This window comes from Allobosea sp. GW823-FHT01F03 (genome assembly GCF_058798075.1).
Window position 1 is genome coordinate 762,033 of sequence record NZ_CM179505.1, and the last position, 56,174, is coordinate 818,206.

The 56,174-nt window shown below is 64.5% G+C and carries 51 protein-coding genes, 1 tRNA gene and 3 pseudogenes (2 of these 55 cut by a window edge); 36 read left to right on the forward strand and 19 right to left on the reverse strand.

Annotated elements, in window-relative coordinates; all coding sequences use genetic code 11:
• From blh to AC3RCC_RS03590, 5 genes are all read left to right on the forward strand, one after another.
• Positions 1-523, forward strand: the 3' portion of a protein-coding gene (gene blh, locus AC3RCC_RS03570) for a bifunctional sulfur transferase/dioxygenase Blh (protein ID WP_492257606.1). Its footprint begins 776 nt before the window's first position; the window shows 523 of its 1,299 coding nt (coding positions 777-1,299); its start codon lies beyond the left edge, outside the window; the stop codon is at positions 521-523.
• A 12-nt stretch (positions 524-535) separates the two neighbouring features.
• On the forward strand, positions 536-862 hold the full coding sequence (gene bigR, locus AC3RCC_RS03575; protein WP_492258742.1) for a sulfite-sensing transcriptional repressor BigR: 327 nt from the start codon (positions 536-538) through the stop codon (positions 860-862).
• Positions 859-1,269 carry a YeeE/YedE family protein gene (locus tag AC3RCC_RS03580; RefSeq protein ID WP_492257607.1) on the forward strand — a complete coding sequence of 137 codons (411 nt, stop codon included), beginning with the start codon at positions 859-861 and terminating at the stop codon, positions 1,267-1,269. The genes bigR and AC3RCC_RS03580 overlap by 4 nt, the downstream gene beginning before the upstream one ends.
• Positions 1,266-1,697 (forward strand): DUF6691 family protein, encoded by a 432-nt coding sequence (locus AC3RCC_RS03585; RefSeq protein WP_492257608.1) that lies wholly within the window; start codon positions 1,266-1,268, stop codon positions 1,695-1,697. The genes AC3RCC_RS03580 and AC3RCC_RS03585 overlap by 4 nt, the downstream gene beginning before the upstream one ends.
• A gap of 220 nt (positions 1,698-1,917) precedes the next feature.
• Positions 1,918-1,994, forward strand: a tRNA-Arg gene (locus AC3RCC_RS03590).
• Positions 1,995-2,415: 421 nt separating this feature from the next.
• On the opposite strand, the gene AC3RCC_RS03595 is transcribed toward AC3RCC_RS03590, so the two are convergent.
• Positions 2,416-3,648, reverse strand: coding sequence for a CaiB/BaiF CoA transferase family protein (locus AC3RCC_RS03595; protein ID WP_492257609.1), 1,233 nt, complete (start codon positions 3,646-3,648; stop codon positions 2,416-2,418).
• Between the two features lie 342 nt (positions 3,649-3,990).
• On the opposite strand from AC3RCC_RS03595, the gene AC3RCC_RS03600 reads away from it, so the two are divergent.
• The 17 genes from AC3RCC_RS03600 to AC3RCC_RS03680 all read left to right on the forward strand — a co-directional run bounded on the left by AC3RCC_RS03600 (position 3,991) and on the right by AC3RCC_RS03680 (position 22,002).
• Positions 3,991-4,848 carry an SDR family oxidoreductase gene (locus AC3RCC_RS03600; protein WP_492257610.1) on the forward strand — a complete coding sequence of 286 codons (858 nt, stop codon included), beginning with the start codon at positions 3,991-3,993 and terminating at the stop codon, positions 4,846-4,848.
• Positions 4,809-5,717 (forward strand): ABC transporter ATP-binding protein, encoded by a 909-nt coding sequence (locus tag AC3RCC_RS03605; protein ID WP_291638624.1) that lies wholly within the window; start codon positions 4,809-4,811, stop codon positions 5,715-5,717. The genes AC3RCC_RS03600 and AC3RCC_RS03605 overlap by 40 nt, the downstream gene beginning before the upstream one ends.
• A 7-nt stretch (positions 5,718-5,724) precedes the next feature.
• Positions 5,725-7,632: an AMP-dependent synthetase/ligase gene (locus AC3RCC_RS03610; RefSeq protein WP_492257611.1), complete on the forward strand. Its 1,908-nt coding sequence runs from the start codon at positions 5,725-5,727 to the stop codon at positions 7,630-7,632.
• Positions 7,632-8,519, forward strand: coding sequence for a branched-chain amino acid ABC transporter permease (locus AC3RCC_RS03615; protein ID WP_291638626.1), 888 nt, complete (start codon positions 7,632-7,634; stop codon positions 8,517-8,519). The genes AC3RCC_RS03610 and AC3RCC_RS03615 overlap by 1 nt, the downstream gene beginning before the upstream one ends.
• Before the next feature lie 3 nt (positions 8,520-8,522).
• Positions 8,523-9,596: a branched-chain amino acid ABC transporter permease gene (locus tag AC3RCC_RS03620; protein WP_492257612.1), complete on the forward strand. Its 1,074-nt coding sequence runs from the start codon at positions 8,523-8,525 to the stop codon at positions 9,594-9,596.
• 7 nt (positions 9,597-9,603) lie between these two features.
• Positions 9,604-10,422 (forward strand): ABC transporter ATP-binding protein, encoded by an 819-nt coding sequence (locus AC3RCC_RS03625; protein ID WP_492257613.1) that lies wholly within the window; start codon positions 9,604-9,606, stop codon positions 10,420-10,422.
• A 32-nt stretch (positions 10,423-10,454) separates the two neighbouring features.
• Positions 10,455-11,708: an ABC transporter substrate-binding protein gene (locus AC3RCC_RS03630; RefSeq protein WP_492257614.1), complete on the forward strand. Its 1,254-nt coding sequence runs from the start codon at positions 10,455-10,457 to the stop codon at positions 11,706-11,708.
• A 174-nt stretch (positions 11,709-11,882) separates the two neighbouring features.
• Entirely contained in the window at positions 11,883-12,554 is a 672-nt protein-coding gene (locus AC3RCC_RS03635; protein ID WP_291638630.1) for a TetR/AcrR family transcriptional regulator, read from the forward strand.
• A 153-nt stretch (positions 12,555-12,707) separates the two neighbouring features.
• Complete coding sequence (locus AC3RCC_RS03640) at positions 12,708-13,517, forward strand: enoyl-CoA hydratase/isomerase family protein (RefSeq protein ID WP_492257615.1); 810 nt, start codon at positions 12,708-12,710, stop codon at positions 13,515-13,517.
• Between the two features lie 97 nt (positions 13,518-13,614).
• Positions 13,615-14,817, forward strand: coding sequence for a phenylacetate--CoA ligase family protein (locus AC3RCC_RS03645; RefSeq protein ID WP_492257616.1), 1,203 nt, complete (start codon positions 13,615-13,617; stop codon positions 14,815-14,817).
• 122 nt (positions 14,818-14,939) lie between these two features.
• Complete coding sequence (locus tag AC3RCC_RS03650; RefSeq protein ID WP_492257617.1) at positions 14,940-15,671, forward strand: glucose 1-dehydrogenase; 732 nt, start codon at positions 14,940-14,942, stop codon at positions 15,669-15,671.
• A 96-nt stretch (positions 15,672-15,767) separates the two neighbouring features.
• Positions 15,768-16,946 carry an acyl-CoA dehydrogenase family protein gene (locus AC3RCC_RS03655; RefSeq protein WP_492257618.1) on the forward strand — a complete coding sequence of 393 codons (1,179 nt, stop codon included), beginning with the start codon at positions 15,768-15,770 and terminating at the stop codon, positions 16,944-16,946.
• A complete protein-coding gene (locus AC3RCC_RS03660; RefSeq protein ID WP_291638635.1) occupies positions 16,943-17,719 on the forward strand; it encodes an enoyl-CoA hydratase/isomerase family protein in 777 nt (258 codons plus the stop codon). Before AC3RCC_RS03655 ends, AC3RCC_RS03660 begins: the two co-directional genes overlap by 4 nt.
• A gap of 92 nt (positions 17,720-17,811) precedes the next feature.
• On the forward strand, positions 17,812-18,858 hold the full coding sequence (locus AC3RCC_RS03665; RefSeq protein ID WP_492257619.1) for an MBL fold metallo-hydrolase: 1,047 nt from the start codon (positions 17,812-17,814) through the stop codon (positions 18,856-18,858).
• 81 nt (positions 18,859-18,939) lie between these two features.
• Entirely contained in the window at positions 18,940-19,689 is a 750-nt protein-coding gene (locus tag AC3RCC_RS03670; protein WP_492257620.1) for an electron transfer flavoprotein subunit beta/FixA family protein, read from the forward strand.
• A 170-nt stretch (positions 19,690-19,859) separates the two neighbouring features.
• Positions 19,860-20,789, forward strand: coding sequence for an electron transfer flavoprotein subunit alpha/FixB family protein (locus AC3RCC_RS03675; protein ID WP_492257621.1), 930 nt, complete (start codon positions 19,860-19,862; stop codon positions 20,787-20,789).
• Position 20,790: 1 nt separating this feature from the next.
• On the forward strand, positions 20,791-22,002 hold the full coding sequence (locus AC3RCC_RS03680; RefSeq protein WP_492257622.1) for a CaiB/BaiF CoA transferase family protein: 1,212 nt from the start codon (positions 20,791-20,793) through the stop codon (positions 22,000-22,002).
• 39 nt (positions 22,003-22,041) lie between these two features.
• On the opposite strand, the gene AC3RCC_RS03685 is transcribed toward AC3RCC_RS03680, so the two are convergent.
• From AC3RCC_RS03685 to AC3RCC_RS03695, 3 genes are read right to left on the reverse strand one after another with little or no spacing between them, the layout of a single operon-like run.
• On the reverse strand, positions 22,042-22,908 hold the full coding sequence (locus tag AC3RCC_RS03685) for an HpcH/HpaI aldolase/citrate lyase family protein (protein ID WP_492257623.1): 867 nt from the start codon (positions 22,906-22,908) through the stop codon (positions 22,042-22,044).
• Between the two features lie 18 nt (positions 22,909-22,926).
• Complete coding sequence (locus AC3RCC_RS03690; RefSeq protein ID WP_492258743.1) at positions 22,927-24,027, reverse strand: MaoC family dehydratase; 1,101 nt, start codon at positions 24,025-24,027, stop codon at positions 22,927-22,929.
• A 5-nt stretch (positions 24,028-24,032) separates the two neighbouring features.
• Entirely contained in the window at positions 24,033-25,055 is a 1,023-nt protein-coding gene (locus tag AC3RCC_RS03695; RefSeq protein WP_492257624.1) for an HpcH/HpaI aldolase/citrate lyase family protein, read from the reverse strand.
• A 283-nt stretch (positions 25,056-25,338) separates the two neighbouring features.
• Between AC3RCC_RS03695 and AC3RCC_RS03700 the strand changes: the two genes are divergently transcribed.
• The 7 genes from AC3RCC_RS03700 to AC3RCC_RS03730 all read left to right on the forward strand — a co-directional run bounded on the left by AC3RCC_RS03700 (position 25,339) and on the right by AC3RCC_RS03730 (position 31,130).
• A complete protein-coding gene (locus AC3RCC_RS03700) occupies positions 25,339-26,250 on the forward strand; it encodes an SDR family oxidoreductase (protein WP_452118442.1) in 912 nt (303 codons plus the stop codon).
• 3 nt (positions 26,251-26,253) lie between these two features.
• Positions 26,254-26,655, forward strand: a complete 402-nt coding sequence (locus AC3RCC_RS03705) for a hypothetical protein (RefSeq protein ID WP_492257625.1) — start codon at positions 26,254-26,256, stop codon at positions 26,653-26,655.
• The gene (locus AC3RCC_RS03710; protein WP_492257626.1) at positions 26,652-27,071 is read left to right on the forward strand and encodes a MaoC family dehydratase; all 420 of its coding nucleotides are present in this window, start codon (positions 26,652-26,654) and stop codon (positions 27,069-27,071) included. Before AC3RCC_RS03705 ends, AC3RCC_RS03710 begins: the two co-directional genes overlap by 4 nt.
• Positions 27,056-28,219: an acetyl-CoA acetyltransferase gene (locus tag AC3RCC_RS03715; RefSeq protein WP_291642095.1), complete on the forward strand. Its 1,164-nt coding sequence runs from the start codon at positions 27,056-27,058 to the stop codon at positions 28,217-28,219. The genes AC3RCC_RS03710 and AC3RCC_RS03715 overlap by 16 nt, the downstream gene beginning before the upstream one ends.
• A 10-nt stretch (positions 28,220-28,229) precedes the next feature.
• Positions 28,230-28,646: a Zn-ribbon domain-containing OB-fold protein gene (locus AC3RCC_RS03720; protein ID WP_492257627.1), complete on the forward strand. Its 417-nt coding sequence runs from the start codon at positions 28,230-28,232 to the stop codon at positions 28,644-28,646.
• A 1-nt stretch (position 28,647) separates the two neighbouring features.
• On the forward strand, positions 28,648-29,883 hold the full coding sequence (locus AC3RCC_RS03725; RefSeq protein ID WP_492257628.1) for an acyl-CoA dehydrogenase family protein: 1,236 nt from the start codon (positions 28,648-28,650) through the stop codon (positions 29,881-29,883).
• A 74-nt stretch (positions 29,884-29,957) separates the two neighbouring features.
• Positions 29,958-31,130 carry an acyl-CoA dehydrogenase family protein gene (locus AC3RCC_RS03730; protein WP_291642101.1) on the forward strand — a complete coding sequence of 391 codons (1,173 nt, stop codon included), beginning with the start codon at positions 29,958-29,960 and terminating at the stop codon, positions 31,128-31,130.
• A 391-nt stretch (positions 31,131-31,521) separates the two neighbouring features.
• On the opposite strand, the gene AC3RCC_RS03735 is transcribed toward AC3RCC_RS03730, so the two are convergent.
• The 6 genes and pseudogenes from AC3RCC_RS03735 to AC3RCC_RS03760 all read right to left on the reverse strand — a co-directional run bounded on the left by AC3RCC_RS03735 (position 31,522) and on the right by AC3RCC_RS03760 (position 36,802).
• The gene (locus AC3RCC_RS03735; protein WP_492257629.1) at positions 31,522-32,034 is read right to left on the reverse strand and encodes a hypothetical protein; all 513 of its coding nucleotides are present in this window, start codon (positions 32,032-32,034) and stop codon (positions 31,522-31,524) included.
• Positions 32,021-32,233 (reverse strand): hypothetical protein, encoded by a 213-nt coding sequence (locus AC3RCC_RS03740; protein WP_492257630.1) that lies wholly within the window; start codon positions 32,231-32,233, stop codon positions 32,021-32,023. Before AC3RCC_RS03740 ends, AC3RCC_RS03735 begins: the two co-directional genes overlap by 14 nt.
• Before the next feature lie 166 nt (positions 32,234-32,399).
• Positions 32,400-33,064: pseudogene (locus AC3RCC_RS03745) on the reverse strand (transposase).
• Positions 33,065-33,139: 75 nt separating this feature from the next.
• Complete coding sequence (locus AC3RCC_RS03750; RefSeq protein WP_492257631.1) at positions 33,140-34,057, reverse strand: 3-hydroxyacyl-CoA dehydrogenase NAD-binding domain-containing protein; 918 nt, start codon at positions 34,055-34,057, stop codon at positions 33,140-33,142.
• 19 nt (positions 34,058-34,076) lie between these two features.
• On the reverse strand, positions 34,077-35,051 hold the full coding sequence (locus tag AC3RCC_RS03755) for a Bug family tripartite tricarboxylate transporter substrate binding protein (protein ID WP_492257632.1): 975 nt from the start codon (positions 35,049-35,051) through the stop codon (positions 34,077-34,079).
• 77 nt (positions 35,052-35,128) lie between these two features.
• Entirely contained in the window at positions 35,129-36,802 is a 1,674-nt protein-coding gene (locus AC3RCC_RS03760; protein ID WP_492257633.1) for an IlvD/Edd family dehydratase, read from the reverse strand.
• A 114-nt stretch (positions 36,803-36,916) separates the two neighbouring features.
• Between AC3RCC_RS03760 and AC3RCC_RS03765 the strand changes: the two genes are divergently transcribed.
• On the forward strand, positions 36,917-37,609 hold the full coding sequence (locus AC3RCC_RS03765; protein ID WP_291642109.1) for a GntR family transcriptional regulator: 693 nt from the start codon (positions 36,917-36,919) through the stop codon (positions 37,607-37,609).
• 145 nt (positions 37,610-37,754) lie between these two features.
• Here the strand turns inward: AC3RCC_RS03765 and AC3RCC_RS03770 are convergent.
• From AC3RCC_RS03770 to AC3RCC_RS03795, 6 genes and pseudogenes are all read right to left on the reverse strand, one after another.
• A pseudogene (locus AC3RCC_RS03770) lies at positions 37,755-38,508 on the reverse strand (IS5 family transposase).
• A 103-nt stretch (positions 38,509-38,611) separates the two neighbouring features.
• Positions 38,612-39,769: a CaiB/BaiF CoA transferase family protein gene (locus AC3RCC_RS03775; RefSeq protein ID WP_492257634.1), complete on the reverse strand. Its 1,158-nt coding sequence runs from the start codon at positions 39,767-39,769 to the stop codon at positions 38,612-38,614.
• A 17-nt stretch (positions 39,770-39,786) separates the two neighbouring features.
• Positions 39,787-41,064, reverse strand: coding sequence for a TRAP transporter large permease (locus tag AC3RCC_RS03780; RefSeq protein WP_291650630.1), 1,278 nt, complete (start codon positions 41,062-41,064; stop codon positions 39,787-39,789).
• Positions 41,048-41,623, reverse strand: a complete 576-nt coding sequence (locus tag AC3RCC_RS03785) for a TRAP transporter small permease (RefSeq protein WP_291650628.1) — start codon at positions 41,621-41,623, stop codon at positions 41,048-41,050. The genes AC3RCC_RS03780 and AC3RCC_RS03785 overlap by 17 nt, the downstream gene beginning before the upstream one ends.
• Positions 41,623-42,645, reverse strand: coding sequence for a TRAP transporter substrate-binding protein (locus tag AC3RCC_RS03790; protein ID WP_492257635.1), 1,023 nt, complete (start codon positions 42,643-42,645; stop codon positions 41,623-41,625). Before AC3RCC_RS03790 ends, AC3RCC_RS03785 begins: the two co-directional genes overlap by 1 nt.
• A gap of 138 nt (positions 42,646-42,783) precedes the next feature.
• The gene (locus tag AC3RCC_RS03795) at positions 42,784-43,743 is read right to left on the reverse strand and encodes an SMP-30/gluconolactonase/LRE family protein (RefSeq protein ID WP_291650624.1); all 960 of its coding nucleotides are present in this window, start codon (positions 43,741-43,743) and stop codon (positions 42,784-42,786) included.
• Between the two features lie 226 nt (positions 43,744-43,969).
• Between AC3RCC_RS03795 and AC3RCC_RS03800 the strand changes: the two genes are divergently transcribed.
• The 6 genes and pseudogenes from AC3RCC_RS03800 (at position 43,970) to AC3RCC_RS03825 (ending at position 51,572) form a co-directional block, all read left to right on the forward strand.
• Positions 43,970-44,881: a LysR family transcriptional regulator gene (locus tag AC3RCC_RS03800; RefSeq protein WP_291650622.1), complete on the forward strand. Its 912-nt coding sequence runs from the start codon at positions 43,970-43,972 to the stop codon at positions 44,879-44,881.
• 80 nt (positions 44,882-44,961) lie between these two features.
• Complete coding sequence (locus AC3RCC_RS03805; protein WP_492257636.1) at positions 44,962-45,894, forward strand: hydroxymethylglutaryl-CoA lyase; 933 nt, start codon at positions 44,962-44,964, stop codon at positions 45,892-45,894.
• A 211-nt stretch (positions 45,895-46,105) separates the two neighbouring features.
• Positions 46,106-46,314 (forward strand): annotated as a pseudogene (locus tag AC3RCC_RS03810) (transposase); the annotation flags it as partial.
• A gap of 464 nt (positions 46,315-46,778) precedes the next feature.
• The gene (locus AC3RCC_RS03815) at positions 46,779-48,083 is read left to right on the forward strand and encodes a UDP-glucose dehydrogenase family protein (RefSeq protein WP_492257637.1); all 1,305 of its coding nucleotides are present in this window, start codon (positions 46,779-46,781) and stop codon (positions 48,081-48,083) included.
• A gap of 193 nt (positions 48,084-48,276) precedes the next feature.
• The gene (locus AC3RCC_RS03820; protein WP_492257638.1) at positions 48,277-50,667 is read left to right on the forward strand and encodes a tetratricopeptide repeat protein; all 2,391 of its coding nucleotides are present in this window, start codon (positions 48,277-48,279) and stop codon (positions 50,665-50,667) included.
• Between the two features lie 116 nt (positions 50,668-50,783).
• Positions 50,784-51,572, forward strand: coding sequence for an ABC transporter permease (locus tag AC3RCC_RS03825; protein WP_492257639.1), 789 nt, complete (start codon positions 50,784-50,786; stop codon positions 51,570-51,572).
• A 357-nt stretch (positions 51,573-51,929) separates the two neighbouring features.
• Here AC3RCC_RS03825 and AC3RCC_RS03830 read toward each other — a convergent pair whose 3' ends face one another.
• The 3 genes from AC3RCC_RS03830 to AC3RCC_RS03840 form a co-directional block, all read right to left on the reverse strand.
• A complete protein-coding gene (locus AC3RCC_RS03830) occupies positions 51,930-53,441 on the reverse strand; it encodes a tail fiber domain-containing protein (protein WP_492257640.1) in 1,512 nt (503 codons plus the stop codon).
• Positions 53,442-53,594: 153 nt separating this feature from the next.
• A complete protein-coding gene (locus tag AC3RCC_RS03835) occupies positions 53,595-54,410 on the reverse strand; it encodes a glycosyltransferase family A protein (protein WP_492257641.1) in 816 nt (271 codons plus the stop codon).
• Between the two features lie 48 nt (positions 54,411-54,458).
• Positions 54,459-56,174: the end of a glycosyltransferase gene (locus tag AC3RCC_RS03840; protein WP_492257642.1), read on the reverse strand. It continues 3,429 nt past the right edge of the window; 1,716 of the gene's 5,145 nt are visible here — the last part of the coding sequence; the start codon falls outside the window, past its right edge — the gene reads right to left on this strand; it ends in the stop codon at positions 54,459-54,461.

The window sequence follows — 56,174 nt, forward strand, 5'->3', positions numbered from 1 at the left end:
GCAATGGGACAAGGTCTTCGCGGCGGGTGAACGCTTCAGGCTCGGATCGCTCGAGGCGTCGGTGCTGTTCTCGCCGGGCCATACCCTGGCCTCGGTGAGCTATCTGATCGGTGATGCGGCCTTCGTTCACGACACGCTGTTCATGCCGGATTCCGGCACGGCGCGGGCGGATTTTCCCGGTGGCAGCGCCAAGGCGCTATGGGCTTCGATCGAGGCCATTCTCGCCTTGCCCGACGAGACGCGGCTGTTCACCGGCCACGACTACCGCCCGGGGGGCCGGGCGGCGCGCTGGGAAAGCACGGTTGGTGAGCAGAAGCGGGCCAACCCGCATATCGCCGGCCAGGACGAAGCCTCCTTCGTGGCGCTGCGCCAGGCCCGGGACAAGACGCTGCCGATGCCGAAGCTGATCCTCCATGCCCTGCAGGTGAACATCAGGGGTGGCCGGCTGCCGGAGCCGGAAGGCAATGGCCGGCGTTATCTGAAGATCCCGCTCGACGCATTGCCGGGCGCGGTCTGGGGCTGAGATGCGATGACGATGCAAGCCGAACAGGCGAACACCAGGGCAGAGCTCGCCACCAGGGCAGGGGAGGTGGCGGAACTGCTGCGCACCCTCGCCAACCGCAACCGGCTGATGCTGGTCTGCACCCTGGTCGAGGGTGAATATTCGGTCGGCCAGCTCGAGGAGATGCTCGGCATCCGCCAGCCGACCCTGTCGCAGCAGCTCACCGTGCTGCGCGAGGCCGGGCTGGTCGAGACGCGCCGCGACGCCAAGCAGATCTTCTACCGGCTGACGGCGGCGAAGGCCGCGCGGCTGGTCGAGGCGCTGCACCAGATCTTCTGCACTGAGGAGGCGCCGGAATGACGGCCTATCTGCCATCGCTCGCAGGAGGCATGCTGATCGGCCTCTCGGCCGTCATGCTCCTGCTCCTGAACGGCCGCGTCGCCGGGATCAGCGGCATTCTCGGGCGGCTTGCGCTCGGCACGCAGGCGGCGACCAATGCCGCCTTCGTCATCGGGCTCCTCGTCGGGCCGCCGCTCTACCGGCTCGCCACCGGGCAATGGCCGCCGGTGACGATCACCGCCTCGCTGCCGGTGATCGCGCTGGCCGGGCTCCTGGTCGGCTTCGGGACCAGGATGGGCTCGGGCTGCACCAGCGGCCACGGCATTGTCGGCCTCGCCCGGTTCTCGCCGCGCTCGGCGGTCGCGGTCGCGACCTTCCTGCTCGCGGGCATCGCCACCGTCACTCTGATGAGGCTCGTTGCCGCATGAACCGATTCGCGCAGATCCTCGCCGCCCTGGCGGCGGGCACCATCTTCGGGCTTGGCCTCGCCATGTCGGGCATGCTCGACCCCGCCCGGGTGCGCGGCTTCCTCGACATCTTCGGGGCCTGGGATCCGAGCCTCGCCTTCGTGCTCGGCGGCGCCGTCACGGTCGCCCTCGTCGGCATGGCCGTGCTGAAGCGCCTGCGGCGCCCCGCCTTCGACGAGGCGTTCCATCTCCCGGCGACATCCCTGGTTGACCGGCGGCTGGTGCTGGGCTCGGCGATCTTCGGCGTGGGCTGGGGCATGGCCGGCTTCTGCCCGGGGCCGGCGCTGGCCTCGCTCTCGCTGGGGCTGGCCCCGGTCGTGCTCTTCGTCGTCGCCATGCTCGCCGGCATGACGCTGCATGACCGCGTCTGGCTGCGCCGGGCGGGTTGAAGCAGGGCCCGCGCCATCCCACAATTTGGCTTCCGCCGGCTGCGCACCCGCTGGCACCGCTTTGGCCGGTTGATGGGCGGACTCGCCGGAGAGCTTCCGGCGCCGCCGAAAATCAATCGGCAAAGAAAGTCGCGAGAATGGGGTTGCCAAGCGCGGCCCGACTCGCTAATTCGACATCCGTCAGCCGAACGCGGCTCCCGCCGTTCCGTTCCGTTGCCACGCGCCCGTAGCTCAGCTGGATAGAGCATCAGACTACGAATCTGAGGGTCAGAGGTTCGAATCCTTTCGGGCGCGCCATTATTGTTTGACTGGGTTTTTCGGCTCGGTACCGGACATTGAGCCATATTCTCAGGCTCATCGGCTAAGACGCAGCCCGCCTCTTTAGGCGGGCTTTTTTTGTTTCTCATGTTCCCGAACGCTTCTGGGCTTTCCGGCTGTCACATCTCCAAACGGGGCGCAGGGGTCGCTGACGAAGGCGATGTAGGCGAGGCTTGGCCGGGCGAGGATATGGGCGAAGTCCTGGAGCCAAAGCGTTCGGTGCTGGCGGACGGAAAATCCGGCTCGCCTGATCGAGCGGGCACGGTGCGACCCCTTCGGCCTCCGCGGCATGCAGGGACTTGTCGTCGATTGGATCTTGCAGGCCCGGGCTTCGCAAGGATGCGGTTCAGGGCGACGGGGTCCCGCGATGCCGGCAAGCGCCGTAGCCTGCGTCCAGCGATCAGACGACCCCTTGTCGCCTCAGGGCTTCGATGTCGTCCGGACCGATGTCCAGCCCTTGAAGAATCATGTCGGTATCTGCCCCGAGCCGCGGCGCCGGCTTGATCCCGAAAGCTGAAAACGCGCGCGTGCGGATGTTCGCAGTAGCGATCGGCAGCGACACCGGCGCTCCGTCGAAAGGCATCAGCTCGAAATAATCCGATGCGCTTTCGGCGGCGAGAGCCTGTGCCGGCGTGAGAATCGGGCAGGCTGGTATCCGGGCTGCTTCGGTTGCCTCGAGACATTGGGCGAGCGTGCGCGCCGCGCACCATTGCCCCATGATCGTGCTGAGGACCTCGCCGTTCTCGCCTCGGTCGATATCGGTGAGAAAGCGGGGATCCGCAGTGAGTTCCGGACGGCCGACCAGTTCGGTCCAGCGCTCAAACATCAATTTGCCGATCACCTGCACCATAATCCAGCCGTCCTTGGCCTGGAACAGGTCCGAAGGGCCGGCAATCGGGCTGCGATTGGCCGTCGCCGTCCTGCGGCGCGCGCCGGTCGCTTCCTCGATCAGGATCGGGTTCATCATCGTCAGGGCCGTTCCCATCAGGCTGCATTCGACATGCTGGCCCTTGCCGGTGACGGCACGGTCGAAAAGAGCAGCGGTCGTCGCGAACGCGGCCGACGCACCCGTAGCATAGTCGACATAGGATACCGCGGCCCGCATGGGGCGTTCGCCGGTGCCGGAGAGATACATCGCGCCGCTCAGCGCCTGTCCCATACCGTCGAAGCCGACGCGGTCCCGCTGGTTGCCGGAATAGGCGAAGGCCGAGACGGTGGTGAGGATGATCTCGGGATTGAGCCGCCGCAGGCTCTCATAGTCGAGGCCGAGCTTGACAAGGGGCCGATGCGGTAGGTTGACGACCACGACGTCGCTGGTCGCGATCAATTGGTCGAGGATCCGTCTGCCGGCCGGCTGCGAGAACTCGAGCGTCAACGACTTCTTGTTGCGGTTCATCTGAAGATAGAGACTGCCGCGGCTATCGATGCCCACCGGCATGACCTCCCGGTCCGCAGCGCCCTCCGGCGACTCGATCCTGATGACTTCGGCGCCCTGGTCGCCGAGCATTGCGGCGCAAAGCGGCGCGGCGATATAGCGCCCGAGGTCGAGAACGCGCAGGCCCGACAGCCCGCCGGCTTGCAGGCGCGGCGACGCTTCTCGGATATCAGTGGGGCAGGAGGGATCGCGTTGCATGGGCCGATCTTTCAACCGTATTTGCGACAGTCGCCCCGCCTTTTTCGCGGTTTCCTGGGGGCTCCGAGTGTATGCCGCCTTGGCTACGACAGCGCTCGGCGCGAGTCAGAGGAGACTTCGGGCGACACTAAAATGGCTAACATTTGTTTGAATATTTAGTCTGCCGGCGAGTGTCAATAGGCGGATCTCGGGCACGGCCAACGCTGGAATGCGAATGCCTGGACGCCGAAAACCGGGACGCATTTCACAGTGGGGCAGCAGGAATCCGCTTGCTCATAAATCTACCATATGTTAGGCAGAATTTAGAAAAAGAATGTTGCGATGCCAGGGAGGAGTCGGGCGATGAAGGTTGGACGTGGATTCGGATTTACCGAAGCTGATCTGCGTGAGGCTCCGACGGTTTTCGCGCCGGGGTTGTTTGACGGGCAGGTCGCGATCGTATCCGGGGCGGGTACCGGACTGGGGCGTGCCATTGCGACCCTGTTTGCGCGTTTGGGCGCATCGGTTGCCATCTGCGGTCGCAACGAGGAGCGGCTGGCTGCGACTGCGGAATTCCTGCGGGGCTTCGGCGGAAAGGTTCTCGCGCGTCCGACCAATATCCGCGATCCGGACGAGGTTGAGGCCTTTATCGCTGCGGTTCGCGCCGAGTTCGGCCGGATCGATGTGGTGGTCAACAACGCCGGCGGCCAGTTTCCGCAGGCGGCGATAGACTTTTCTCGCAATGGCTGGAATGCCGTGATCGACACCAATCTCAACGGGACGTGGTGGATGATGCAGGCGGCGGCTCGGGCCTGGATGGCCGACGGGCAGCCCGGTTCGATCGTCAACATCGTTGCCGACATCTGGCGGGGCATGCCGGGCGTGGCGCACACCTGCGCCGCGCGGGCGGGCGTCGTCTATCTATCGAAGACGGTGGCAGTCGAATGGGCGCCGGCGAATATCCGGGTCAATTGCGTGGCGCCGGGCTGCTGCGAGAGCAATGGTTTCAGCCGCTACACTCCTGAAGGCGCAGCGACTTTCCAAGAGTCGAACCCGATGCTTCGAGCCGGAGACGAATGGGATATCGCTGAGTCCGTTGTCTATATCTCGGCCGGCTCGGGCAAATTCATAACCGGAGAAGTATTGACGGTCGATGGCGGTCAGCAGCTTTGGGGAGATCCTTGGCCGACCGGTCGTCCCGAGTACTTCAAGATCGCGTAACGATTCATTCGGTTCTTCTGATCCGCCTGCAGGCTGAGTGGAACGATATGCACCAAGATATCAACGTGCGCGGCATTGCCGCGTCCTCGGCGACGCCGGACCCGATACTTAAATGCGTCGGGATCGAGCGTCGGTTCGGCGGTGTCATCGCCGTGTCCGGCGTCGATCTCGAGATCGGCCGGGGCGAGATTTTTGGCTTGGTCGGCCCGAACGGAAGCGGCAAGACCACGCTGACCAATGCGATCACGGGCTTCTATCCGCCGACCAAGGGCACCATCTCGCTGAACGGCAAGCCGATCGCAGGAATGGCCCCGCACGAGGTTGCCAAGCTGGGCGTCGCCCGCACGTTCCAGAATCTCGCGCTGTTCAATGGCTTGAGCGTTCTCGAGAATATCCTGCTCGGTCGGCACATCCATCTCAAATCCGGCGTGCTGCGCACCGCGCTCTACTGGTGGCTGGCCCGGCCCGGCGAGGTGGCCAATCGCGAGCTCGCCGAAGAGGTGATCGAGTTCCTCCAGCTCGAAAGCATCCGCCATGAGGCGGTCGACCGGATTCCGATCGGGCTGAAGAAGCGTGTCGAGTTGGCGCGCGCGCTGGTTGCCCAGCCGGACCTGCTGATCCTGGACGAGCCGATGGCCGGCATGAACCAGGAAGAGAAAGAATACATGGCGCGTTTCATTCTCGATGCGCGCGCCGAGCGCAATGTGACCGTGCTGATCATCGAGCATCATATGGATGTGATCTTAGGAATTTGCGATCGGATGCTTGCGCTCAACTACGGCGAGATGATCGCAAGCGGTGTGCCGAGTGTCGTCATCAAGGATCCTCGCGTGGTGAAGGCCTATCTGGGTGACCGCTATGCCGACTGATCGAAAGATGGTTTCGAAGGCGGCCGACGGCGTGGACACGCTGATCAAGCAGCTTGTCCGCAACGCTGAGACGCATGGCGCCCAGCCCGCCATCCGCGAGAAAGAGCGCGGCATCTGGCACGAGATCACCTGGAACCAGTATGCCGACACGGTGCTGTCGGCCGCCGCGGGGCTCGAGGTGCTCGGCATCAAGTCGCGCGACGCGATGCTCGTCCTCGGCGACAACCGCAGCTCGCTCTATTGCGGCATGCTGGCGATCGCCGCTCTGGGCGGCTACGCGATGCCTGCCTATTCGGGCGCAACGATCGACGAACTTCGCCACTTCGTCAGCGAGGTCAATCTGACCGTCGCCCTGGCCGAAGACCAGGAGCATGTCGACAAGGTGCTGGAGCTGCGCGCCGCCGGTGCCCACATCGAAAACATTGTCTATTGCGACGAGCGCGGCTTTGGCGGCTACACGGCTCCTGGACTGATCTCGTGGCAGGCTCTTCTGGACAAGGGCGCCGAAAGACTTCGTGCCGAACCCGATCTTCGTCAGCAGATCCTGGGGCGGAGCGTTGCCGACGACGCGGCGATCTTCCTGCATTCCTCGGGCACGACGGGGAAGCCGAAAGGCATCACTATCAGCCATCGCAACTATCTCGCGGCCAGTCGCAACGCGCTCGCAGGGGGCGTTTTTCAGGAGGGTGAGGAGGCGATGGCATATCTGCCGATCGCCTGGGCTGGCGATTACGCGCTGTCAATGGCAGGCGCCATCTGCAGCCGCTTCACGATCAACATCCCCGAGCGGCAAGAAACCGTGCTGCACGATGTGCGTGATGTCGCCCCGACCTTCTTCCTAGCGCCACCGCGCAACTGGGACAACATGCTGACCACGATCCAGGTGGGCATGGAGAGCTCGACCCGCTTCAAGCGCTGGATCTATCAGCAATTCATGAATCTCGCGATCGCCAGCGAGCAGCGCAAGCTGAAGGGGGGGACTGCCTCGCGGTTTGAGTGGTTGTGGCGGCCGATCGGCGAGCTCGTCACCTATGGGCCGATCAAGGACCAGTTCGGCCTCACCCGCCTGCGCAATGCCTTCACCGGCGGCGAGGCGATCGGCGAGGATACGTTCGTCTTCTACCGCGCGCTCGGCATCAAGCTGCGCCAGCTCTATGGCCAGACCGAGAACAGCTTCATCACCGCGACGCAGTCGCCGGATGAGGTGATGCTGCACACGGTCGGACGGCCGCTGCCCGGTGTCGAGATCACCACCTCCGCGGACGGCGAGATCATGGTCAGGGCCGGGAGCGTGTTCTCCGGCTACTTCAACAATCCGGACGCGACGGCCACCACCGTGGTGGATGGATGGCTTCGCACGGGCGATGCCGGCTACCTCGAGGATGATGGGCAGCTCGTCGTGCTCGGGCGCATCGCCGAGGTGGTGCATACGGCCGGCGGAACCCGCTACGTGCCGAACTACATCGAGAACCGGCTGAAGTTCAGCTCCTATATCAAGGATGTCGCCGTCATCGGCGCGGCGCGCGATCATCTGGTGGCGATCCTGACGATCGATTTCGAGGCAGTCGGCCACTGGGCCGAGGTCAACAGCATTCCCTACGCCTCCTATGCCGACCTGTCGCAGCGCCCCGAAGTGGCCGAACTGCTCCAAAGCGCCGTCCGGCGCGTGAACAGCGTGCTTCCCGCGGCGCTGCGGGTCGTGCGTTTTGTCAGTCTCCACAAGGAGTTCGACCCCGACGACGGCGAGATCACCAGAACGAGGAAGCTGCGCCGCAACGTGGTCGAAAGCCGGTACGAGCCGGTCATCGATGCGCTCTACAGCGGCGAGTCCGATGTGCGGATCAGCGCCACCGTCAGCTACGAGAATGGTCAATCCGGCACAGTGGAGCGCACCGTGCGCATCTGGGGGGTATAATGGACGCGCTCCTGCTTACAGAACTGGTTATCAACGGCGCGGCTACAGGGCTCCTCTATTCGCTCGTCGCCGTTGGTCTGGTTCTGGTCTACAAGTCTTCATCCGTGCCGAGCCTGGCGCATGGCGCGCTGATCATGCTCGGCGGCTACATCACGCTGGCGTTCACCTCCCAGCTGGGGCTGCCCTTGTGGGCGGCAATCCCGCTGGCGATGGTAGTGATGTTCTTCTTCGGCCTTGCGCTGGAGCGGCTGACACTGCGCAGGCTCGCCGGGCGGCCCGTCATCATGATCCTGATGATGACCCTCGGGCTCGAGATCTTCATCCGAAGCACCACCATGGCGATCTGGGGAGCTACGGCGCGTCCGATGGGGCTCGGCGTCAGCTACGAGCCATTGCTCGCCGGCCCGCTCCTCCTCAGCCGCATCCATCTTTGGGGAGCCGCCGTCGCCGTCGTTCTCCTGGTCGCCTTTCTGATCTTCTTTCGCACTCGTCTGGGCGTGCGACTGCGTGCGATTTCCGACGATTACACCGCCTCATGGTCGGTGGGCATCTCGGTCGAACGCGGCATTGCGCTCTCCTGGGGCCTGGCGTCGGTGACGGCGGTCGCCGCCGGCGTCATCTGGGGCGAGATCCAGGGCGTGGATCAGGCTCTGTCGCTGCTGCTCCTGAAGGGCCTGACCGTCGCGGTTCTCGGCGGGCTCGACAGCCTGCCGGGCGCACTCATCGCCGGCCTGCTGATCGGTGTGCTCGAGGCTGTCGGATCGGCGCTGCTCGACCCGCTGGTCGGCGGTGGCAGCCGGGACCTGATCATGGCGGCGATTCTCATCCTCACCATCCTGATCCGCCCGCATGGCATTTTCGGCCGACACGACATCGAAAGGCTCTGAGCCATGTTCTACAGACAAGCCGGCCTTCAGCAGACGAGCTATGTGGCCGACACCCGTGTGCTCAAGATCCCTGCCGACAAATATGCGGCCATCGCACTGCTGTTGCTGGCGCTCGCCGCGCCGCTTTACCTCGGCGACATCTACCTGAAGAGCTATGTGCTGCCGTGGCTGATCTGGACCGCGGCGGCGCTCGGGCTGAATCTGGTCACCGGCTGGGCCGGGCAGCTGCATCTCGGCTATGCCGCGGTGATGGCGGTCGGCGCCTATTCAGCGGTCCACGCCGCCCGCTTCGGGATTCCGTGGGAGATCGCCTTCCTCATCGCCGGTGCCAGCGCGGCGTTGATCGGCAGCCTGTTCGCTTTCGCGGCGCTGAAGGTCAAGGGGCTCTATCTTGCGCTGACCACGCTGGCGATGCAGTTCGTCATGGACTGGATCCTGTCGCATGTGCCGGCGGTGACCGGAGGCAGCCACGGGGTGCTTCAGGCCCCGCAGCTGCGCTTGCTCGGGCAAGCGGTCACCTCGGATGCCGCGCTCTATTACGTGGCGCTCGGCTGGTGCCTGCTCGTCACGCTCTTCGTCATCAACATGCGCCGCACCGGTCTCGGCCGTGCGCTGATCGCCGTCCGCGAGAAGGACTATGCCGCCGCCATCCTTGGCGTGAACAGCTTCGCCTACAAGCTGGTGGCATTCGCGACCTCGTCCTTCATCGCCGGGGTCAGCGGCGCGGTCCTCGTCGCTACGTTCTACTACCTGGCCACGCCGGAGCAGTTTGGCGTCAACATCTCGATCCAAGTGCTGGCGATGGTGATCGTGGGCGGGCTCGCGCACATCATCGGCACCTATCTCGGGGTCGCGCTCATCCTGCTGGCGCCGGTGCTGCTCAATGGGCTTGTCCCCAGCGTGCTCAGTCTGTTCGACATCGCGCCGAGCGCTGAGGCGATGGCCCATATTCCGAGTGCCACCTATGGCGCGTTGATCGTCATCTTCCTGCTTGTCGAGCCGCTCGGTCTTGGAAAGATATACAATAATATCCGCGACTACTTCATGGTTTGGCCATTCAACCAGGTAAGAAAGTAGTGATGTGATGACTGGGCAAATTGCATCCAATATGGATAATATACTTTCTCTGAATAGTATCGAAGTTACCTACGACTCAGTCATCGTCGCCGTGAGGGGCATATCGCTTCAGGTGCCGCGGGGCGGCATCGTAGCCCTTCTCGGTGCGAACGGCGCCGGCAAGAGCACAACGCTCAAAAGCGTGAGCGGGTTGCTCGCGCCAGAGCGCGGCAAGATCACGCGCGGCCATATCGAGTTTAACGGTGGGCCGATCCGCGATGCGGCGCCGGATTCGCGGGTCGGCCTCGGCATCTGCCACGTGATCGAAGGGCGCCGGGTCTTCGAGCACCTGACGCCCGACGAGAACTTGGCAGCGGCCGCGCCGATGAAGATGTCGCGCGTCGAAATGAACCGCGAGCGGGACCGCATCTACGACTACTTTCCGCGGATCGCGCAGCGCCGGAAATCGAACGCAGGTTACCTTTCCGGCGGAGAGCAACAGATGCTGGCCATCGGCCGGGCTCTGATGACGCGGCCGAGCCTGCTGATGCTGGATGAGCCCAGCCTCGGTCTCGCGCCGCTCCTCGTCGCCGAGATCTTCGGGATCATCCAGCGGGTCAACCGCGAAGACGGTCTTTCCGTGCTGCTGGTCGAGCAGAACGCGATGGCGGCGCTCGAGGTGGTCAGTCACGGCTACCTCATCGAGCAAGGCCGCATCGTCATGCACGACACCGCGCAGGCGCTCAAAGAAAACTCCGACATCCAGGAGTTCTATCTCGGTGGAGGGCAGGCAAAAAACTTCCACGAAATCAAGCATTATCGCCGAAGGAAGCGGTGGCTTTCTTAATAAATCTCATGAAATCTTTAGGGAGGACTGTCATGAAATTCGCGACATATCTTAAAGCCGGGCTGGGCGCAGCGGTGTTCGGGTTGCTTTCCAGTGCCCCTGCGACCGCGCAGGAGCCGCTCAAGTTCGGGCTGTGCTACGACCTCACCAAGGCCTACACCTTCCTGAGCCCGCATATCGCGCAGGCCGCCCAGGATCTGGCCGCGCTCCAGAACCTCAAGGGTGGCATCGAGGGGCGCCCGGTCAAGATCGTGCTGCAGGATCATGGCAACGAGCCGCAGCGCGGCATCGAGTGCTATGAGCGCCTGAAGCGCGAGGGCGTCTTCGTTTTCGACTTCCTGTCGAGCCCAGTCTCCAATGCGATGATGCCCCGGACCGCGAAGGACGGGAACATTCATGTCACCGCGATGGCCGGGCGGGGTGACGCGATCGATGGCGAGGTCTTCAAGACCATCTATCCGCTTGGGCCGACCTATTGGGGCCAGGCCGCCAACGACATCCACTATATCAAGACGCAGAGCGGCGGAAAGCTAAACGGCAAGAAGATCGCATTCGTCTACCTCGACACGGCATTCGGCCAGGAGCCGATCCGGGTGCTGCAGACGCTTGCAAAGCTGGAAGGTTTCGAGCTCCAGCTCTTCCCTGTCCCGCCGCCCGGTTCCGACCAGAGCGCGGTGTGGTCTCAGGTTCGACGCGCCAACCCTGACTGGGTCCTCGGCTGGATCTTCGCGAACCAGCAGGTGGTCGCCGCGCGTGAGATGAAGCGCAACGGCATTCCGACCTCCAAATACCTCTCCAGCAACTGGCTGAACGAGGCGGATCTCGGCAACATCGGCCTCGAGGCGGCAAAGGGTGTCAGGCGCGGCACCAACGTGGCCGGCGGCCAGAAGAGCCCGCTTATCCAGGAAATCATCAAGACCCTCTACGACAAGGGCCTCGGCGCCGGCGACCGCAAGCTGCTCGACAATGTCTACTACAACACCGGATTGGCGATCTATTCGCTGGTGTTCGAAGGCGCCCGGCAGGCTCTGAAGAATCACGACGGCAAATTCACGCCCGAAACGATGAAGGCCGGCCTCGAGAGCATCAAGGACTTCGATGCCGACGGGCTGTTTGCACCGATCACCATCACCGCCAAGGATCATGGCGGCGGCGGCAAGACGCGCATCGAGATGTGGGACGGCAAGCAGTGGGTTCCGCAAACCGAGTGGCTGAGCGCCTACGACGACGTGATCTGGGGCGTGGTGCGCGAATATTCGAGCAAGTTCAAGGCTGAGCAGAACTGAAGGAAGGGCGCATGCGCGGCGGGAGGGCTCGCCGCGCATGCGCCGAAACACGGCCTGATGACGGCCTGCGAAAGGCAGCGCGGCGATCTTGGATTGTGGTGCACCGGATGGCATTAGAAAGAGTTTGGAGATTCAGATATCCGCTCTATTCCTGCGATTTCTGAAAGGCAGTTGATGAAATCCGACGATCAAGACGCGCCGCTCAAAAAGACTCGTAGATCCGAAAAGCCGCGCAAGGCAGATGTCACGCGTCGCGCCATTCTCGTTACCACCGCGCGAATGTTCGCCGAGAAGGGCTACGGCGAATGCAATCTCCGCGAGATTGCAGAGGAAGTGGGCATCAAGGCTGGCAGCTTCTATTACCATTTCCGGTCCAAGGACCAGATTCTGGACGAGATTCTGGATGCCAGCATCACCTTGATGTCGGGGGCGGTGAACTCTGCAGTGGCAGCGCTCGGACCGGAGGCGCCGGCCCTCCGGAAAATCGCCGTCGCCATGCGCGCTCATGTGGCGACCTTTCTCGTCGATGACGCGAGTTCAGCTGCGCTGATGAGGGTCTACGAGCACCTTCCGCCGTCGATGAAACGCCGCTCCCGTGAGCAGCGCCGCGCTTATGCGCAGATCTGGTTCGATCTGTTCGAGCAGGGTGTGAAGGAAGGCAGTATCCGCAAGGACCAGGATCCGAAGCTCATGGTTACCTTCATCCTCGCAGGGATGAGCCGCGTGGTGGAATGGTACAATCCACGCCATATGCGCGTTTCCGAAGTGTGCGAGCTCGCGGTCGAGCTGTTCCTGAATGGCGGCGTGATCGCCAAGGGCGTGAAGGCTGAAATCACGTCGGCCTGAGCGAAATTCGCCGTTGCAATCAGACTAACGTATGTTAGATATTGATTGCCGGACGGCGACGTGCCGCTGCCTTCTGCGGGCGCGCGATCTCGTGATGTTCCGGAATTTTTTGAGCTGCCGACGAACACTGTAGGGGTTCGAGGGAGGGTATCCATGGCCGATCCATACGCAAGATACGACAAGCTGCTGTTCGACAAGCCGGCCGATCGCGTGCTTCGTGTCACGTTCAACCGCCCGGAAACGTTCAATTCCGTCGACGCCGAAACGCATGCCCAGATGACCGATCTGTGGATTGACATCGGCCGGGACCCCGAGGTGAACGCGGTGATCGTGACCGGCGCGGGCCGGGCATTTTCGGCGGGCGGCGATTTCAGCCTGCTCGAGGGCATCGCCGGCAATTTCGATGTCGTCATGCGCACCTGGCGCGAGGCAAAAGACCTCGTCTACAACATCATCAACTGCAACAAGCCGATCGTTTCCGCGATCAACGGACCGGCCGCGGGGGCCGGCCTTGTGGTCGCGCTGCTTGCCGATATTTCGATTGCCGGCAGGCGCGCGAAGATCGTCGATGGGCACCCACGGTTGGGTGTGGCGGCCGGCGATGCGGCCGCGATTATCTGGCCGCTGCTCTGTGGCATGGCCAAGGCGAAGTACTATCTTTTGACCGGAAAGGCTGTCAGCGGCGAAGAAGCCGAGCGTATCGGGCTGGTTTCGATGTGCGTCGATGACGATGAATTGCAGGCGATCGCGCTGGAGACCGCGACGTCGCTGGCCACCGGTGCGCAGAGTGCGATCCGCTGGACGAAATACTCGCTCAACAACTGGCTGCGTCAGGCCGGGCCGACATTCGACGCCTCGACGGCGCTCGAGATGCTTGGGTTCATGGGGGACGACGTCAAGGAAGGCATCGCATCGCTGCGCGAGAAGCGTGAAGCGTCCTTCCGGAGGGACTGCCCGCTTTAGGCGGGCGAGGGCTCGCCTCTCCTTATGACCGGCGGGTTCGTTCCAGAGCGTTCCCGCGCTTCGGCCCGTTCCTCTAGACCGCGGTGGGTGATTGATCATGAGCGACGTTTCAAGCTGGAAACGGCTCGCCGCCGAATATGCGGGGGCTGCGGAGCGGGCGCCGGGACTGAAGGCGCGTTTCGATGCCGCGGGCTTCGATCCCGCTGCGCTGGCCTCACTGGAGGATCTGACGCGCCTGCCGGTCCTGAAGAAGGAAACACTGGTTGCGCTACAGCGTGAGAACCCGCCTTTTGGCGGGTTCCTGGCCGCCGACCCGCGGTCGTTGGCGCGAATCTACGTGTCGCCGGGGCCGATCTTCGAGCCGTCTCTGGCGGATGGCGGTGCTCACAATCTGGACATGCTGTTTCGCGCCGCCGGTACCGGCCCCGGCGACATCGTCCTGAACACATGGTCCTATCATCTTGTCCCGGCTGGCCTGCTCTTCGACGCGGCCGCGCGGGCGGTCGGTGCAACGGTGGTGCCAGGCGGGGTCGGCAATTCAGAGCTTCAGGCGCAGGTGATCGCCGAGCTCGGGGCGACGGCGATCGTCGCCAGCACCGCGTTCTTCGTTACGCTCGCAGATGCGGTGATCGAGCGCTATGGCCGCGAGGCTTGGCGCGTGCGCACCGCCTTTCTCGGCGGCGAGATGGGCGACTGGGCGGCAAGACGCAGGCATATCGAAGCGGCCTATGGGGTGACGACCTGGGCGGCCTATGCGACGGCGGATCTCGGCCTCGTCGCCTATGAGGACGGCCGTGGCGAGGGTTATGCCGCCCACCCCGATTGCATCGTGCAGATCTGCGATCCTGCCACCGGGCTGCCGACTGCGCCGGGTACGACCGGCGAGGTCGTCGTCACAACCCGAAGCGCCAACTGGCCGATGATCCGCTTCGGAACAGGGGACAGCGCATTCGCGCTCGAGGCCGGCCCGGACGGCAGCGTGACGCGCCTTTCCATGCTGCAGGGCCGTGTCGGCGCCGCGGTGAAGGTGCGCGAGATCTTCGTCTACCCGCGTGTCGTCGAGGAGCTGGTGATCGCCACGCCGGGTGTTGCGGCCGCGCAGGCGACGGCTCGGCGCCGCGAAGGGCGCGAGGTCATCGATCTCGGCCTCGTGCTCGAGCAGGGCGCCGATGCCGCCGCGGTCAAAGCCAGCGCGCTCGAGACGTTCAAGACTCTGGCCCGCGTCCGTGCCGATGCGGCCGCGATCATCGCAAGCCTGCCGGAGAACGCGCCGCTGCTCCTCAACGAGAAGGACGGCTGACGTCGCGGCCGGAGCCGGCGGTCCTGATCGCCGGCATGCGTCGCAGACAAATAGTTTCATGCGTCGCAGACAATCAACATGGAGGATCTGACATGAGAGGCCTTGAAGGCAAGCGCGCGATCGTGACCGGCGGCAGCGGCGGCATTGGCCGCGAGATCTGCCGCCGTTTCGGCGCAGAAGGAACCGAGGTGGTGATTTTCGACCTTGATCCGGCGGGCGGGTACGAAACGGCGCGGATGGTGGTCGAAGCCGGCGGCAGGGCTTCCGCCCACCGCGTCGACATTTCCGACCGAGCCGCCGTCGATGCGGCGCTGAAGGACGTCGAGGCGCAAGGCGCGGTCGACATCCTCGTCAACAACGCCGGCTGGGACCGTCCCATCCCGTTTCTCGAGACCGATGCCGATTTCTGGAAGAAGGTCATCGACATCAATCTCTACGGGCCGCTCAACATGCACCACGCCGTGCTGCCGGGCATGATCGCCAACGGCGGCGGCTGCATCGTCAATGTCAGCTCCGATGCCGGGCGCGTCGGGTCTTCCGGCGAAGCGGTCTACTCGGCCTGTAAGGGCGGCATCATCGCGTTCTCGAAGACCATCGCGCGCGAGCTGGCGCGGAAGAATATCCGCGTCAACACGGTGTGCCCCGGCCCGACTGACACGAATTTGCTGGCCGAGTTCCGCACTGGCGACGCTGGCGACAAGATCCTCGAGGGCATGAAGCGGGCGATCCCGATGCGTCGAATCGGCCAGCCTTCCGACTATCCTGGGATCGTGTGTTTCCTCGCGTCGGACGACGCCGCCTTCATTCTCGGCCAGACCATATCGGTGTCGGGCGGACTGACGATGCACGGCTAGCTGACGCGACCGCAGGTCTCTCCATTTCTTGTAATTCAAGCTAACGTATGTTAGAATACTTGTATATTGACCAACTGAGCATCGGAGCTGGCACGGATGGACGGATTCCACACTGAAGAGCAGCAAGAGTTCCGCCAGACGGCGCGCCGGTTTGCGCGCGAGCGGCTCCAGGCGGGCTATATCGCGCGCGCGGCGCAGCACTCGATGGACTGGCCGCTCATCAAGGAAATGGGCGCTCTCGGCCTGATCGGCGTGGATTTGCCGGAGGAGTATGGTGGTCTTGGTGTCGGTTCGGTGACTGCCGGCCTGATCATGGAAGAGATCGCCTATGGCGATTTCAACATGAGCTATGTCCAGTTGCTCGCCTCGCTGATGGGCGGCATGGTCGCGAAGCACGCGGCGCCCGACATCGCGCGCGAGTGGATCCCGCAAATCGTGGCCGGCGAGCGGATCGTGGCGCTTGGCTTGACCGAGCCGCGCGGCGGCTCGGATGCGGCCAACCTCCAGCTGCGTGCCGAGAAGTCAGGCAATGGCTGGCGGCTCAATGGCGAGAAGACCTCGATCAGCTTTGCGACGCAGGCTGACGCTGCCGTGGTGTTTGCGCGCACCGGCGATCCCGCCGGCGGTTCGCGCGGCGTGAGCGCCTTCTTCGTCGACCTGAGGTCTCAGGGGATTTCGCGGACACATCTCGACGATATCGGCACGCGCCCGGTCGGGCGTGGCTCGATCTTCTTCGACGACGTTCATGTTCCCGCTGAATGCCTGATGGCCGAGCAGGACCGCGCGTTCGGAACGATCATGGCCGGCTTCGACTATAGTCGCGCGCTCATCGGCCTGGAATGCGTGGGCCCGGCCCAGGCTTCCGTCGACGAAACCTGGGCCTATGTCCAGGAGCGCCAGGCGTTCGGCGCGCCGATCGTGCAGTACGAGGGCGTCAGCTTTCCGCTGGCGGAGGCCGAGACCCAGCTGACCATGATGCGGCAGCTCTGCTACCACACCCTGGCGCTGCGTGACGCGCAGCGTCAGCACACCACCGAAGCGGCGATGTGCAAATGGTATATTCCGAAAGTCACCTGCGAGATCATCCACCAGTGCCTGCTGCTGCACGGGCACTTCGCCTATACGACCGGCCTGCCGTTCCACCAGCGCTACAACGACCTGCTCGGCTTGCAGATCGGTGACGGCACGGCGCAGATCCAAAAGCTGATCATCGCTCGAGAGAAGGTCGGCCGCGTCGCCCTGCAATACGCGCAGCAGAAGGCGCCGGCAAAATGAGCGCGCCCGTCATCACGATGGTCGAAGACGGCGTCGGCATCATCGAGCTCAACCGGCCGGACAAGTTCAACTGCCTGTCGCTGGCGGCGCATGAGGTGATCCACGCGGCGTGCGAAGCGTTCGAGGCCGATGGCTCGGTGAGGGCGATCCTGGTGCGCGCGAGGGGGGAGCATTTCTGCACCGGCGCGGATCTGCAGGAGATCACCGAAACGCTGGGCGATCCGGCGGCGCTGGATCGGTTCATCGGCTTCGGCCACGCGGCGATGATGCGGCTCGAGGCAAGTCCTCTGCCTGTCGTCGTGGCGGTTCATGGGCTGTGCCTGGCGGGCGGTCTCGAGCTGATGCTCGCCGCCGACATCTGTTTCGCCGGGCAGGGTGCGCGCTTCGGCGACCAGCATGCGCGGTTCGGGCTGGTGCCGGGCTGGGGCGCAAGCCAGCGACTTCCGCGTGCCATCGGCATGCGGCGCGCGCTGGACCTGATGTATTCCGCCCGCTGGATGGATGCTGACGAGGCGCAGCGTGTCGGGCTCGTGAACTATGTCGTGCCGGACGAGGAGCTTCACGGCGAGGCCATGAAATACTGCCGCGAGCTGACGAAGCGCTCGCGTGTCGGCCTCTCGGAGATGAAGCGATTGGCGCGCGAAGGCGCCGACCTGCCGATCGCCGAAGCCATGAAGCTCGAATGCGACGCTGCGGTTCGTTACCTGCAGGGCAATGATGCGGCCGAGGGCATCGCAGCGTTTCGCGAGCGCCGGAAGCCATCGTTCCGCTGAGGACACAGCCGACAGGATGGCGGGGCGGTTCTGCCCCGTCGTCGGCGACGTGTCGGGAGGCAAAAAAGATCTTGCAGGCGGATGACATGACAATGAACGCGATGGCGTCTGCGGACGCCGAGCTTCACTTCCCGTGGCCGGAGCCTCCTCCCGGCGGAGAGGTGCGCGAAGTCGCCCCGGGCCTCCTGTGGCTGCGGATTCCGCTGCCCTTCCGACTAGACCACGTCAACGTCTACCTGATCGCGGACGATACCGGCTGGGCGATCGTCGACACGGGAATCGCCGATGATGCCGCCCGGGGCACCTGGGACGCGCTGCTTGCCGGCCCCTTGGCGGGCTGGACCTTTACCAGGCTGATCGTCACGCATCATGATCCCGATCACATCGGGCTCGCCGGCTGGCTGTGCGGACGCCTGGGCATTCCCCTGCTCACGAGCCAGGGCAGTTATTTCAATGCGGTCAACATGACGCTCGACCCCGGCGCGTTCGAGGCCGCGTTCTATCAGGATTTCTACCGGCGCCATGGCATGGCGGAGGATGCGCTCCCGCTGATTTCCGAGCATCGGCACGAATTTTGCCGGGCAGTGGGGCCGCTTCCGCCTAGCTACCGGCGACTGCACGCGGGCGACGAACTGGTGATCGGAGCCCGCAGGTTCGAGGTCCTGGTCGGCGAGGGGCATGCCCCCGAGGTGGTCATGCTCTACTGCGCGGCAGAGGAGCTGCTGCTCGCCTCCGATCAGGTCATCGCGAAGATCTCGCCGAATATCAGCGTCTGGGCCGTGGAGCCGGATGGCGATCCGCTTGGACTTTATCTGAGCACGCTTGCTGCGCTCGAGCGGCGCGTCTCGTCCGGAGCCTTGGTGCTGGCCGGGCATCAGCTGCCATTCCACGGGCTCCATCAGCGCTGCCGCGAGCTCGCCGCCCATCATCGCATCCGCTGCGACCTCGTCGCCGATGCGTGCCGCGGTCGCCCGAAGACGGTGGCTGAGCTCGTACCGGTGTTGTTCACGCGTCCGCTTGATCGCTACGAGGTGTGCTTCGCCTTCAGCGAGGCCCTTGCGCATGTCAACCACATGGTCGGGCAGGGATGGATGGCATGGCGCGACGATGGCGGGGTGCGACGGCTCCATCCGGCCTAGAGCAGCGTCGGACGAGGAATGGCCCCTGAACTGTTTCGGATCACCGCGCGGGGCGCTGGTGACGGTAGCTGGAGATCTGCAATGAAAGTGGTTGTGCCGGTCAAGCGGGTTATCGACGCGAACGTGAAGGTTCGCGTCAAGCCGGACGGTTCCGGCGTCGAGCTTGCCAACGTCAAGATGGGGATGAACCCTTTCGACGAGATCGCGCTGGAAGAGGCAATCCGCCTGAAGGAAGCGGGCAAGGCCGAGGAGGTCATCGTCGTCTCGATCGGCCCGGCACAGTCGAGCGAGACGCTGCGGACGGCGCTGGCTATGGGGGCGGACCGGGCGATCCTGGTCAAGGAGGAGGGCGTCGTCGAGCCGCTCGGCGTTGCCAAGGTGCTCAAGGGCGTGGTCGAGGCCGAGCAGCCCGGTCTGGTGATCCTCGGCAAGCAGGCGATCGACGATGACAGCAACCAGACCGGCCAGATGCTGGCGGCGCTTCTGGGCTGGGCGCAGGGCACGTTCGCCTCGAAGGTGGAGCTGGCCGGCGACCGAGCTCGGGTGACGCGCGAGGTCGATGGCGGCCTGCAGACGGTCGAGCTGAAGATGCCGGCGATCGTAACGGTGGACCTCAGGCTCAACGAGCCGCGCTATGCCTCGCTGCCGAACATCATGAAGGCGAAGAAGAAGCCGCTCGAGGAGAAGGTCCCGGCCGATTTCGGCGCCGACGTGACGGCGCGGCTTGAGGTGCTCAAGACAGAGGAGCCGGGCGGCCGCAAGGCAGGCGTCAAGGTCAAGACGGTGGCCGAGCTGGTGGACAAGCTGAAGAACGAAGCCGGAGTGCTGTAGCACCGGTCCCCTTCGTCGCTGGCGCCTGTCGAAGGCGCCCGGCATGGCCACCGCGGCCCAGGTCCATTTCCTACACTCCCCCGCTCGCATGCGCTGTATCACGACGCGTCGCCACCCTCCGATCGGGGCGATGGCCGCCAGCGCCGCAGCGAACCTCAAAGGACAAGACAATGGCAATTCTGCTGATCGCCGAACATGACAACGCGACGCTGTCCGAACAAACCGGCAAGGCACTCGCGGCCGCGGCCAGGATCGGTTCCGAGGTCGACGTGCTGGTGGCGGGCAAGGGCGCGGCAGGCCCGGCGGCAGCCGCCGCCAAGCTGCAAGGCGTCCGCAAGGTGCTCCTCGCCGATGCGGACGAGCTGACTGAGCGGCTTGCCGAGCCGCTGGCCGCGCTGGTGGTTTCGCTGGCCAGCGGCTACGACACGATCGTCGCGCCGGCTACGGCCTCGGGTAAGAACGTGGCGCCGCGGATCGCAGCCCTGCTCGACGTGGCTCAGGTTTCAGAGATCGTCGACGTGGTCTCGCCAGACACTTTCAAGCGGCCGATCTATGCCGGAAACGCAATCCAGACGGTGCGGACGCGCGACGCGAAGAAGGTGATTACCGTGCGCACGGCATCCTTCCAGGCGGCGGGCGAGGGTGGCTCGGCCTCGGTGGAGAGCATCCAGGCGGTGGCTGATCCCGAGCTGTCAAGCTTCATCGAAAACAAGCTCTCTGTCAGCGACCGCCCCAACCTCGCTGCAGCCAGGATCATCATCGCGGGCGGCCGCGCCCTCGGCTCGACGGAGAATTTCAAGACGGTGATCGAGCCGGTTGCCGACACGCTCGGTGCGGCCGTCGGTGCCTCGCGTGCGGCCGTGGATGCGGGCTACGCGCCGAACGATTGGCAGGTCGGCCAGACCGGCAAGGTCGTCGCGCCCGAGCTCTACATTGCGGCTGGAATTTCCGGCGCCATCCAGCATTTGGCGGGCATGAAGGATTCGAAAATCATCGTCGCCATCAACAAGGACGATGAAGCCCCGATCTTCCAGGTCGCGGACTACGGTATCGTCGGTGACCTTTTCACCATCCTGCCCGAACTCGAAGCGGCGCTTTGACATGCCCGGCGCCCTCACCGGCATCCGCGTCATAGACCTGACGCAGATGCTTGCCGGACCGTACTGCACGATGATGCTGGCGGATCACGGCGCAGAGGTCATCAAGATCGAGCCGGTGGAAGGCGATCCGACGCGGCGCTTCGGTCCGTTTCCGGAAGACGATACCGAGCGTCATTTCGGCGGGTATTTCCAGGGCACTAACCGTAACAAGCTTAGCCTCACGGTCGATCTCAAGAAGCCGGAGGGGCGCGACATCCTGATCCGCCTCGCCCGCGACGCAGACGTGCTGGTTGAGAATTTCCGGGCCGGTGTGATGGACCGGCTCGGCGTCGGCTATGAGACGCTGGCCAGGGAGAATCCGCGTCTCGTCTACGCCGCGATCCGCGGCTTCGGTGACCCGCGCACCGGCGCGAGCCCCTATGTCGATCGGCCGGCCTTCGATGTGGTGGCGCAGGCGATGGGGGGCGCGATGGGCATCACCGGCCCCGATGCGACGACGCCGATGAAGATCGGCCCGGGGATCGGGGACATCTTTCCGGCCACGCTCGCTGCCTTCGGCATCCTTGCCGCTCACCGCCATGCCGTGCTGAGCGGACAGGGGCAGTTCCTCGACGTGGCCATGTATGACGGCATCGTGTCGCTGTGCGAGCGGGCGGTCTACCAGTATTCCTATACCGGTCGATCACCGGTTCCCGAGGGCAATCAGCACCCCATCCTGTGTCCGTTCGGCATGTTTCCGGCGCTCGACGGCCGGGTCACGATCGCCTGTCCGCGTGACAGCTTCTGGACCGAACTCGTGACGGTCATGGGCCGCCCGGAGCTGGCAAGTGATCCGCGTTTCCGGACGAATGCGGACAGGCTGCAGAACAGCGCCCAGACGGTGGAGATCGTCGAAAGCTGGACTCGGCAGCTTACCAAGGCGCAGATCGGCCAGGCGCTCGGGGTGCGCGTGCCCTATGGCGAGGTGAATACGGCCGCCGACATTTTCGTGGATCCGCACCTGAAGGCGCGCGAAATGCTGGTCGAGGTCGAGCATCCCGGTTCCGCGCGCCCGGTGACCATTGCCTCGACCCCGATCCGCATGACGGCGACACCCGGCGGCGTCGTGCATCGAGCGCCGCTGGCGGGAGAGCACAACGATACGATCCTGGCCGGCTGCGGCTTCTCGGCATCCGACATTGCCCGGCTAAGGAAGGGTGGCGTCGTCAGCTGACGACGCCACCCGGCGGCCTGTTCGCGCCCCGCGCTCGCCTCAGTTCAGTTTCGCCAGCGTCCGGCGTGCCATCTCCAGATGCAGCAACTCCGTCATCTTGCCGTCGATCGAGATGACGCCCTTTCCGCTATTGGCCGGATCGGCGAAGGCCCGCACGATCGCCTGGGCTTCGGCGATCGCCTCCGTGGAGGGCGCGAAGGCTGCGTTGGCCGGCGCAATCTGCCTTGGGTGGATGAGGGTCTTGCCGTCGAAGCCGGAGAGCGCGCCGTCACGGCAGGCCTGCATGAAGCCAGCCTCGTCGTTGAAGTCGTTGTAGACGCCGTCCAGCACGTCGATTCCGCCGGCCTTGGCGTGGATGACGATGAGGGCCAGCCAATGCTCGATCGTCCGGCGTCCCAATGGAAGCGGCACGCCGGTTTCCTTCGAGAGATCGTTGGTTCCCGCGACGAGGCAGTCCAGACCGACATCGTGGCGAGTGGCGCCCTGGACGATGTCGCGAAGCCCTACGATGGCGCGCGGCGTCTCGATCATCGCCCAGAGCCTGATGTCATGCCCGCCGCCTGCGTCCAGCGCCTTGCGGGTGTGGCGCAGTTGCTCGGCGGTTTCGACCTTCGGGATGAGCAGGGCGTGCGGTGCGCTCCGCAGGACCAGTGCCAGGTCCTCGCTGTCGACGAAGCCGTCGGACAGGTTCGCGCGAATGACCCGCTCCTGGCCGGTGCCGAAGGCTCCCACGTGAAAATGCGCCAGAAGATTGGCGCGTGCCTCGGCCTTGGCTTCGGGTGCCACCGCATCCTCGAGATCGAAGATCGTCGCGTCACAGGCAAGTGACGCGACCTTGGCGAGCGCCTTCGCATTCGAGGCCGGGAGGTAGAGCGCGGAGCGCCGGCGGCGGAAGCTGCGTGTCATGCGCAAAAGGCCTTTATGCTAGGCGTGAATGGCCGGAGGACGCGCGACGCCGTTGCTCGCCGCAGTGTCGAGAGCGGTACGCGGCATCAGTGCCCAGTAGTCGATATCCAGCAGCACCGAGGCGCCCTCGTCGGCATCCGGCGCGGGGAAGGCTTCGCAGCCGTGATCCTTGACGGCCACGGTCCGCAGCCGCAGCGCCCCGACATCGTCACGTCCGGCGAGCGCCTGCTTGTCGAGGACCTCGGACCAGCAATAGATCGTGTCGCCTGCGGCGGCGGGATTGACGTGCCGGCCGCCATTGATCGCTGCGATGAAGGCGGCGTTGGCAAGACCGTTGAAGGACAGCGAGCGCGCGAGCGACATGATGTGGCCGCCATAGACGATGCGGCGCCCGAAGCGGCCGGCGCGCTGCACAACCGCGTCGAAATGGCCTTTGGCGGTGTTCTGATAGAGGCGCGTCGCGATCTGATGCTCGGCTTCCTCGATCGTCATGCCGTCGATATGGTCGATGCGTTCGCCGATCGCGTAATCGTCGAAGAGATCGAGGCTGCCGGCAAGGACGCGGTCATATCCGGAGGCATTGAAGCCATCGGGCACGACCAGGGCCGCGGCATCGACCGCCGTCGGCAGTTCGGGCACGACAGGAGCCGGCGTAGCTCTGCCGTGATCGCGCTTGGCGACCATCACCCAGCGGACGAAGCTGAGCACCGCCTCGCCGGTCTGCTTGAACCCGGTCGAGCGCACATAGACGATTCCGGTCTTGCCGCTGCCATTCTCGCGCAGGCCGATGACCTCGGAACACGCCGTGAAGCTGTCGCCGGGATAGGCCGGCCGTAGAAGCCGGCAATCGGCATAGCCGAGATTGGCGACCGCATTCAGCGAGATATCCGGGACGGTCTTGCCGAAGATCACGTGGAAGAGCAGCAGGTTGTCGACCGGAGCCCGGGAGAGCCCGGTTGCGCGCGCGAAGGCGTCGGATGACTGGATCGGGAACCGCATGCCGTATAGCGCCGAGTAGAGCGCGACATCCCCGGTTGTGACGGTGCGCGGGACGGCATGGGGCAGTTGCTGCCCCAGGCGGAAATCTTCGAAAAAATTCCCCGAGCTGGACTTGGTCATGGCCATCAGATTCCCTCCGACGGCCTGATGCCGGCGAGCTCGGCCTGATCGATCGTGCGCTGGACGAGACGCACGGTGGCCACGTCCACCATCTGCCCGTCCACCTGGATGGCTCCCAGCCCCTGTGCCTGCGCGTCGCGATAGGCTGCGACGGCGCGGTAGGCGCGGTCCACCTCGTCCTGCGTGGGGCTGAACACCTTCTGCGCGATCGCGATCTGGCTAGGGTGGATCGCCCATTTGCCGACAGCGCCCAGCTGCTTGGCACGGACGCATTCCGTCTCGTACCAGTCGCTGTCCTTGAAGCTGACGAATGGGCCGTCGACCGGATCGAGACCGAAGGTGCGGGCGGCGATGATCATCTTGTAGCGGGCATAGTGCCAGATGTCGCCGGGATAGCCGCTATCGGCGGAGATCGCGCGCGGATCGATGCCCTGCGAGGCGGAATAGTCGCCCATGCCGAAAATCAGGGCCTCGAGACGCGGCGATGCGCCGGCGATCTCCTCGACGCGCATGATGGCCTCGGCCTCCTCGATCAGCACCTCAATGCCGATCCTGTGCGGCAGGCCGAGCTTCGTCTCGATCTGCGTCAGCAGCCGGTCGACGAAGCGCACATCGCAGGCGCTGCGCACCTTCGGCACCAGGATCGTGTCGAGATTGGCGCCGGCGCCCTCGACGACCGCAATGATGTCTTCATAGGCATAATGGCTGTCGAGGTCGTTGATGCGCACGCAGCGCACCGAATGGCCAAAGTCGAGCGAGTTCAGTGCGGTGACGATCAGCGCGCGGGCCGACACCTTGGCGTTGGGCGCAACGGCGTCCTCAAGGTCCAGGAAGACGTGATCGACGTCCATCGCCGCGGCCTTCGCCAGCATCTTCTCGCTGGATCCCGGGACGGCCAGTTGGCAGCGCCGCAAGCGCTTGATTTTGCTTACCATGACAGCTTCTCCCACTGTGACGCCAGCGCTCTGGCGGCCGGTATTACGGCGCGACATTCGGAGTCCGCTTGTGCCGCGCTGTACCGGAACCATTTTGTTATAAAACTAACTATAGTTAGAAAAGAAAAGGGTAAAGCCCCAAAATGGCAGGCACGGCGCCTCGGTGTGTTCGGGCCGGCATGACGAAATTGCGGGCCGGTGGGATAGGCTGTTGCATCATTTTCAAACGCATGTTAGTTATATTGATGTGCCGCAGAGAGCCCCTCTGAGATCGAGAGCGGGTTCCTCAAGGACGGCAGGGAGTGCAGGGGCCGCCCGTCTGAAGGGGCGACGCTGCACCGGGGTGCAGGCAAATCCTGAGGGCTGAAATACGCATATGCCGAAGATGCTCGAAAACAAGGTCGCACTCATCACCGGCGCCGGTCGCGGCATCGGTCGCGAGATCGCGTTGATGATGGCCCAGCGCGGCGCCCGGGTCGTGGTGAACGATCCCGGCGTCTCGCTGGACGGCAAGAATGAAACAAATGCGCCGGCTAATGAAGTTGTCAACGATATCGTGTCCGCCGGCGGCGAGGCGGTGGCGGATTTCGGCAGCGTCTCGGAATCGGCGTCTGCGCGGGCGATGGTGCAGCGCGCCGTCGATACATTCGGCCGCATCGACATCGTCGTGAACAATGCCGGAATCCTGCGCGATGCCTTCTTCCACAAGATGACGGATGAGGACTGGGACACCGTCATCAAAGTGCACCTCTATGGCAGCTTCTATGTCAGCCGGGCCGCCGCCGAGCATTTCCGGAGGCAGGAGAGCGGTGTCTTCGTCAACATGACCTCTACGTCGGGGCTGGTGGGCAATGTCGGCCAGGCCAATTATTCGGCGGCGAAGCTCGGCATCGTCGGTCTGTCCAAGTCCCTGGCGCTCGATATGGCCAGATTCAATGTCCGTTCGAACTGCATCTCTCCGTTCGCGTGGAGCCGGATGGTCGGCTCCATCCCGAACACGCCCGATCAGGAGGAGCGTCTCAAGGGCCTGAAGATGCTCACGCCCGACAAGATCGCGCCGGTGGCGGCCTTTCTTGCGAGCGACGCCGCGAGCGAGGTCACCGGCCAGATCTTTGCGGTTCGCGGCAACGAGATCTTCCTGATGAGTCAGCCGAGGCCGTCGCGCTCGGTGCACCGTTCCGAAGGCTGGACCCCGGAGACGCTGCGCGACCACATGCTGCCGGCCCTGCGGCCGTCCTTCCTGCCGCTGGAGGTGTCGCGCGACGTGTTCCCCTGGATGCCTGTCTGAGAGATGGCGGAATATCGTCGATATGCGGATGTTTGCGTCGGCGACGTCTTTCCGCCGCAGCCGCTGGCCTTCCGGATCGAAGCGCATGTCGTCGATCGCTTTCTGGCGGCGACCGACAGTTTCAGCGAGGGCCCCCGACGGGTCCCGTCGATGATCGCTTCCGTCTATCTGATCGACCTGCTGACGGCGCGCCGCAGCCCGCCGGGCGGCATTCATGCGAAGCAGTCGATCCGCTTCCATCGGGCGGTCCGGATCGACGAGATCCTGTCGATCCAGGCCGAGGTCGTCGAGAAGTACACGCGCAAGGACCGACCCTATGTGGTGTCCGATTTCCGCGCCTATGGAGACGATGGTGCGCTGGTCGCAACCGGGCGCATAACCTCGATCTGGGGGCCCGACCAATGACGGCGGCGTCGCTTGCGCTTGTTCGCACGGTCGATCAGGCGACCATCGACCGGTACGCCCAGGCATCGGGTGACTTCAATCCGATCCACGTCGATCCGGTTTATGCGGCGAAGAGCCCGTTCGGGCGAACCATCGCCCACGGGCTCATGACGCTGGCCTATGTCGCCGACATGCTGAACCGGTGGAGCGGCGGGCGTTTCGACGAGGCCGGCGAGATCGAGGTCACCTTCGTCGGGCCCGTCTTCGTCGGCGATACCGTCGAGATCAGCGGTGTCGCCGAGGAGCATGTCGAGCGCGACGGGCAGGAATGCCTTCGCATCAAGCTGCGCGTGACCGCCGGCGAACGCCTGATCCTCACCGGGTACGCCATCCACCTCGATACGAAAACTGGAAGCTCAACATGCGCGAAGCTGTGATTGTCGGGGTCGGCGACGTCCCCCTGGAAAATGGCCGGGTCGTCGGCGGCGGGTCCGTGCTGCAGGTCCAGGCCCGTGCGGCAAAGGCCGCGCTCGATGATGCGCGCATCCCGATGCGCGATGTCGACGGTCTTCTGGTTGCCGGCCTCTGGGCCGTACCCGGCCCCGGCCAGCTGCCATCGCTGACGCTGGGAGAGTATCTCGGCATACATCCGCGCTTTGCGGACACGACCAATATCGGCGGATCGGCCTTCGAGGCGCATGTCGCTCACGCGGCCATGGCGATCGAGAAGGGCTATTGCGACGTCGCGCTCATCGTCTACGGCTCGATGCAGAAGAGCGAGCGCAGCCGCACGCTGGGCGGGCGCCCGTCCATTCTGACGATGCAGTTCGAGAACATCTGGGGCATTCCGGCGCCGGTCGGCGGCTATGCCCTCGCCGCGCGCCGGCACATGCACGAGTTCGGCACCACGGAGGAGCAGCTCGCCGAGATCGCGGTCGCGACGCGCCATTGGGCCAGCCTGAATCCGGCAGCGATGATGCGCGACCCGATCACCGTCGACGATGTGATGGCATCGACGCCGATCTCGGATCCGCTGAAACTGCTCGATTGCTGCCTCGTCACCGACGGTGCCGGCGCCATCGTGATGACGACGGCGGAGAATGCCAGGGCGCATGGCGTGAAGCCGATCCATGTGCGCGGCTATGGCGAGGCGCATACCCATTGGTCGATCGGTGCGATGCCGGATCTCGCCCGGCTCACCGCCGCGGAGATGGCTTCGAAACGCGCCTTCGAGATGGCCGGTATCGGCCATGACGCGATCGATGTGGTCGAATGCTACGACTCTTTCACCATCACGGTGCTGATGACCCTGGAGGCGCTGGGGTTCTGCAAGCCCGGCGAGGGCGGAGCGTTCGTCTCGGGCCAGAGGACGGCTCCTGGCGGCGCCTTCCCGCTCAACACCAATGGCGGCGGGCTCTCGTTCTGCCATCCCGGCATGTACGGCATCTTCCTTCTCGTGGAAGCCGTCCGCCAGCTGCGCGGGCAGTCCGGCGCACGCCAGGTGGCGGATCCGTCCATCGCGCTCGTCCACGGAACCGGCGGTACGCTGTCATCCGGCGCGACCGTGATCCTCTCGAACAACTGAGCGCCCGGCCATGACGGACACCTACGAAAAGCCCAAGCCGGTCATCGACCCCGGCAGCGAGCCCTTCTGGAATGCGACGAAGCAGCATCGACTGTCGATCCCGCGCTGCAAGGCGTGCAATCAGCACCACTTCTATCCGCGCGAACTGTGCCCGCACTGCCATTCGGACGAGCTTGAATGGACCGATGTCTCGGGGCGCGGCGAGATCTACTCCTACACCATCGCGCGCAAGCCCGCCGGCCCGGCCTTCGCGGCCGACGTGCCCTATGTGGTCGCCATGATCGCCCTCGATGAGGGCCCGCGCATGCTGACCAATATCATTACCGCCGATGTCGACAGCGTGAGGATCGGAGATCGTGTTCGCGTGAAGTTCGACGATGTCGCGGCAGATCTGACGCTTCCGAAATTCGTTATCGAGAAAGAGTGACATGAATCTGTCGTCCTTGCCCGAAGACGTCGTCCAGGTCGGCGAAAGCCTGATCCGTTTCGTGGAACAGGAGATCGTTCCTATCGAGACGGCGAACAAATCGATCTTTGCCTCCGAGCGGACGATGTTCGACGAAACCGGCCGCTTCACGCCGGCAGTCGAGGCGCTCAAGCGCGAGGTGCGTATGAAATCGGCCGAGGCCGGCTTCTACACGATGTTCGGTCCGGAAGAGATCGGCGGGGGCGGGCTCGGTCCGCTTGCATCGGCGTATCTCAACTGGCTGTTGGCAGCTCATTGCGGCCCCGGTCGCACGCTGATCCATCCGGTGGTTGTCCCTTCGCCCTTCACCAATGGACTGTCACCGCTGCTGACCTTCCTCGACGCCGATGTGCGCGCCGGCCATCTGCAGCAGATAGCGTCCGGCGAGAAGACGCTGTGCTTCGGCCTTTCGGAGCCGGATGCCGGTTCGGATGTGTTCAGTATCAAGACCCGCGCCGTGCGCGACGGAGATGACTGGGTCATTTCCGGCTCGAAGCAATGGATCACCAACGGCCCCTATGCTGACTATGCGATGATCTTCGCGATCACGGATCCCGAGCTGTTCGCGCAGCGTAAGGGCGGCATAACCGGCTTCTTCGTCGACACGACATGGGCAGGTTTCAGCGCTGTCTCCACGATTCCGATCATGGGACATTTGGGGGCCGAGATCGGCATCCTGGCCTTCGACGGCCTGCGCGTGCCCGACCGTTACCGGCTTGGTGCCGTCGATCAGGGCCTGAAAGTCGCCCTCAAGGGTGTGAATACCGGCCGGCTTGGCATGTCCGCCACCTGCGTGGGGCTTGCGCGCTGGGCGCTCGTGCAGGCGATCGAATATGCGAAAGTGCGCAAGACGTTCGGCAGGCCGATCGCCGAGCACCAGGCCGTGCAGATGCTGCTCGCCGAAAGTGCCTCGGACATCTATGCCGCCGAGACGATGCTCGTCGACTGCGCGCTGAGGCTCGAGCGCGGCGAGCGCGCGCTAGCCGAGACGTCGCTCGTCAAGCAGCATTGCACGGACAGTTCCAACCGCGTCTTCGATCGCTGCATGCAGGTGCATGGCGGAATGGGACTGACCAACGAGCTGCGGCTCGAGCAGGGCTACCGCTTCACGCGCTCGATGAGGATTCCCGACGGCACGAGCGAGATCCAGAAGCGAACCGTCGCCCGCGATCTCATCGCAAACGGCATCACGTTCTGAGCGGGGCCAGCGCGATCGTTGCGCCGGCCAGCAACAGTTGATCGAAACCGGATCGTAGCAAGGATTGCGCCAAAATGTCCGAATTGTCCGAGGAACGCCGGCTGATCCAGAGTTCGGCGCGCGAATTTACCCGCGAAGTCGTTCGTCCGATCGCCGACCGGCTCGATCCGGTCAAGGGGGAGATTCCCGCAGAGCTTATCGAGCAGATGGCGGAACTCGGCTATTTCGGGATTCTAATTCCTGAGGAATATGGCGGCCTCGGCCTCGGCGCCTTCGAGTACTGCCTCGTTGCGGAGGAGTTGGCGCGCGGCTGGATGAGCGTTGCGTCGCTGATCGCACGCGGAAACGCGCTGATCGGGTCGCTCAAGGCGATGACACCAGAGCAGAAGACGGTCTACCTGCCACGCATGGCGCGGGGTGATTTCCTCGGCGCATTCTCGCTGTCGGAGCCCGATGCTGGTTCGGACGTGGCAAACATCTCGTGCCGGGCGACGCGCGTCGGCGACGAGTGGGAAATCTCCGGCAACAAATACTGGTGCACCTTTGCGGACGGCGCCGACTTCATCATGGTGTTTGCCCGTACGGAAAAGACCGTCGATCCCAAGGCTCCCCATCGGGGCATTTCGGCCTTCATGGTCGAGAAGCCGCGTGGCCAACTGCCGGAGGGGGTGTCGGGCAACACGATACCCAAGATCGGCTATTTCGGTTGGTCGACATGGGAACTGGCCTTCGACAAGTGCCGGGTGCCGGCGGCCAATCTGATTGGCGAGGAAGGACGCGGCTTCTATCTTGCGACGGCCGGGCTCGAAACCGCGCGCGCTCATACGGCAGCCCGTTCGATCGGATTGGCGCAGGCTGGCCTGGATGATGCGGTCGGCTATGCGCAGCAGCGTCGCCAGTTCGGGCAGGCAATCTCCTCATTCCAGGCGATACGCTTCAAGATCGCAAACATGGCTACCAAGATCGAAGCGGCGCGCGCGCTAATGTACTCGGTCTGCAACAAGATCGATCAAGGCGAGCGCTGCGACAAGGAAGCGTCGATGGTGAAGCTCTTCGCCTCGGAGATGTCGGAGCGCGTGACCAGCGAAGCGCTGCAGATTCTCGGTGGTGGAGGCTACACGACCCTCAATCAGGTCGAGCGCCACTGGCGAGACGCAAGGCTGACCAAGATATTCGAGGGGACGTCGGAGATACAGATGCGCATCATCTCCGACCACATCCTCGGGCGAATCCGCGACGCGTCCTAGCTGGATCGCCTTCTCGCTTAGCGGCGGCCAAGTCGTTGACTGCGTGGCCGGAGCGGCACTGCCCAAGCAGTGCCGCCGGCGCGTATCCTCGATGGCGACAAGGACTACGACAGCAATGCCTTCCGCTGGCTGCTCAAGGAGAACGGCACGAAAGCGTATGTTGTGATGTTCTGAAACGAGCCGCACCCGCGACATCGCGGATTCAAACCACATTCGCTATGTTGATTTTTGCCTGCGAACATAGAAATTATATCGTTAGTTCAATTATATAGGTGTTCGCAGTTTTGTTCGGAATGGCGCGCCACCTTCCCTTCCAGAGGGAATGATTTCAAAGCCTTAGCTCCCTGATTTGCTAACCGCCGGTTTCAGGGTAGCAGATTTTGTTCCCTGTTCACTCTCCTGAAGTGCCCGCATGGCCTTGTTGGAGAGTAGCTACTGACTGGCCGCCTTCGTGTAGAGGTTCACCTGAGCGTCGGTCGTATGGCCGGTGATCGCGACGATCTTCTTGTTCGTGCATGCGGTCGGACATGTCGCCAATGATCGCCTTTGCGTGCTTGCGCTCGAAACCTCGCACGGGACGATGGCCGTGCTTCTCCCGAAAGGTGTCGAGCTGCCGCCGGACAACCTTCTGTGTCGTTTCGCCGAGGCTCTTGAACTCCGGGGCCTTGAAATACTTCCAGATGAGATCGGACATGCTGCCGGGAATGGTGCGGGCGGCACCGATCTCCATGGGCTTCGGCAGGGTTCCGGCCTTGGCCTTGTGATAGGCGGTCCGGAACTCTTCCGAATATAGCGGGCAGGGTAGGGCCACCTTCGGGAAACCCGGCCGATTGAAGTAGATGCGCTCCGTGCCGTGACGGTCCTTGTAGACGTGGAGGTACTGCGGGCGCTTATGCTTCGCCATGGGTCAATACCTCGTCCCATGAATTGGTTTCGAGCGTGCCGAGGGCCTTTTCCCTGATCTCCGCGTGCTTCTTCGTCATGATGCGGAACGTGCCGTCAGGGTGATGCTTCACCGATACGGGCTCTTCGCCCATGTCCTTCATGAGCTTCCACATGGCTTTCACGTCAGCGCGGCTATGGGTGGCGGCCTTCTTGGGCATCACGAGGCCTCCCCGGTCTGGTCGAGGATGTGAGCGTGTTCCGCTCCTCCGGCCTCTTTAAACAAGCGAAGCGCTGCCCTCCTCGCGAGGACGTAAGTCTTGAATGCCTGATGCTTCCCGCTCTTGCGTACCCTGAATAGCCCCGAGTTTCGTTGGCGCCATCGGGCTACGTATCGTGCTGCCGTTTGTACTCGACGGGTGACAGCATCCCGTTCCTGACGTGCTTGCGCTTTGGGTTGTAGAACATCTCGGTGTAGTCGAACACGTCCTGCCTTGCCTCTTCGCGCGTCCGGTAGGTTTTGCGGCGGATTCGCTCGCGGTTGGCGCAACTGGTCTCGCCCTGATCGAGCAGGTCGTCATGCAGCTTGCGGTAGCCATAGACCCGGCCGCTCTCCTTCCAGGCCTTATCGAGAAGCTCGATCTGGCGCGCATCCTCCCGAGCTCTCCGGCTCAACGGGTTCTTCAGCCAGGCATAGAAACCGCTGGGCTGGATGCGCAGACAGCGACACATCGCCCGCACCGGGAATTGGCGGCGATGCTCGGCCACAAACGCGTATCTCACTTTGCATCCTTGGCGAAATACGCGGTGGCTTTTTTTAGGATGTCGCGCTCCCCGGTGACCCGCGCCAGCTCCGCCTTCAGACGGCGGATCTCCGCAGCCTGGTCAACACCAGCCGGGGCCGGTGGCTTCGAGAACTTCCGCTTCCAGGCGTAAAGCGAGTGCTGGCTCACGCCGAGCCGCTTGGACACCTCTGCAACCGGGTAGCCCCGCTCCGTGATCCGCGCGACCGCGTCACGCTTGAAATCGTCCGTGAAATGTCCGGGCCCCATAATGGCCTCCTTGCCTCAAAACAAGGGAAGAAGGCGTCCAGAAATCTAGGGGCTATTCTATCATGGCGTGTCCGGTTACTCGCTGACCAGCGTGCGCGCCTTCAACAGGGCGAGCAGGCCCTCGTCGCGCCGCGCCTCCAGCTCGGCGATCGAGCGGCCGCCCGCTTCCTCCGCCACGCCGGCGATGATCTTTGCCTGGACATCGGTGTCGAGCGAGGGACTGCCGAGCGACTGCCAGCGCCGCACCTGGCTCGGTCCGAGATGGGCGAGGTAGCCGGCGATGCCGCCTTCGCCCCCGCCGAGGTGATAGGTCATGTGCGGTCCCATCAGGGCCCAGCGCAGGCCTGGGCCGTTGCAGAGTGCGGCATCGATATCGGCGACGCTGGCGACGCCCTGTTCGACCAGATGCACCGCCTCGCGATAAAGCGCCGAGGCGAGGCGGTTGGCGATATGGCCGGGCATTTCGCGGTTGAGGATGACCGGGCGTCGTCCGAGCGCGCGATAGAATGCTGCCGCACGGGCGACGATCAGGGGATCGGCTCCGACGATCTCGACCAGCGGCACGAGATGCGGCGGGTTGAACGGATGCGCTACGATGATCCGCTCGGGCTGCGCGCAATCGGCAACGATGGCGCTGCGGACCAGTGCCGATGTTGAACTGGCGATGACGACCTCGGACGGAAGCAGGCCGTCGATTTCGGCGAGCAGCCTGCGCTTGACGGCCTCGTTCTCCGGGCCGTTCTCCTGAACGAAACCGGCGCCTTCAAGCGAAGCCGCAAGATCGTCCGAGAAGCCGACGGCGCCGGAGCCCGTCAATCCGAGTTCCGCCAATTGCGCCCGCGCCCGCTCGACATAGCTCAGGAAGCGCGCCTCGGCCTCGGGATTGGGGTCGTAGGCGCAGACGCGGATCCCATGAGCGCTGGCGAGGGCTGCCCAGCTGGCGCCGATCATGCCGGCCCCGACGATCGCGAGGCGCTTGACGGTTTCGCTCATCGGTTGCGCCCCGCGCTCGTCACTCGGGCTTGATGCCGCTTGCCTTGATCAGCTCGGCCCATTTCGTGATCTCGCTTTCGATCAGCTTCGACGCCTCGCTCGGCGTGCTCGGCTTCGGGTCGACGCCTTGCAGCGCGAGCGCTTCCCTCACCTTCGTGCTCTGCAGCGCCTTGTTCAACTCGGCGTTCAACTTGTCCAGAACCGGTTGCGGCGTGCCTGTCGGGGCGAGCAGGCCGAACCAGGACGAGACCTCGAAGCCGTCCAGCCCCTGCGAGATCGCGGTCGGCGTCTCCGGCATGAAGGGCGAAGCCTCCCGGCCGGTGGTCGCGATGGCGCGCAGCGAGCCCGCTTTCACATGCTGGAGGACGGCAGGGATGGTATCGAACATGATCTTGACCTGGCCGCCGACCATATCGGTCATCGCCGGCCCAGAGCCGCGATAGGGCACGACCGGCATCTTGGTGCCCGCCTTCAGGTTGAAGAGTTCGCCCGAAAGATGCTGAGGCGAACCCTGGCCCGAAGAGGCGTAGGAGAAATCGGACGGATTAGCTTTGATGAGCGCGACCAGTTCGGGCACGGTCTTGGCCTGTACTGAAGGATGGACGACCAAAGCGAGCCCGACATTGCCGGCAAGTCCGACGGGCACGAAATCCTTCTTCAGGTCGAAGCCCGGCTTGGCCTGGAAACTCATATTGATCGAGTGGCTGGTCAGCGCGCCGAGCATCAGGGTGTAGCCATCGGGCGTCGCACGCGCGGCGGCCTGTGCACCGACGCTGCCGCCCGCGCCTGCCCGGTTTTCCACGACGACGCGCTGGCCGAGGCCGTTCGACAGTTCCTCGGCGACGACGCGGCCGATGATGTCGGTGGCGCCGCCAGGCGCATAGGGCACGATCAGGGTGATCGGCTTCTGCGGGTAGGCCTGCGCGAAGGCCGTAACGGGAAGAGCCAGCGAAAGGCCGGCGAGCGCGCCGATCAGGTGGCGACGGTCGAGCATGGGGTTATCCTCCGGAAGTGATCGCGCGGGCCGGTTGGCTCCAGCCTCGTCGGGAACTTTTGGGCCAGGGCGGCCGATCAGCAGAAATCGAAATCGCAGCCCTCGTCGGCCTGCAGGACGGTCGTCAGATAGAGGTGACGATAGCCGCGCGTGGCCTCGGAGAGATGCGCCGGCGGCTGCCACTCGGCCTTGCGCCGCTCGAGTTCGGCATCCTCGACCAGGAGCGCGATCTCGCGAGCCTCGACGTCGAGGCGGATCATGTCGCCATCGCGGACGAGCCCGAGCGGGCCGCCGACGGCCGATTCCGGCGTGATATGCAGCACGATCGTGCCGAAGGCGGTGCCGCTCATCCGGGCATCGGAGATCCGGACCATGTCCTTGACGCCGGCCTGGGCCAGCTTCCTGGGGATCGGGATATAGCCCGCTTCCGGCATGCCGGGCGCGCCCTTGGGACCGGCATTGGTCAACACCAGGACGTCGTCTGCCTTCACGTCGAGGTCGGGATCGTCCATCCGCCGGACCATGTCTTCGACCGAGGCGAAGACGACCGCACGCCCGGTGTGTTTCAGCAGCGCAGGAGAGGCCGCGGAGTGCTTGATCACCGCGCCGCCGGGCGCGAGATTGCCGCGGAGCACGGCCATGCCGCCGGTCGGCTTCACCGGGCTCGCGGCGGTGCGGATGATGCTCTGGTTCGGCACGTCCTCGGCTGCGTCGGCGACCTCGCCGATGGTGCGTCCGTCGATCGTCGGAGCCGAGCGGTCGAGATGGTCGCCGAGCTCCTTCATCAGCTTCGGCACGCCGCCGGCCCAATGGAAGTGCTCCATATAGTGGTCGCCGGAGGGCTTGAGATCGATCAGCACCGGGACCTTGCGGCCGATCGCGTCGAATTCCTCGAGGTCGATCGAGAGGCCCGCGCGACGCGCGATCGCGGCCAGGTGCACGAGGCCGTTGGTCGAGCCGCCGATCGCCTGAAGCACGGTCAGCGCATTTCGGAAGGCGGTTCCGGTCAGGATATCGCTCGGCTTCGGCCCGCCCTTGGCGAGCCTGACCGCCTCGCGCCCGCTGGCTTCGGCGGCGCGGATACGGTCGGCATGGGTGGCGGGGATGGTGCCGGAGCCCGGCAGCGCGATGCCGAGCGCCTCGACGAGGCAGCCCATGGTGCTGGCCGTGCCCATGACCATGCACGTGCCCTGCGTCGGCGCGAGCCGTCCGCTCAGCACTTCGATCTCGGCCTCGTCGATCTGGCCGGCGCGGTGCTGGCCCCAGAGGCGGCGGCAATCGGTGCAGGCGCCGAGCACCTCGCCCTTGTGATGGCCGACGAGCATCGGGCCGGTGATCAGCTGGATCGCCGGGATGTCGGCGCTGACGGCGCCCATCAGCTGGGCCGGCACCGTCTTGTCGCAGCCGCCGATCAGCACGACGGAATCGCAGGGCTGGGCCCGGATCATCTCCTCGGTGTCGATGGCCATGAGGTTGCGCAGGAACATCGAGGTCGGGTTGGCGAAGGATTCGTGGATGGAGATCGTCGGGAACTCCATCGGCAAGCCGCCCGCCAGCATCACGCCGCGCTTCACCGCCTCGATCAGCCGCGGCACGTTGCCATGGCAGGGATTGAAGTCGCTGAAGGTGTTGGTGATGCCGATGATCGGCCGGTCGAGCGCATCGTCCGAGAAGCCCGCGGCCTTGATGAAGGCCTTGCGCAGGAACAGGGAGAAGCCGGGATCGCCATAGGTCGCAAGATTGCGGCGCATGCCACGCGCCGCGGGCTTCGATGATCGGGTATCGTTCTCGGACGCGCTCATGGCGCCAGCAGAATGTTCGGCAACAGGATTGTCAACAATTATGTCGAGGCGCTATAAACTGGCATGGCCGTGACCGCCCTGAAAGCTCAGACCGCCGAGCGCGTTCGCGGCGTTGCCGCGACGCTCGAGGAGGAGATCGTTCTCGGCTGGCTCATGCCGCGCGAGCGCCTGATCGAGGAGGAACTGGCCGAACGGCTCGACGTAAAGCGGCATGTGGTCCGCGAGGCGTTGGCAGAGCTGGAGCGCGTAGGCCTGGTCGAACGCGTCCCGAACCGCGGCGCTTTCGTAAAATTGCTCGATCCGGTCGAGGTGCGGCAGATCTATCTGGTGCGCGAGGCGCTGGAGACGCTCGCGGCCGAGCAGATTCCCTTGTCGGCGCCGGATGGGCTGCTGTCGCAGCTGGAGAAAATCCAGGGCGTTCACAGTGCCGCCGTTGCGTCGGGCGATGCGCGTGCTGCCTTCCGCGCCAACATGATCTTCCACGAGGCCTTGTTCGCCGCTTGCGGCAATCCTCATCTCGTCGAACTGATCCAGACCATGGCTCAGAAGGTTCACGGCGCGCGTTCGATCACAGCTGCCAGCGCGGAGCACCTGGCGCTCGCGCGCGACGAGCACCTTGGAATGATCGAAGCGATCAAGGCTGGAGATAGGCTCCGTCTGGTTGCTCTTTGCCGCAAGCACCTCGGACCTTCACGAGATGCTTACATTGCAGCGGCAGAGGCGCGTTTCGCGCGCTCGAAGCCCATCACCCGATAACTGCCTCCAGGAATGGTCAGGCTCTGTCGCCAGGAAGCAGACCACGCTTCGACTGCTTAAGATAGGAGCTGCCCCTCCCCAGGGCCGGCACTGCTCAGACCCAGGCCATCTGAGGCGGTTGGGGGCTAGGCTGAGGACTTGTTGATCAGAGCCAGAAGATGACAGCTGCAGCGATGCAGATGGCTGAGAAGAAGGTGTGGACGCATCGGTCATAGCGTGTCGCGATGCGTCGCCAGTCTTTGAGCTGGGCGAAGAGGTTCTCGATCCTGCGGCGTTGGCGATAGAGCGTTCTGTCGTAAGCGTAAGGGATTTTCCGGCTCCGGCTCGATGGAATGCAGGGCTGGATGCCTTTGGCGCTGAGTGCCTGGCGGAACGCGCGCTGTCGTAGCCACGGTCAGCGATGAGGGTTTTGGCCGGCGGCAGGGCGTCGAGCACGAGAGTTGCGCCCTGGTGATCGGTCATCTGGCCTTTCGAGAGCAACATGACGATCGGGCGGCCCTCGCCATCGCAGACGGTGTGGAGCTTGGAGTTCAGCCCGCGCTTGGTGCGCCCGATACGGCGGGGAACAGCCCCTTTTTGAGCAGGCTCGCCGCCGCGCGGTGCGCCTTCAGATGTGTCGCGTCGATCATGATCCGCTCCGGCTTGGGTCCTTCGCCGGCGAGCCCGGCGAAGATGCGGTCGAAGACGCCAAGTCGGCTCCAGCGGATGAAGCGGTTGTAGAGCGTCTTGTGCGGACCATAGCCCTTGGGCGCGTCCTTCCGCTGCAGACCGTTGCGGATGACGTAGACGATGCCGCTCATCACGCGACGATCGTCGACCCGCGGCATCCCGTGCGAGAGTGGAAGATTTGTCTCGATCCGCGGCATCTGGCGTTCGCTTAGCAGAAACAAATTACCCATCACGCCGTCGTCCCAGGCACCGTGAATAACACATCAAGTCAAATTAATCGGTCCTGAGCTCAGATGCCGTCAGTCAACGCCGGCGCATCCTTGCCATGCGTCGTCACGAACGCGCCGCGTGTTTCCTCAGCTCCGCACCCGGATTCAGCAGTTCGACCGTGTGCTCTCCCAGTTGCGGGGGCGGCCGGCGAACCTGACAGGCGCGCTCCTTCAGCTTGATGGGGAAGCCCAGCATCCGGACAGTGTCATGCGCGGCAGTCGGCACGTCGATCGCCATCTTCTGCGATGCGATCTGCGGGTCCGAGAAAACCCCCTTGAGATCATAGATCGGCCCGCAGGGGACACCGGCGGCATTGAGCCGTTCGATCCAGTCGGTGGAATCGCGCTCGCTCAGTTTTTCCTCGACCAGCTCCCGCAGCCTGCCGCGATGCTCCACCCGGCGGAAATTATCGGCGAAGTCCGGGTCGTTCTTGACCTTCGGCAGGTCCAGCGCATCCATCAGGCGACCGAAGAAGACGTTGTCGCTGGGCGCGATCGCGATCTGACCATCGCGTGTCCTGAAGAGACCATAGGGCGAGGCGATCGGATGGTCGTTGCCGGTTCTGGGCAGGACCTCGCCGGTCGCGAAGTAATGCGAGGCCGTATAGGCGAGCAGGCTGACCATCGAGTTCGTCAGGCTGACATCGACCCGCTCGGCGCCTCCGTTGCGCTCGCGGCCGAGCAGTGCGGCGCAGAGCCCGAGCGCGCCGTAGATGCCGCAGACCAGATCGCTGATCGGCAGGCCGCTGCGCTGCGGCGGATCATCCTTGCCGCCGTTGACGCTCATGAACCCGCTCATGGCCTGCGCGATGAAATCGAAGGCCGGCCGATCGCGATATGGACCATCCGCACCGAAGCCGGTGATCGAGCAGGTGATGATGCCCGGCCTGATCTGCTGCAGACGCTCCTCGCCGAAGCCCAGGCGTTGCATCACGCCGGGGCGAAAATTATCGATCACCGCATCGGCATCGACGAGCAGCTTCTCCAGGCCGCGCTTGCCCTCCTCCGTCTTCAGATCGAGGACGACCGAGCGCTTGTTGCGGTTGAAGGATGCGTAATACCAGCTCAGGCCATTGCGGCCGCTGCCCTGCGTGCGTAGCGGATCGCCCTCGGGCGGTTCTACCTTGATGACGTCGGCGCCCAGATCGGCCAGCAGCATCGTGCAGAACGGACCGGAGATGACGCGCGTGAGATCGACGATTCGTAGGCCGGTCAACGGCATTTACAGCCTCTTTGGGATTAGAAGGAGAGGTTTGGCAGCCAGGTGACGATGCCGGGGAAGATCGAGATCAGGACCAGAACGACCAGCGACCAGCCGAGGAAGGGCAAGAGCTGGACGGCGATGGGCCAGAGCGGAACGCGGCCGACCGCGCCGGTCACGAAGAGCAGCAGCCCGATCGGCGGGTGCAGCATCCCGATCATCAGGTTCAGCACGACGATCATGGCGAACTGGATCGGGTCGAGGCCGAGCTGGGCCTGGATCGGCAGCAGCGTCGGAACGAACATGACCAGGGCCGGCAGCGGCTCCAGGATCATGCCGACCACGAAGAGCATCACATTGACGATGAGCAGGATGATCAGCGGGTCATTCGAGATCGACAGGATGCCCTGCGAAATGCGCGTGGCGATGTGCGACTCGTTGAGCAGCCAGGCGAATGGTCCTGCCGCTGCGAGCAGAAACAGGATGACCGCGGAGGTCTTGCCGGCCGCCAGGAAAACCTCGCCGAGGCTGCGGACCTTGAGATCGCGATAGATCGCCATGCCGACGATCAGCGCATAGACGCAGATCACCCCGGCGGCTTCCGTCTCGGTGATCACGCCCGAGCGGATCCCGACGATGATCAGGACCGGCACCAGCAGCGCCCAGATCGAGGCGCGGGTGGACGTCGCCCGCTCGGCCCAGCTCGCGGCCGGCTTGGCGGCATAGCCCTCGCGCCGCGCCACCCAGGCGCAGATCGCCATATAGCCGGCAAAGAGCATCAGCCCCGGCACGACGCCGGCGAGGAACAGCTTGCCGATCGAGAGGTTGGCCATGATGGCGTAGATGATCAGCGGGATCGAGGGCGGCAGGATCGGGCCCAGCATCGCGCCGGCGGCGATCACGGCGGCGGCATAGCCGGGCTTGTAACCCTCCTTCTTCATCGACGGGATCAGGATCGAGCCGGTCGCGGTCGCATCGGCGACGGCCGAGCCCGAGATGCCGGCCATGATGAGGTTCGTCATCAGGGCGACCTGGGAGAGGCTGCCGCGCAGATGGCCGACCATGGCCGTGGACCATTCGATCAGGCGGCGGGTGACGCCGCCGCGGTTCATGATCTCGCCGGCCAGCACGAAAAGCGGCACCGTGATCAGCGCCGCGCTGTCGACGCCGGACACCACGGTCAACGGCGCCATCACCGGATCGATGCCACCATGCATCACCATGCCGATGAGGGCGGCGAGGATCATCGCAAAGCCGACATCGAGCCCCGCGACGAGCAGGCCGAAAAAGATCAGCGTACTAATGATGATCATCATGATCGGTCACCGCATCTACGCCGAGACGGCCGCCCATCAGCGTGTCCGCGATGCGCAGGGCCAGGAAGATGACAAGCAGGATGAGCCCGGCGAGGAGCGCCCCGTACATCACGTCGTAATAGAAGGGCGTGCCCATGATCGCCTGGAAGGAGCCGACTTCCAGCAATTGCCAGCCGTTCACGAGCAACGCGATGGCGATCACCATCATCACCACGTCCAGGAACACGCCGGAGACGCGCCGGACACTTTCCGGCAGGAAATGCTGGATCACCTCGATCCGGATATTGGCGCGACTGCGGACGCCGAGCGCAAAGCCCAGAAAGGCCATCCAGACCATGCCGATCCGCGCGATCTGGTCATGTGCGTCGAACTGAGTCTTCAGCACATAGCGGTCGGCGACCTGGCCGACGGTGAAGGCGAGCACCACCGTCAGGGCCAGGACGACTAGGATCTTGACCAGGGTCTCGAGGATGTGGACCGGAACGGTCAGCATGCGCACACCCTCCGGGCGCGCGGGCACCTCCGCCCGCGCCCGTGCATCGGCGTCCGAGAGGGCCATCAGGCCTCCTGCAGCTTGCGCAGCCGCGCGACGAAGCCCTTCGGCCACATCTTGCCCTCGAGATCGTCCTCGACGCCGGCGACCGCCCTGCGGAAGGCGGCGATGTCGGGAACGACATAGGTGCAGCCGGCCTTCTTCAGGATTTCGATCGCATCCGTGTCGAGCTGCTTGGTCAGCTGGGTGGTGACCATGCCGGCCTCCCGCGAGGCCTTGCGGAAGAGTTCGCGATCAGCCTCGTTCAGGCCCTTCCACAGCCGCTCGGAGCCGAAGAAGCCGACGAGCTCGTTGACATGGTCCGTCGCCGACCAGAACTTCGCGGCCTCGTGGAAGCGCGGCGGAATCGCGAGGTCGAAGCCGTTGTCCTGGCCGTCGACCGTGCCGCGCGAAAGAGCGCTGTAGATTTCCAGCATGCCGAGCGGCGTCGACTGGGCGCCAAGGCGGTCGAACATCGCCCGCAGCATGGGGATGGCCGGGATCCGAAGGCGCAGGCCCTTGACGTCCTCCGGCATCATGATCGGCCCGCGCGTGCTCTGGATGGCGCGCGATGAGCGCTGCCCCCAGGCGCCGAAGACGCGCACCCCGGCGCTCGTCGCCATCTTGTCGAACATACCCTGCAGTTCGGCATCGGAGTTGATGATCTTCTCCGCCCACTCCCCGTTCTTGAACAGGTAGGGGACGTAGAACACGTTGAAGGCTTCCCCACCGCGCACGAAGGAGATCGACGATAGCCCGAAATAGGAAAAATCGACCGTTCCGAGCTGCATCGCCGACAGAAGCTGTGCAATGTCGCCGAGCTGGCCGTCGGTGTAGACGCTGACATTGTAGCGGCCACCGCTCTCGCTCTCGACGACCTCCTTGAAACGGTTCAGCGCCTTGTGCCAGGGGCTGTTGACCAATGCGATCGTCGCGATCTTCAGGGTCTTGGTCTGGGCCCGCGCGATGCTGGGCATGCCGAGCGCGGTGCCAGCACCGCCGAGCAGGGCGCCGCCCATCAAGGTACGTCGGTCGATCCGGATCGTCATCTGTTTCTCCCTCTTTTCGGTAGCGTTGACCGCCCCGGCTTGTATCGGTTGCTTCGCTTCCGGCGTACGGCGCAGATGGGGCTTCGCGGCCCGGCAGAGAGCCGGATCTGCGCGCGCTCGCCGGGGTTCGCTGCTGTCTCAGAATTCCCAGTGGACCGGCGGCGCCCCGGCGATGGGCGAGCGGAAGCTCGCCAGATGGGGCGCGAAGAGCGAGCCGAGATAGACCGTCTTCAGGTCGGGGCCACCGAAAGCGATGCCGGAAAGATTGCCGGCCGGGCGCCGTCCGCCTGCATCGAGATGCGCGCGGGTATAGGTGCCGTTCTGGAAGGCCTGCTCGGCCTCGTCGATCGCCTTTGCGTCGCTGTCCTCGAAGATCACCTGCTGCACGCCGTCCTGCGTGGTGCGGATGACCCGGTTGGACACCACGGTCACGGTCCAAACCGCACCTTCGGCATCAAAGGCGAAACCGTCGGGGAAGCTCGCCGCGCCATACTGGGCGAAGGTCTCGCGCGGGCCGAGCGAGCCGTCTTCGGAAATGGCGAAGCGGCTGGTCCGGCGTGCGATCGTCTCGTTGACATAGAGCCAGCGCCCGGTTGGATCGACGATCGCCTCGTTGGTGAACCCGAGCCCCTCGGCAACGACCCTTGCCCCCTTCTCGTCGATGAGGATGATGTAGCCGTCGGCATGGCCCTTCTTCATCGAATGCTCACGCGGGATCAGCTTGGTCGAAACGCTGACCCAGACGCGGCCCTTGGCGTCGGTGCCCACGAAATTCGTCGGCTCGATATGGCGGCCGTCGATCTCCAGCAGCTTGGGGGACATCTCGCCATCGGGGCGCATGTGCCAGACGCCGCCTTCCGGCCCGAGATCGGCGATCAGGAAGCTGCGGTCGGGCATCAGCGCGAAGCCGTTGGGCAGAAACCCGTTCGGCCCGTTCTTCGCACGGATCAACTCGGTCCTGCCGTCGCTGCGTATGACCGCGATGCCGCCGCGCTTGTCGGGCATGAAAAGGTCGCCGGACCGGGTCGCCATGACGCATTCGGCGCGTGAAAGATCCTCGCCCACATAAGCGAGCGCGCTCGTATCGACGGAAAGCATTTGAATTCCTTGTAGACGTCATCCAACCCGATACGGCTACCGCTTGCTGCCGGTGCCGATTTATGTTCGCTCACCGCCATTGGCTGCGGTGTTGGACAGAGAGCCTACTCGAAGCCGGGCCGGCGAATAGTCGTGAATCGGAACGCCCGCGTTCTCGATCCGTGAACACACATATCGAGGAACGAGACGAGGTATGAATTTCCGGCCGGATCTGACCACGTTGCGCATGTTTCTGGCCGTTTACCGGCAAGGGAACATGACCAAGGCGGCGGAACGCGAGCACATCGCCCCCTCCGCCATCAGCAAGCGCATCCAGGATCTCGAGCTCGAGATCGGCACCCCCCTGTTCTACCGCCACGCGCGCGGCATGACCGCGACTCCCGCCGGGGACGCGCTGGCCAGGCACACGGCTGGCTTGTTCGACGACGTGAACCGGATGGCGGCGGAACTCAGCGTCTTCAGCAAGGGCGAAGAGGGGCAGGCCCGGCTCCATGCGCATCAGTCCGCGGTCGTGCAGCATCTGCCGCAGGAGCTCGCGGCCTTCCGGACAGCTTATCCGAAGATCAAGATCCTGCTGCGCGAGGAGACCAGCCCGAACGTGGTCCAGTCCATGCAGGACGGGCTGGGCGACATCGGCATCTTCGCCGAACATAGCCAATTGCCCGAAGGGCTGGAAATCTACGAGTACAAGCGGGATCCGCTGGTGGCGCTGATGCCCCACTCTCACCCGCTGGCGGCACGCGCATCGCTGACGCTGCCGGAGATCACCGGCTATGATTTCATCAGCCTGGAAACCGGCTCCTCGCTGCAGGTGCTGCTCGCCAACTCGGCTGCGCAAGCAGGCGTCGACATCTCCTTCCGGATCGAGGTCGTCACTTTCACCGCAGCCGTGCAGATGGTCGAATACGGCTTCGGGATCACGATCGTGCCCGCCGGCATTGCGCGCATCTACTGCGCCAAGGACAGGATCGTGGCCGTGCCGTTCTCCGATTCCTGGGCGCTGCGCCGGCTGATGATCTGCACGCGCGACGAGCCCAAGCTCACTGCCGCCGCCAGGCTGCTTCTCAACCATCTGCGCGGCCCCGATGCGGTGCCCCTGCATTTGCCTGCCACGAAGGGCTCGCTTCCCAATCGATAATGGTCGCCCACGACGCAGCTCGCTAAGTCCTCAGGATGAAGGCGGCGCGGGAATGCGACGCCGCCATGGGAGGATTAGTGATGGCCAGCGTCGAAATCGTCGAAGTCGCACCGCGCGACGGGCTTCAGAACATCGCGGCGTTCGTTCCGACCGATTCGAAGCTGGAGCTGATCCACGCCCTCGTGGCGGCCGGCGTGAAGCGGATGGAGATCGGCTCCTTCGTCAGCCCGAAGGCGATTCCGCAAATGGCCGATATGGACGAGGTCGTCGCCCGCCTCGGGCCGTTGCCGGGCCTCCACAAGGTGGCCCTCGTGCCAAACGGCAAGGGCGCGCGTCGCGCGATCGCGGCCGGCATCGATGAGCTGATCTTCGTGATCTCGATGTCGAACGCGCACAATATGAGCAATGTGCGCCGCCCGACCGCCGCCTCGATCGAGGATCTCAAGGCGACCCTGGCGGAGGTCGACCCCGATAACCGCCTGACCGTCCGCGTCGGCCTGGCGACAAGCTTCCACTGCCCTTTCGAGGGCACGATGGACGAGGATGCGGTGTTCGCGACCATCGGTGAGATCGCAAAAATCCGCGCCGACATCGAGCTGACGCTGGCCGACACGACCGGCATGGCGCTGCCCGACCATGTCGGCCGGATGGCGCAGCGTTGCCTGGCCGCCTATCCGTCCATGCGCTGGTCGTTCCACGGCCACGATACGGCCGGTTTCGGCATCGCCAATGTGCTGGCTGCCTATCAGGCAGGAATCCGCTCGTTCGACGGTGCGGCCGGCGGTCTCGGCGGCTGTCCCTTCGCGCCCGGCGCGACCGGTAACATCGCCAGCGAGGATCTGGTCTATCTGTTCGAGCGCATGGGCGTGGATACGGGCATTGACCTCGCCAAGCTGCTTGAGGCCGCCGAGCTTGCGCTGTCCTTCGCCCCGCAGACCGTGCGCAGCCACGTCCTCGCCATGCCACGCGAACGTGCGATGGCCGGCGGTGGTCCGGCGGCCTGTGCTGCCTGAGCCATTTCGCGCTCCGATGCGCGGGCTGCGCGTGCAGCCCGCGTCAATCACCGCTTGGCTGTTTCGAACTGGTCCTTGCGTTTCCTGGACGCTCCCCGATCAGGACGTCCTTGCCGCCGCGGCGGTATATCCATTGCCTCCGCCGCCAACGGTGTAGGCCTTTTCGGCGCTCCAGCCGCAAAGGCCTCGCCTGCGCCAGATGAGCGGGGAAGCCGGCGTGAAACTCCGCCATCTGCCGCCCTACAGCCCCGACTTCAATCCCATCGAGAAAACGTCTTCGCTAAGCTCAAGGCCCTGCTGCGCAAGGCCGCCGAGCGAGCCGTCGATGCCCTATGGCCCGCCATCGGCCGCATCATCGATCCCTTCTCGCCCAGCGGATGCGAAAACGACTTCACCGCGGCAGGATACGATGCAAACTGATCGGAAAGCGCTCCAGCGGCCGGATGGGCCAGGTCGCTTATGTGCCGATCGGCGCTGTCATCGCGAAAACGGGATGCATCCTGAAGCTGCTCGCCGAGAAGCGCGGTGAGTTCGCCCGGACTGGCGATCACTTTGTGGCGGTATGCGAAAAGTCGTCACGTCAATCGAGAGGACGGTCGCAGATATGCGTCTTTCGGGGGCGCTGATGAGTGTTTGCTGTATGGGTTCCAGCAATAGCCATGTTTAAAAATTCATAAAGCGCCATTATGGGTTATATTTTCAAGAAAGATGCCAATCTAAAGAATTTATACGACGGCTAAAATTTAATTCCGGGCCGGTTGGTGCAATGGCGTAAGTCGCGTCTGAAAGGGCTGGCGGGTCCATTTGCTGCGGTGTAGACAGCACAGTATTGCTCTTTGTATGTAAGCGCTGAAATTGACGCTGTCGAAAGGTAAGAGTGCCGCATGCGCGTTACGATGATTGGCTCGGGCTATGTCGGCCTGGTTTCGGGGGCGTGCTTCGCTGATTTCGGCCATGAGGTGATCTGCGTCGACCTGGACGCCGGCAAGATCGCGGCGCTGAACCGCGGCGAGATCCCGATCTTCGAGCCCGGGCTGGACGAGCTCGTGGCGAGCAATGTGCGGGCCGGGCGGCTCTCCTTCACCACCGAGCTGGCGGCGTCGGTGCGCCATGCCGAAGCGGTCTTCATCGCGGTCGGAACGCCCTCGCGCCGCGGCGACGGCCATGCCGATCTGTCCTATGTCCATCAGGCGGCGCGCGATGTCGCGGCCGCGATCGGCGGCTTCACGGTCGTGGTCACCAAATCGACCGTGCCGGTCGGGACCGGCGACGAGGTCGAGCGGATCATGCGCGAAGCCCGGCCGGATGGCGATTTCGCGGTGGTCTCGAACCCGGAATTCCTGCGCGAAGGCGCGGCGATCGCCGATTTCAAGCGCCCGGACCGGATCGTCATCGGCACCGAGGATCCGCGCGCCCGCAAGGTGATGGAAGAGCTCTACCGGCCGCTCTATCTCAACGCGGCGCCGCTCCTGTTCACGGCGCGGCGCACCTCCGAGCTGATCAAATACGCCGCCAACGCCTATCTGGCGACCAAGATCACCTTCATCAACGAGATCGCCGATCTGTGCGAGCAGGTCGGCGCCAATGTCCAGGAGGTGGCGCGCGGCATCGGCCTCGACAACCGCATCGGCGGCAAGTTCCTGCATGCCGGGCCGGGCTATGGCGGCTCCTGCTTCCCGAAGGACACGCTGGCCTTGATGAAGACGGCGCAGGACATGGCGAGCCCGCTGCGCATCGTCGAGACCGTGGTCGCGGTCAACGACCAGCGCAAGCGCGCCATGGCCCGCAAGGTCGTCGCCGCCTGCGGCGGTTCGGTCAGGGGCAAGCGCATCGCCGTGCTCGGCCTCGCCTTCAAGCCGAACACCGACGACATGCGCGAGGCGCCCTCGCTCGCCATCATCACGGCGCTGACCGATGCCGGGGCGCAGATCGTCGCCTATGATCCGGAAAGCATGGACAGCGCCCGCCCGCTGCTGCCCGAGATCACTTACGCCCCCGACGCCTATGCCTGTCTCGAAGGCGCCGACGCCCTGGTGATCGTCACCGAATGGAACGCCTTCCGCGCACTCGACCTCGACCGGGTCAAGGCGGCGCTGAAGCGGCCCGTCGTCATCGACCTGCGCAACATCTACCGCTCGAGCGAAATGCGTCAGCGCGGCTTCGAATACCTCAATATCGGAAACGCATGAGGATCAATGCCGCCGGCGCGCATGAAGCGTCATGGCGCCAGATCCTACCGGAGAACGAACTCAAGCCGGCTGGGCAGTTGCAGGCCGGGTTGATAGGGATGCGAATATCGACGCATGGCAAATTTGCTATGATCGTCCATTTCCAACCGTATCGGATTTGGATTCGGTGGCGGCAGGAGACGATAAGGAAGAGATGGGCATTCTCCTGCGGTTCTACGCGTCCCTTCAAAATCTCCGCTTCGATCAGGCTCTGCGGAAACGCGATGCGGATGCGCTCTCGGCATTCGCTGGCGAGAGCGGTTTCCGGGCAAGGCCTCGGCAGGCGCTGGCGGCCGCGCGCCTGCTGATCGAGCAGGGGCGGCCGGTTGCCGCGGCTGCCCTGGTTCAGAATGCGCTTTTAGCCGAACCGGGCCAGAAGGAGCTGATTCTCGCCCTGAGGGAAGCCGTTCAAGGGATTGTCGTTACCGCTTTCTCGCCTGCGGCCGAGGAGCTGGCACGGCGTGCCGATGCCGCGCGCGATGCAGGCCATTCGGCAGAGGCGGCCACTCTCTATGGGGAAGCGCTTTCGATCTTGCCCGACGCCACGCATTGGCGTGTCCAGCGTGCGAACATGCTCAAGGATTCGGGCGACCTTGCCGCCGCCGTGCCGGAATACCGCCGCGCCCAATTGGAGCGGCCGGAGGATGCCGACATCCCGCTTCAGCTCGGCCGCGCTCTGAAGCAGGCCGGCAAAAACGACGAAGCCCGCGAGAGCTTTCGCGAAGCTCTGCGGCGAGATCCCGCAAATCGCGCCGCTCGCGATGAACTCGCTTGGCTCGGCGAGCCGCAGGACCAGGTCCAGCAAACGCTCGCCGCGCTCGAGCGCGGAGAGCCTTCTGCGCTTTTCGCGCTCGCTGACGTGCTTTCCAACCTGCAGGCAAACTTTTCGCGGATCGAGCGACTGTTGCCTTCGGCCTCGGCCGGTTCAACCTTCCCGCCCGAACTCCATGCTCTCTTCCGGCGTCATTGCCCGTCACCGGCCGCGCCTGCCGGGCGCGCCGCGTTCCGCCTGGCGATCCTGATCGACGCCGATGCTGGAACGGATCGCAGCTTCCATGCCCGGCTCGACGCGCTGATCGCTCTGGCGAGCCGCGACGTCGTCCTGATCGCGACCGTGACTGATGCCGGCCGGCGCGACGACATCCTGCGCCGAGCGGCGCCCGAGGCGGACAGGCTGCTGATCTGTCGCGCCAGCTTGACGCTTCCCGAACTGGTGGCGCTTCTCGGCGAGTACGGATGCCAGGGCCTGCTGGTCCTGGAGGGCGAAACCCTTCCCGATGCGGTCGCGCCCGGCTGGCTCTCCCTTGCGCTTCAGCGCGCCGAGTCCGCCTATGCCGATGGCGAGAGCGGCACGCTGCGCCCCGATGGGGGGATCGAGCATCACGCCCCCATCCTGCGCTCGCGCCATGACCCGCAGCGCGGCATCGTTGCTCCGGGCCGAGCCCTCGCGCTGAGAAGCGCGATGCTGGCGGAGATCGCGGCCGCGCAACCGGACCTGCCTGCGACGATCGCCGCCTTCTGGGCGGTAGCGGCTCATCGCGCCGCGCCACTGCACATTCCGCTTTTCCTGGCCTGCGACATAGGCGCCGCGCCGGCGGTTTCCCTTGAGGCCTCTCTGGCATTCGCCGGAGCGCCTGTCGCCATCGGCTGCGTGATCCCGACCCGCAGCCACGCCGAAGATGCGGAGCGCTTCGTCCACTCGCTGCGGAGGACGGCTCGCTACCCCGAAGCGCTGTCGATCATCGTCGTCGACAACGGCGTCTCCGGCGAGGGCCTGGCTGCGCTTGCGCGGCTGTCGGAAGAGGGCGTCAGGATTCTGCGGGACCACGAGCCCTTCAACTGGTCGCGGCTGAACAACCGAGCCGCGGCCGAACTCGGCGAGGCGCAGATCCTGCTCTTCGCCAATGACGACATGGAGATGCTGACGCAGCATTGGGATGATGAGCTGCGCGCGGTCCTGGCGCGCGACGGCGTTGGCGCCGTCGGTGTCAAGCTCCTCTATCCGGACCGGACCATACAGCATGCCGGCCTTCTCTGCTCCTGGGCCGGGCGCCCGGAACATGAGGGCCGTGGCGAAGCGGAGGATGCGGCCGGTCCTGCAGGGCGCTGGCAATGCCGGCGCACGGCGCTGGCCGTGACTGGTGCCTTCCTGGCGACGGTCCGCGCCGATTACGAGGCGGTCGGCGGCTTCGATCCCGATTTTCCGCTCGGGCTCAATGACGTCGATTTCTGCCTGCGACTGCGCGAACTGGGCCGCAGCACCGTCTACACGCCGCATGTGGCGTTGTTTCATCACGAATCGAAAACACGCGGCAAACATGCCGCCGACACGGCGCAGGCGGCCCGGGCCGCGGCGGAAGATGTACGTTTCGCGGCGCGCTGGCCAGCCCGGCTCATGCTCGACCCCACCGTCAATCCCAATTGGTCAGAGTCCTTGGCACCGTTTCGCGCCTATCGGGCGCCCGCGGGCGCCGCCGTCCTGCGCTATCTCGACGACCAGCTTGCGGAAGCGACCGCGGCTTTTCGGCACGATCCGACGCGATGACTACCGGATCGATCGTTGTTTTCGTTTTCCGCCGGTGGTCCGACGACCTTTGAGTAGCGAAGGAGCTGTGATACCCGAGCGGTCAGCGGCGGAAAGCTCCAACTGCGGGTTCCGATTTGTCCCATCAGCCTACCCTGCGTGATGCGCTCTCGGTCAAGCAACGGGTCTACCAGGCGCTGATCGTGCGCTATCTGGTCGGACGGTACGGCCGCGGCAATATCGGCTTCCTGTGGGTCGTCGCCGAGCCGATGCTGTTCTGCGGCGGCGTCATGCTGGTGTGGACGATCACGAAGGGAAGCGCCACGCACGGGATCAACGTCGTCGCTCTCGCCTATACCGGCTATCTGCCCCTGCTCCTGTGGCGCCATCTGTCGTCGATGCAGAACCTTCTGAGAGCGAGCAAGCATCTGACGATCTTCCGCGACATTCATCTTCTGGACGCGGTCTTCACGCGTTTCCTGCTCGATTTCGTTTCCATCTCGGCGAGTGCCCTGATCGTCTATCTGGTCCTGCAGGCGGCGGGCTCCATGCCCGAGGCCCATGACTGGTCCGACATCCTTCATGGCTGGTTCCTGATGGGCGCGCTCGGCTTCGGTGCCGGCCTCCTGACCGCGGCGCTCAGCGAACTCTCCGAGATCGTGGAGAAGCTCGTCGGACCGGTTCAGTATTTCCTGCTGCCGTTCTGCGGCTGCTTTTATATGGTGACATGGCTGCCGGATTCCGCGAAGGAGGTGGTCTGGTACATACCGCTCGTGCATTCTTACGAGCTGATCCGAGGCGGATTTTTCGGCCCCGAGATCCCGACCTATGCGACACCCGCCTATAGTTGGGCATGGGCGCTGGCGCTGGCCGGCCTCGGCTTCGCCGTCTTCCGTCTGGTCGAAGACCATGTCGGCCAGAAATAGCAGGCGACATCGCGCTATCGAAATCTTGAGCGCTCCGGTCACGGCCGGGGCATACGGAGAGACAAGCTCCTCGTCGAAAACTGACGAGACCATATCAATACGCTGCGGCCGCCCGGCTCACTTGGCTACACACCGCCGTCTTCCGAGGTCTTCATTCCTGCGATGACCACAGGGGGCGGCTGAGCAAGCCAAGCCGACTACGCTGCGAGCAAGGCATGGCGCGGTCGGCTACCGGCCTTCTACCCGGCCCTCTTGGCTGGGGCCTATCCGACGAAGAACGACTGCTCGGCCAAGTCGACCGATGCTCAGCATTCCCGGCACGTTCCGATCGCCAAGGCGTGCCCCGCCCCCGCAACGCTATTGGCGCGGCGTCCGTTCCAGGCGGTCGACACGCGCTGAAAGCTCCCTGATCGCCTGAACCATCGGGGCGATAAGCTGATCATAGCGTAGCGACTGGCGGCTTTCCGGGTCGTCGGGGTCGTCGAGCAGCCAGATGCCACAATCGACTCCGGCCGCTTCCAGCGCCGCACGGACTTCCTGAGCCATCAGCCCGACATGGCAGCGGCTACCAGCGCGGGGTGTCTCGACGATGCGGATCTGCGCCGGCTCCGGGGTTTCCCCCGCCTCCGGCACCGGCGCCGGCTCGGAGCGCTCCTCGACGAGCAGTCCGCCCTCGCGCCAGCGGAACAGTTTCGGACGCAATGCCAGGACGAAATCGAGCCCAAGCGGGCAATCGCGCACATCCGTCTTGAGACGCTGGTCGGAGGACTGGATGACACCGCCTGCTGCATAGACACTGGCCCAGCGATAGCTGGAGCTGCCGAGGCTATGGGCATTGTCGGCGGCTGGGGCCACCGTTCCCGCAACCGTGAGTTTTGCATGGGGTGTGGTCACGCCGAGACCGAGATCGCCGGCCGCCGTCAATCGCAAGCGTTCGGTCAGTGTCCCGCCCGCCGGAGTGGTCGAGAAGCTCAGACGGCCCGGCACTGCGCCGCTGCTCACGGTGGTGTCGACAGCGGCGGTGATCGAGGCGGAGCGTTGGAAGGCTGCGCCGTCGCTGGCTTCGAAATGCATGCCCCCGATTGCGTCGTTTCCGGCTGCGGCTGCGTGCGTCCCGATGGCGACGCCTCTGCTCTTGGCGAAGACGAGGCCGTTAGGTCCACCGGAGTTGCCGACCCAACGGCTCAGCAGCAGGCCCGATCCTGCGGAGGTATTGTTCATCTGGAAGGACGGCCGGACCGAGAAGGCCACGGCGATATTGCTGGTGTCGCCGGTCAGCGAGGTGATCAGGTGGCCTTCCGAGGTGAAGTGAAGCCGCGTGCGATCGGCGGTGCGCAGATCGAGCTGAAGTGGGGTCGCCGCCAGGCTCGAGGTCCAGTTGGTTCCGTTTTCCGAAAGCTTGAGCTCGAACGCCTGCGAGCCGGTGAGGCCGAACTCGGCCCGGCCGGAAAAGCCGGTCTGGAAGACAACGCTCGCGGTGTTCGGGGTGGCGATCCGACTCACCGCGATGCGACAGTCGCCGCTTTCCTCTGCCGCAGCGTGAAACAGCGCGGTCGACGAACGCACGGCCAGGCGCGCGGCGAGCGAGGCTGGCATGTTGATGCCGAGGCTGTCGGCCAGCTGCGCCTTGACTGGTTGCCAGGCGCCCTCGGACCAGACCCTCAGCGCGCCGTCCTGCTCCAGGAACGCGATCCACCCAGGGCCAGGCGAGATGAAGCGCCAGCCGCTTTCCTCTTTTTCCGCGATGTCGCCGGCTGCGCCGCCCTCGATCGCGTTGAGCAGCAGTACACGGTCACCGGTCCCGGCCCCTTCGGGCAGGGCGCTCACCATGGTCTTGGCCGTCAGATGGACGATGTCGTCGAGCGCCATCAGCGCATCGTTATGCGTGACATGCTTCTGGGCCTGGCCGGCGGCGAGAAATGGCAGACCGAGGCGCGGTGTCGAGGATGCGGACATGGCGGACCCCCTCTTAGAGTGAGATCCTGTATATATGAAAAAAATCCTATGTCAAGGATATCATGCTTATTGCGCGCGGCGCCGGATCTCTCCGAGCAAGGTGTCCCCGTAGCGGCTCCTGAAATCGACTTCGATCGCGGCAATCGCACGATCATTGCCGCCCTGCTCGTTGAAGTTCTTGTAGAGAGAATGATCGTTGGTCGTTTCCGGCAATGAATTGACCCGGTAGTCGGGGTGAATCATGAAAACCGGCACGTCCAGGATCGCGCTGTGCCATTTGAACCAGAGGTCGTCGACAGTGCGCGCCAGTGCGACGCCGCGCTGCATGTCGAGCACGTCCGGATGGAAGAAGACGGTGTTGTAGAGCACGCCGTCCTTGCCGGTCGGCAGGTTCAGCACACTTCTGGAGGCGCCCGGCTGGCGGCGCATCCAGGAACGATAGCCCATCCAGCCATCGGCGTCGTAGGCCATCTGGTGACCGCGATAGCAGACGATGCAGTTCTGCAGACGGTAATGGAAGTACAGATCCGACACCCAGCTCGGAGGATAGAGGGTATCGTCGTCGGCTGTGACTACGAGCGAGGATTGGCCGAGCCGTTCCTCGAGCAATGGCACGAGTTTGCGGTAGGAGCCGATATTGCGGACGAAATGGACCTCGATCCGCGGCGCGTGCGCCTCGATCACCCGCATGCACGCTTCCGGCAATGTGTCGATGCCCTCGTCGAGAAGAAAGGCGTCGCGCGACACGTACAGACGGATCGTCAGATTCGGATAGCTTTGCCGGGCCAGCGATTCGAGCGTGAGATGCAGGGTCAGCAGGCGGGCGTGGATGGTCGTCAAGCTGATCGTGATCGGTTCGGCGGTCGACGATGGGCTGGGCATGACAGTCTCAGGAGTGGCGTGGCGGTTGTCTGGGGAAGGTGTGCGGGGTCACAGGCTCGCGCTGGTCGGCCTGAGCGGGAATGGAACCGTCAATGGCAGCGCTCCGGCCGTCTCGGCACCTAGCGCCAGCAGCTCCGCCCGCTTCATGAAGGTGTCCCGCAGCAATGCAAGGTAATGACCGCGGGTGGAGGCGGCCGTGTTCGACAGGGATTGCGGCGTCGCCAGACAATACATAAGCGGACAGGGATCGTGATGGATCGCATGGACGCCGGCCCAATTGCGGATCCGCTCGCGGAACTCGACGTCGCCGCGCGAACGAACCGAGGCGAAAAGGCCGAACTGCTCGAAGAGCGAGCGGTGGAAGACCGAGGTCATTGGACCATCCCCGAAGATCTCGAGCGTATGCTCGAGCTGTGGGCGTCCCTGATAGTCCAACCTGACATGGGCGGTGGTACTCAGCCGGACATGGGGGTTGTGCGTCATCGTCGCGATCTGGGTTTCGATCTTCTGCGGATGGGCGAAGTCATCGCAGTCGTTGATGGCGACGAAAGGCGCGTCCGAATGGCGGATCGCCCAGTTCCGGCAGTCATAGGGGCCGACATTGCGGGGCATACGATGGAAGCGGAAGCGCTGGTCGACGAGGGCCGCTTCCTGGATCTGCTCGGGCTCGATCTGGTCCGAGCCATCGTCGATCACGATCACGTCGAGGTCGGAATAGCTCTGCGCCGCCAGAGACAGCATCACCTGCCGCATCAGGTCGAGATCCGGATTGAACACGGAGCAGATCACCGCGACCTTGCCGGCATGGATCTCCGCGGATCGTGTCGCTCTTTCGGCCGTCATGATACCGCTGAAGACGGTCGCCAGCCCACCCGTGCCGAAGGTGACCGGTTTGACGCCGCGCTCGTGGCACAGCCGTGCGATTGTCCGGTTCAAGCCGGAGAAATCATCGAGCCGGGTCTGGGCCGCAAGATAGAGCGGGGCTTCGATCTCCGCCTCCGCCGGCACGCGCGACACGAATTGCTGCATCGTCTCGCGATCGCCCAGCAGCACGGCGGCCAGCAGCTGGTCGCGCTCATCGAAGCGTGAGGGATCGATGAGATCCGCGCAGCGCAAGCCCATGGCCTGCAATTCGACGGAATAGGTGCGCGTCAGCGCGGCGAATTCCTTGACGGATCGGCCGGATGCGAAAAAGCGGATCACGGCCTGCCGGACCGCTTCCGGCTTGGCCGAGCGCAGGCTGCTGGTGAGCGCTGCCGACGGGTCGGCGAAGACCAGGAGGTCGGCCAGGGCGAGCCCGCTGCCGCGCAGCCTCAGATCGGGCTGGAGACCGTTGGCGACGACAGCCGTCGCGACGATCCGCGCAAAATCCGGCTCGGACAGCAGCGACGGACGACTATCGTCGATCTGGACCAGGGCCGTCCAGATCGTGCTCGGCGAGCAATAGCGGGCGAGCAGATCGAAGGCGCGGAGGACCGGTCGCGCGCTCTTGGACGTCAAGCTCCCCTGCAATATGAGGGTGAGCATGCTGGCCAGGGCATCTGGCTCCAACGTCGCTGCGAGCGCTTCGCCGACGGCGGTCAGAGCGCTCGGGCAGCTGCGCGCCAGATGAGGTGCGTGTGGGCAAAAAGCGGCTGCGAAGTCCGGTTCGAGGCTGAGCCGGCGAGACAGGCTCGCCAGAGCCGTGAGCTGCCCGTCCTCGACCACCCCCGCGAGCAGGTTGGGCGCCGCCAAAGCGGACTTCATCCCTTGGTGGGCCAATTG

Excerpts from the sequence above, each read along its gene's own strand:
- AC3RCC_RS03645 (WP_492257616.1), top strand. The coding sequence starts at position 13,615 with ATGAGCGACGTTTCAAGCTGGAAACGGCTCGCCGCCGAATATGCGGGG.
- AC3RCC_RS03750 (WP_492257631.1), bottom strand. The coding sequence starts at position 34,057 with ATGAGCGAAACCGTCAAGCGCCTCGCGATCGTCGGGGCCGGCATGATC.
- AC3RCC_RS03720 (WP_492257627.1), top strand. The coding sequence starts at position 28,230 with ATGACGGACACCTACGAAAAGCCCAAGCCGGTCATCGACCCCGGCAGC.
- AC3RCC_RS03730 (WP_291642101.1), top strand. The coding sequence starts at position 29,958 with ATGTCCGAATTGTCCGAGGAACGCCGGCTGATCCAGAGTTCGGCGCGC.
- AC3RCC_RS03655 (WP_492257618.1), top strand. The coding sequence starts at position 15,768 with ATGGACGGATTCCACACTGAAGAGCAGCAAGAGTTCCGCCAGACGGCG.
- AC3RCC_RS03665 (WP_492257619.1), top strand. The coding sequence starts at position 17,812 with ATGAACGCGATGGCGTCTGCGGACGCCGAGCTTCACTTCCCGTGGCCG.
- AC3RCC_RS03830 (WP_492257640.1), bottom strand. The coding sequence starts at position 53,441 with ATGGCGCTCGACGACATCGTCCATCTGACGGCCAAGACCATGGTGAGC.
- AC3RCC_RS03805 (WP_492257636.1), top strand. The coding sequence starts at position 44,962 with ATGGCCAGCGTCGAAATCGTCGAAGTCGCACCGCGCGACGGGCTTCAG.
- AC3RCC_RS03815 (WP_492257637.1), top strand. The coding sequence starts at position 46,779 with ATGCGCGTTACGATGATTGGCTCGGGCTATGTCGGCCTGGTTTCGGGG.
- AC3RCC_RS03660 (WP_291638635.1), top strand. The coding sequence starts at position 16,943 with ATGAGCGCGCCCGTCATCACGATGGTCGAAGACGGCGTCGGCATCATC.
- AC3RCC_RS03635 (WP_291638630.1), top strand. The coding sequence starts at position 11,883 with ATGAAATCCGACGATCAAGACGCGCCGCTCAAAAAGACTCGTAGATCC.
- AC3RCC_RS03705 (WP_492257625.1), top strand. The coding sequence starts at position 26,254 with ATGGCGGAATATCGTCGATATGCGGATGTTTGCGTCGGCGACGTCTTT.
- AC3RCC_RS03790 (WP_492257635.1), bottom strand. The coding sequence starts at position 42,645 with ATGACGATCCGGATCGACCGACGTACCTTGATGGGCGGCGCCCTGCTC.
- bigR (WP_492258742.1), top strand. The coding sequence starts at position 536 with ATGCAAGCCGAACAGGCGAACACCAGGGCAGAGCTCGCCACCAGGGCA.
- AC3RCC_RS03580 (WP_492257607.1), top strand. The coding sequence starts at position 859 with ATGACGGCCTATCTGCCATCGCTCGCAGGAGGCATGCTGATCGGCCTC.
- AC3RCC_RS03795 (WP_291650624.1), bottom strand. The coding sequence starts at position 43,743 with ATGCTTTCCGTCGATACGAGCGCGCTCGCTTATGTGGGCGAGGATCTT.
- AC3RCC_RS03620 (WP_492257612.1), top strand. The coding sequence starts at position 8,523 with ATGTTCTACAGACAAGCCGGCCTTCAGCAGACGAGCTATGTGGCCGAC.
- AC3RCC_RS03600 (WP_492257610.1), top strand. The coding sequence starts at position 3,991 with ATGAAGGTTGGACGTGGATTCGGATTTACCGAAGCTGATCTGCGTGAG.
- AC3RCC_RS03800 (WP_291650622.1), top strand. The coding sequence starts at position 43,970 with ATGTTTCTGGCCGTTTACCGGCAAGGGAACATGACCAAGGCGGCGGAA.
- AC3RCC_RS03785 (WP_291650628.1), bottom strand. The coding sequence starts at position 41,623 with ATGGCCCTCTCGGACGCCGATGCACGGGCGCGGGCGGAGGTGCCCGCG.
- AC3RCC_RS03630 (WP_492257614.1), top strand. The coding sequence starts at position 10,455 with ATGAAATTCGCGACATATCTTAAAGCCGGGCTGGGCGCAGCGGTGTTC.
- AC3RCC_RS03740 (WP_492257630.1), bottom strand. The coding sequence starts at position 32,233 with ATGCCCAAGAAGGCCGCCACCCATAGCCGCGCTGACGTGAAAGCCATG.
- AC3RCC_RS03725 (WP_492257628.1), top strand. The coding sequence starts at position 28,648 with ATGAATCTGTCGTCCTTGCCCGAAGACGTCGTCCAGGTCGGCGAAAGC.
- AC3RCC_RS03775 (WP_492257634.1), bottom strand. The coding sequence starts at position 39,769 with ATGCCGTTGACCGGCCTACGAATCGTCGATCTCACGCGCGTCATCTCC.
- AC3RCC_RS03695 (WP_492257624.1), bottom strand. The coding sequence starts at position 25,055 with ATGGTTCCGGTACAGCGCGGCACAAGCGGACTCCGAATGTCGCGCCGT.
- AC3RCC_RS03765 (WP_291642109.1), top strand. The coding sequence starts at position 36,917 with ATGGCCGTGACCGCCCTGAAAGCTCAGACCGCCGAGCGCGTTCGCGGC.
- AC3RCC_RS03640 (WP_492257615.1), top strand. The coding sequence starts at position 12,708 with ATGGCCGATCCATACGCAAGATACGACAAGCTGCTGTTCGACAAGCCG.
- AC3RCC_RS03710 (WP_492257626.1), top strand. The coding sequence starts at position 26,652 with ATGACGGCGGCGTCGCTTGCGCTTGTTCGCACGGTCGATCAGGCGACC.
- AC3RCC_RS03780 (WP_291650630.1), bottom strand. The coding sequence starts at position 41,064 with ATGATGATCATCATTAGTACGCTGATCTTTTTCGGCCTGCTCGTCGCG.
- AC3RCC_RS03595 (WP_492257609.1), bottom strand. The coding sequence starts at position 3,648 with ATGCAACGCGATCCCTCCTGCCCCACTGATATCCGAGAAGCGTCGCCG.
- AC3RCC_RS03670 (WP_492257620.1), top strand. The coding sequence starts at position 18,940 with ATGAAAGTGGTTGTGCCGGTCAAGCGGGTTATCGACGCGAACGTGAAG.
- AC3RCC_RS03615 (WP_291638626.1), top strand. The coding sequence starts at position 7,632 with ATGGACGCGCTCCTGCTTACAGAACTGGTTATCAACGGCGCGGCTACA.
- AC3RCC_RS03735 (WP_492257629.1), bottom strand. The coding sequence starts at position 32,034 with ATGGCGAAGCATAAGCGCCCGCAGTACCTCCACGTCTACAAGGACCGT.
- AC3RCC_RS03690 (WP_492258743.1), bottom strand. The coding sequence starts at position 24,027 with ATGACCAAGTCCAGCTCGGGGAATTTTTTCGAAGATTTCCGCCTGGGG.
- AC3RCC_RS03755 (WP_492257632.1), bottom strand. The coding sequence starts at position 35,051 with ATGCTCGACCGTCGCCACCTGATCGGCGCGCTCGCCGGCCTTTCGCTG.
- AC3RCC_RS03820 (WP_492257638.1), top strand. The coding sequence starts at position 48,277 with ATGGGCATTCTCCTGCGGTTCTACGCGTCCCTTCAAAATCTCCGCTTC.
- AC3RCC_RS03685 (WP_492257623.1), bottom strand. The coding sequence starts at position 22,908 with ATGACACGCAGCTTCCGCCGCCGGCGCTCCGCGCTCTACCTCCCGGCC.
- AC3RCC_RS03610 (WP_492257611.1), top strand. The coding sequence starts at position 5,725 with ATGGTTTCGAAGGCGGCCGACGGCGTGGACACGCTGATCAAGCAGCTT.
- AC3RCC_RS03585 (WP_492257608.1), top strand. The coding sequence starts at position 1,266 with ATGAACCGATTCGCGCAGATCCTCGCCGCCCTGGCGGCGGGCACCATC.
- AC3RCC_RS03680 (WP_492257622.1), top strand. The coding sequence starts at position 20,791 with ATGCCCGGCGCCCTCACCGGCATCCGCGTCATAGACCTGACGCAGATG.
- AC3RCC_RS03675 (WP_492257621.1), top strand. The coding sequence starts at position 19,860 with ATGGCAATTCTGCTGATCGCCGAACATGACAACGCGACGCTGTCCGAA.
- AC3RCC_RS03760 (WP_492257633.1), bottom strand. The coding sequence starts at position 36,802 with ATGCGCCGCAATCTTGCGACCTATGGCGATCCCGGCTTCTCCCTGTTC.
- AC3RCC_RS03625 (WP_492257613.1), top strand. The coding sequence starts at position 9,604 with ATGACTGGGCAAATTGCATCCAATATGGATAATATACTTTCTCTGAAT.
- AC3RCC_RS03700 (WP_452118442.1), top strand. The coding sequence starts at position 25,339 with ATGCCGAAGATGCTCGAAAACAAGGTCGCACTCATCACCGGCGCCGGT.
- AC3RCC_RS03835 (WP_492257641.1), bottom strand. The coding sequence starts at position 54,410 with ATGCCCAGCCCATCGTCGACCGCCGAACCGATCACGATCAGCTTGACG.
- AC3RCC_RS03715 (WP_291642095.1), top strand. The coding sequence starts at position 27,056 with ATGCGCGAAGCTGTGATTGTCGGGGTCGGCGACGTCCCCCTGGAAAAT.